This window comes from Actinomadura miaoliensis, assembly GCF_039536785.1.
GTDB classification, from domain to species: domain Bacteria; phylum Actinomycetota; class Actinomycetes; order Streptosporangiales; family Streptosporangiaceae; genus Spirillospora; species Spirillospora miaoliensis.
The window spans coordinates 307,613-365,283 of the sequence record NZ_BAAAZG010000002.1; the positions used below are offsets into that span (position 1 = coordinate 307,613).

Sequence of the window (57,671 nt, forward strand, 5' to 3'; positions counted from 1 at the left end):
GGACCCCGCTCAGGCGCCGACGTACGCCGCCAGGTGCTCGCCGGTGAGGGTGGAGCGGTCGGCGACGAGCTGTGCGGGGGTGCCCTGGAAGACGATCCGGCCGCCGTCGTGGCCGGCGCCGGGGCCGAGGTCGATGATCCAGTCGGCGTGGGCCATGACCGCCTGGTGGTGCGCGATCACGATGACCGACTTGCCCGCGTCCACCAGCCGGTCGAGCAGGCCGAGCAGTTGCTCGACGTCGGCCAGGTGCAGGCCGGTGGTCGGCTCGTCCAGCACGTAGACGCCGCCCTCGTCGCCCATGTGCATGGCGAGCTTCAGCCGCTGCCGCTCGCCGCCGGACAGCGTGGTCAGCGGCTGGCCGAGGCTGAGGTAGCCGAGGCCGACGTCCACCAGCCGGCCGAGGATGGCGTGCGCGGCCGGGATGCGCGCCTCGCCCGCGCCGAAGAACTCCTCGGCGTCGGCGACCGGCATCGCCAGCACCTCGCTGATGTCCCGGCCGCCGAGGCGGTACTCCAGCACCGACGCCTGGAACCGCCTGCCCTCGCACTCCTCGCAGGTGGTCGAGACGCCTTCCATCATGCCGAGGTCGGTGTAGATGACGCCGGCGCCGTTGCAGGCGGGGCAGGCGCCCTCGGAGTTGGCGCTGAACAGCGCCGGCTTGACGCCGTTGGCCTTCGCGAACGCCTTGCGGATCGGGTCCAGCAGCCCGGTGTAGGTGGCCGGGTTGCTCCGGCGCGAGCCGCGGATCGCCGTCTGGTCGACCGACACCACGCCCGCGCCCGCGGGGATGGAGCCGTGGACGAGCGAGCTCTTGCCGGAACCGGCGACGCCGGTGACGACGACGAGCACCCCGAGCGGGATGTCGACGTCGACGTCCTGCAGGTTGTTGACGTTCGCCCCCCGGATCTCCAGCTTCCCGGTCGGCTCGCGCACCCGGTCCTTGAGCGCGGCCCTGTCGTCCAGGTGACGGCCGGTGAGGGTGCCGCTGCCGCGCAGCCCGTCGACCGTTCCCTCGAAGCAGACGGTGCCGCCGTGGGTGCCGGCGCCGGGGCCCAGGTCCACGACGTGGTCGGCGATCGCGATCGTCTCCGGCTTGTGCTCGACCACGAGCACGGTGTTCCCCTTGTCCCGCAGTTGCAGCAGCAGGTTGTTCATGCGCTGGATGTCGTGCGGGTGCAGGCCGACGGTCGGCTCGTCGAAGACGTAGGTGACGTCGGTGAGCGAGGAGCCGAGGTGGCGGATCATCTTGACGCGCTGCGCCTCGCCGCCGGACAGCGTGCCCGACGGCCGGTCGAGCGAGAGGTAGCCCAGCCCGATCTCCACGAACTTGTCCAGGGTGTGCTGCAGCGTGGTCAGCAGCGGCCCCACCGACGGTTCGTCCAGCTCCCGCACCCACTCGGCGAGGTCGCTGATCTGCATCGCGCACAGGTCGGCGATGTTGGCGCCCTTGATCTTCGACGCCCGGGCCGGCGCGCTCAGCCGGGTGCCGTCGCACTCCGGGCAGGCGGTGAAGGTGGCCGCCCGGTCCACGAACGCCCGGATGTGCGGCTGCATCGCCTCCCGGTCCTTCGTCAGGAACGACCTCCTGACCTGGACCGCCAGACCCTCGTAGGTCATGTTGGTGCCCGAGATCTTGACCTTGGTCGGCTCCCGGTAGAGGAAGTCGTGGAGCTCCTGCTCGGTGTACTCGCGGATCGGCTTGTCCGGGTCGAGGAAGCCCGACTCGGTGTAGAAGCGCACCGACCAGCCGCCCGCCTTGAAGCCGGGCACGGTGATCGCGCCCTCGGTGAGCGACTTGTTCTCGTCGTAGAGCTGGGTGACGTCGATGTCGGAGACCGTGCCCCGCCCGTCGCAGTTCGGGCACATGCCGCCGGTCAGGGTGAAGGCCACCTTCTCGGCCTTCTTCGCGCCGCGCTCAACGGTGATCGAACCGGCCGCCCGGACCGACGGGACGTTGAAGGAGAACGACTGGGGCGAGCCGAGGTGCGGCTCCCCGAGCCGGCTGAACAGGATGCGCAGCAGCGCGTTCGCGTCGGTGACGGTGCCGACGGTGGAGCGCGGATTGGCGCCCAGCCGCTCCTGGTCGACGATGATCGCGGTGGTCAGCCCGTCGAGGACGTCGACGTCCGGCCGCGCCATCGTGGGCATGAAGCCCTGGACGAACGCGCTGTACGTCTCGTTGATCATCCGCTGCGACTCCGCGGCGATCGTCGCGAACACCAGCGAGCTCTTGCCCGAGCCGGAGACCCCGGTGAACACCGTCAGCCGGCGCTTCGGGATCTCGACGTCGACGTCCTTCAGGTTGTTCTCGCGCGCGCCCTGCACGCGGATCATGTCGTGGCTGTCGGCGACGTGCGGCGCAGGTGACTGCGTGTCCGTCCTCGTGGCCTTGGTCATCGTCTCTCCATCTGACGGGCGGGGCCGCCCTCGGTTCTCCCGTCGCGGTAGCGCCTCGGCTCGCTCCGGCCGGGTGCTCCGCCCTCCTGGCCGAAGCCCTCTGACCTGGACGGGCCACCGGGTCAGAGGGCTCGAACGTTACGCGGCGGTCACCTTCCAGAGGAAGCCGTCGAGGTCGGTGAAGTGCCCGGCGTAGCCGTCCTCGGTCTCACGGGCCGGGACGACGACCCGGCCGCCGCCAGCGTCGCATCGACCTCCTCGCGGTACTCGGCCCTGCGCTGCGGGCATCCTGCGGCGGGAAGCTCGCGTGAACGGCGATGTCCATGGCCAACACGCTAGGCAACGCCCGGGCGCGGGCGCTTCTCGAAACCTGATCAGTCCGATCGGGGACCGCGCCCGGCGACTCAGCGAGCCAGGGCGCGGCGGGCGATCGCGTCGCGTTCGGCCGCCTCCCGCGCGGCGATCTCCTTCTCGGCCGCGACGCGCCGGTCGTAGGCGTCGCGGGCCTCGGCGATCTGCCGCTGGTGCTGCTCGGTCCACGTGACCAGGGGGCGGATGGTGGCGTGCAGGGTCTGCCCCATGGGGGTGAGGGCGTAGTCGACGCGGGGCGGGACGGTGGCGTGCACCGTGCGGCTGACCAGGCCGTCGCGTTCCAGGCAGCGCAGCGTCTTGCTCAGCATGCGCTGGCTGATGCCGTCCACCTCGCGGCGCAGCTCGGTGAAGCGCATGGGGCACTGGTCGAGCAGCGCGATGACGAGCAGCGACCACTTGTCGGCGATGCGGTCGAGGATCTGGCGGACCTCACAGTCGGCGCGCGTGTACCACTGCCTGGGGTCGTGCTCGGGGTCGGTATCCCCGCAGTAACTGGGGGACCGCGAAGTTCCGTCTTCCATAGTCCGCAATGGTCTCTGATGATGCTGTCGGTTACAAGAAGGAACCGGCAGGCTTGTCAGGAACCGGCGTCTCCCGTCCGGCCACGGCGGAACCCGCCTGCCCCGTCCTAAGGGGGAACCCTCATGTCCACAGCGCAGTCGCCGCCCGGCCAGGTGGACCGCATGGACGCGCGGGCGCTCGGCCTGCTGTTCGTGCTGTGCGGCGCGATCTTCCTGGAGGGCATCGACGTCGCGATGCTGAACGTGGCGCTGCCGTCCATCCGGGCCGACCTCGGGCTGTCGACCGGCATGCTCAGCGGCGTGGTCAGCGCGTACGTGCTCGGCTACGGCGGTTTCATGCTGCTCGGCGGGCGCGCCGCCGACCTGCTGGGACGCCGCCGCATGTTCCTGTGGTGGCTTGGGGTCTTCGTCGTCTTCTCCGGCCTCGGCGGCCTGGCGACCGAGGGCTGGATGCTGCTGACGGCCCGTTTCGTCACGGGCGTGGCGGCCGGGTTCATGGCCCCCGCCGGGCTGTCGCTCATCACCACGGGCTTCGCCGAGGGGCCCGTCCGCGACCGCGCCCTGCTGGTCTACGCGGGGACGGCCGCGGGCGGGTTCTCCCTGGGGCTGGTCGTCGGCGGGCTGCTCACCGCCGTCCACTGGCGCTGGGTGTTCTTCGCGCCGGTGGCGTTGTCGCTGCTGATCCTGCTGGTCGCCGTCCCGGTGCTGCGCGCGCTGGACGACGACCGGACGGCCCGGCGCGGCCTCGGCGACTTCGACCTGGCCGGGGCCGTCACCGTGACCGGGTCGATGCTGCTGCTGGTGTACGGGGTGGTCCGGCTGGAGCACCCCGCGGACGGATGGGGCTGGACGATCGCCGTGTTCGCCGCCGGGCTGGCCCTGCTCGGCGCCTTCGTCGCGATCGAACGACGCGTCGCCGCGCCGCTGGTGCGTCTGGGCGTGCTGCGTTCGGCCCCGCTGGTGCGGGCCAACGTGGCCGCGCTGCTGCTGACCGGCGGATTCTTCGGCTTCCAGTTCCTGGTGACGCTGTACCTGCAGGAGGTGCGGGGCTGGTCGACGATCGAGACCGGGCTGGCCATGGTGGCGCTCGGGCTGGACGTGGTGCTGGCGCCCACGCTCACGCCCGTGCTGGTCCGCAGGTTCGGCAACGTCCGGGTGATCTTCGGCGGGTTCGTGCTGGCCACGCTGGCGTACGTGCCGTTCCTGCGGGTGGAGCAGGACTGGGCCTACGCCGCCATGCTCCCGTCGTTGATCCTCATCGGGGTGGCGTTCGCGCTGGCGTACGGGCCCATCACCATCGCCGCCACCGAGGGCGTCGACGAGTCCGAGCAGGGCCTGGCCGGCGGGCTGCTGTACACCGCGTTCCAGTTCGGCGCCGCGTTCGGCGTCTCCGCGGTCACCGCCGTGCACGTGGCCGCGCTCGGCGACGCGGGCGGCCCGTCCGCCGCCGGGATGGACGCCGTCCGCGTCGCACTGGTCGTGCCCGTCATCGCGGCCGTCCTGGGCACGGTCGCCGTCGCCACCGGCCTGCGCCGCCGCCGCGCCCCGATCGCCCCCGACACCCCCCTCGCCCCCGTCGAGCAGCAGCTGACAAGGAGCGCCTGATGGCCACGAAAGTCTCGTCGTTCGCCGCGATCCGCGACGTCTTCGACTCCTACATCGGTGACATCGTGTACGCGACCATGACCACGGTCGACGCGAAGGGACGGCCGCGCGCCCGGGTGCTGATCCCCGTCTGGGAGGTCGTGGACGGGCGGCCGCTCGGCTGGCTCGCCACGTACAAGACCCCGGTGAAGGCGGCGCACCTGGCGAACAACCCGCACACCACCTTCTCCTACTGGACGCCCCGGCAGAACGCCGTGTACGTCGACACGGTCGCCGAATGGGTCGACGACGCGGACGTCAAGCGGCGCGTGTGGGACCTGTACCGCAAGGGCAGCCCGCCCGGCGCGGGCTACGACTGCGGCAACTTCTGGCGTGGGCCCGCCGACCCGCAGTTCCACGTCCTGCGCCTGGAGCCGTGGCGCGTCCAGGTGGTCCGCGGCACCGACCTGCACAGCCGCATCTGGCAGCCCTGACCCCGCGAACCGGCCGGTGGACGACCCAACGCCCTCCACCGGCCGCGCCCTTGGCGCCAACCGGCGGCTTCGGATTCGCTACCCGCCCGCCCGACCACAGCGCACTCTTCCACGCGCGACAGGGGCCACGACCGGATGGCCGTGGCCCCTCGTTCCGGCGAGCTGTCAGCGTGTCGGACACCGCCTGACGCGCGTCGGCCCGGCCGGAGTTCGCGGCGGGCGCACACGGTTGCGCGGCCCGGGGTTCCGCGCCGTCACCGCGTGCGCTGACGCGGTACTACACGTAGGCGCAGATCGCGAAGACGGAGATGCCGACGTCGTTGTATCCGATCTGGCGTCCCAGGCCGATCCAGCCGTTGTTGCCGTCGGTCGGGAAGCTGCCGACCAGGATCGCTCCGTTGCCCCGCGCCTCGGCGCCGCCGCCGATGACCTGCTTGCCGCTGGGGCAGTAGGCCACACGGCGCTGGAAGTTCGGCACGTTGGCGTTGGGCAGCCGGACGACCTCGTAGCCGGGGATGGCCGCCACCTTCGACGCGGTGGCGGCCTGCTGTGCGGGCGCCGCCTGGTCGGCCTGGGCCGCGGCCGTGGTGCCCGTCACCGCGGCGACCAGAGCGCCGGCTGCGATCAAGTGCCCCTTGCGCATGGAAGCTCCTTTTCTGATGAGCCGTGTCCCGGGCGTTCTCGGCCTGCGGACCCGGTGGGATGGAACGAATGCGATAGGAGCTTTGCCAGGCCACGGGCTTAACAATCCCGCATGGCCACTCTGGGTCACCAAGAGTAAACAATCCGTCAAGACCCGGGGCTGCCTCACATTTTCCAGGGCTGTGTCGTCGGTCAGCTAACGGGCTTGCCCCGGCCCCCTCCCGGGGGACGCCGATCGCCGCCGCGGGCTGCGACGCCGGGGCGCCCACACTCGCTGCACGGAGAGCCCCATGAACCTCACACTGTGGATCGTCACCGGACTGCTGGCCGTCGCCTTCCTGGCCGGCGGCGTCATCAAGCTGATCAGGCCGAGGGAGAAGCTGGCCGCCGCCCCCGGCGGGGGCTGGGTCGAGGACTTCGGCGCCGGCGCCGTCAAGGCCATCGGAGCCGTCGAGGTGCTGGGTGCGGCGGGCCTGGTCCTGCCCGGCGTGCTCGGCATCGCGCCGGTCCTGGTGCCGCTGGCCGCCGTCGGCCTGGTGTTGCTGATGGTCGGCGCGATGATCACGCACCTGCGCCGGCACGAGGCCACGGCGATCGTGGTGAACCTGGTCTACCTCGCCCTGGCCGGCTTCGTGGCGTGGGGGCGCTTCGGTCCGGAGTCCTTCACCGGCTGACCGTGTGCGGCAGCTCACACGGCTCCGGTCCCCGTTCGATGTCACATTTCAGGCCCTTCGTTCCGTCTCGTGGTCGACGGCCCGTTCGTCACGAGGCGCCGAGGAGGTGGCATGAGCGCCGTCACGGAAGGGAACGCACGCGAACGGTTCGACCTGACGATGCTTCACGCGGCGTACTGGGCGTTCCGTCGCGACACGGAGCGCCTCGCGGCCGCGACCGGTCCTGATGGGGACCGCGCCGGCACCTGTCCGCCGCCGCATGACATCTGGGCTCTGTTCAGCCTCCACTGGCGCGTCCAGCACGCCGCTGAGCGGCGGGCGCTGTGGACGGTGATGTGCGGCAGGGTCCCGGCAGGCCGTGCACACGGCACCGTGCTGGACGAGATGGACGAGGGCGCCGTCCGGCTCGTCCCCCTGCTCGACACGGTCGACACGGCGCTGCGGCGCGGTGACCGAAGCGTCCTCGCCCGCCGCGCACCGGCGCTCCGCGACGCGGTGCACGCCCATCTCGACCACAAGGAGACCCACGTCCTGCCGCTGATCCACGAGACCCTCACGCCCTACGAGTGGGGCACGTTCGACGTCGAGTTCCGCCGCGAGGTGGGACTCAGGGGCCTCGGTGTGTTCCTGGCCTGGCTGCTGGACGGCGCGCCCGAGACCACGGCCCGAGCCGTCCTGCGCCTGATGCCGCCGCCGGTCCGGCTCCTGCACCGGACCGGCCGGCTCCCCCGCCGCCCGCGGCGCGCGCACCGCGCGGCATCGCCCTGACACGTCAGCCCCCATCTCACCCGCACGAAAGGACCTGGAGAATGGCAGGTACACGGGCACCCGGCGCGGCACAGGCGCCACCGAGGGCACTGGACACCGCGACGCGGGCCCTGGACGAGCGTTTCGGGACGACCGGCTTCGCCCGCAAGGCCCTGCGCAAGGCGTTCCCGGACCAGTGGAGCTTCCTGCTCGGCGAGATCGCGATGTACTCGTTCGTGATCCTGCTGCTGACCGGGGTGTTCCTGACGCTGTTCTTCAAGCCGAGCATGACCGAGGTCGTCTACGACGGCTCCTACGCGAAGCTGCGCGGCGTGGAGATGAGCGAGGCGTACGCGTCGTCCCTGAAGATCAGCTTCGAGGTGCGGGGCGGGCTGCTGGTGCGGCAGATCCACCACTGGGCGACGCTCATCTTCATGGCGGCGATCCTCGCCCACCTGCTGCGCAACTTCTTCAGCGGCGCGTTCCGCAAGCCGCGCGAGCTGAACTGGCTCATCGGCGTGGCCATGTTCGTGCTCGTCATGCTGAACGGCCTGTTCGGCTACTCGCTGCCGGACGACCTGCTGTCGGGCACCGGCATCCGGATCCTGGAGGGCGTCCTCGCGTCGATTCCGCTCGTCGGGACGTACCTGGTGATGTTCCTGTTCGGCGGGGAGTACCCGGGGGAGGACATCATCCCGCGGCTGTACGTCATCCACGTGCTGCTGATCCCCGGGATCCTGGCCGCGCTGATCCCGCTGCACGCCATCGTGCTGACCTGGCGGCAGACGCACACGATGTTCCCGGGACGCGGCGGATCCAACTCGACCGTCCGCGGCTACCCGTTCTTCCCGACGTTCATCGCCAAGACGACGGCGCTGTTCCTGTGGGTGCTGGGTATCACGACGCTGCTGGCCGCGTTCGTCCAGATCAATCCGATCTGGCTGTTCGGCCCGTACGATCCGGGCGCGATCAGCGCCGGCTCACAGCCGGACTGGTACATGGGCTGGCTGGAGGGCGCCCTGCGCATCATGCCGGCGTGGGAGATCAACGCGTGGGGGCACACGCTCCCGCTGAGCGTCATCATCCCCACGCTCGTCGTCCCGGGACTGCTGTTCACCGGGCTGGCCGTCTACCCGTTCGTCGAACGGTGGGTCACCGGCGACAACGCGATCCACCACCTGCTGGACCGTCCCCGTGACGTCCCCGCGCGGACCGGCGTCGGTGTCGCCGGCGTCGTCTTCTACGGTCTGCTGTGGGCGGCGGGCGGCAACGACATCCTGGCCCACAAGTTCGAGATCCCGCTGTTCTGGACGACGTGGTTCTTCCGTGGCGCGGTGATCCTCGGGCCCGTGCTCGGCTACGTCGTCGCCTACCGCGTCTGCGTCGGCCTCCAGCGGCGCGACCTCGGGCTCGTCCGGCACGGGCTGGAGACAGGGATCATCCGGCAGACGCCCGACGGGAAGTTCGAGGAGGTGCACCGGCACCTGCCCGCCGAGGAGACCGCCGCGATCACCGACCCGCGTCCCGCTCCCGCCGTTCCGCTGGACGTGCCGCCTCCGGTCGGCGACATCAGGAGCCCGCAGGCCCGCCGCCGCCTGACCCGCGTGCGCGCCTCTCTCAACCGCCGCTTCCGCGCCGACATCGCCACGGTGCCCGCTCCCCCCGCCGTGGAGCAGCCAGACGGCGACAAGTCCCTGACCGACCGAGAAAACGCCCCGTCCAGCTAGGCCCGGCGGGGTTTTCAGCTCGCATCGGACACCTCGAAGGGACGGAATCGACGCGGCATCCCCGCCGTCATCGCCCGGCGGGGATGCCGCGTCTCCACGGTCACGCCGACCGCGGCCAATACCGTGGTCACGGGATGGCGCGGGGCGATCGGCCGGTCATCCACCATTCGCCTTGCGTGCGGCCTGGGAGGTGACGCGCTCAATGGCCCGGACGGCGACATCAGGCTGGTCGACGTAGATGTAGTGCTCGCTTTTCGTGGCCGTGCTCAGCTTGCTGCGGCTGGACACCGCGAGCCATTTGCGCTGGCCCGCCGACCACGCCTGCTCCAGGCGCGGCCCGTACTGGGGGACGGCCGCGAGGTACGGCTTCCCATGCTGGATCACCTCGACCGGAATCCGTCCGGCCGAACGCACCTGCGCGTCGGCGATGACGAGCTTCTCCGGGTTCTGTCCCTGGAATACCGCGATGTTCTGCGCGCGCAACTGGGCCGCCGGGCCCGTGGCGGACTCGGGGATCACCTTCGTGACGTCGCCGACCATTGTCGGTGACGTGGCGTCCATCAGGACCAGTCCCTTGACCCTGTCCTGATGGTCGGGGGCGTACCTGGCGGCGATCAGCCCGCCCAGCGAGTGCCCCGCCAGAACGACCGGACGGTCACCGGCGACCCGGTCGAGCACCCCGGTCAGGACCTTCCCGGTGCTGGAGAAACTCTGCGGGCCGTCCGGCTGGTCGCTCGCCCCCTCGCCGAGCCGGTCGTAGGAGCAGACCCGGTTCTTCCTGCTCAGGGTGTTCTGGAGGGCGGCCATCTTGTCCAGCCCGTCCCCCAGTCCGGGCATCAGGACGATGACCGGCTTGCCTTTCGCCGCGCCGCCCGCACAGGACACGTTCACCGAACGTCCGCCGACATCGATCTTCTTGGTTCCAGAGATCGGTTCGGCCTCGGCTTTCCGCGTCTCGGAGGCGAACGGGTCCCAGTCCGCCAAGGCGCCATCGCAGCCGACGAGTCCCGCGCCGAGCACGGTGCCGCACAGTGCGACCACAACGGACGCCTTGATCTTTCCGAGCATGATTTCCTCCACTGGGAGAATCGACACCGAGATGATTCACGCGGCGGTGTTTCGGGAAAGCGCCGGAGCACCGCGGCCATGCCGAAACGCTATGGAATCGGCGCCTCGGGAATCGTCACCGCCCGGTGGACATTCGCCGGTAGCTCGCATGGGGGACAAGGACGGGCCGGCGTGGCGTCGCCGCCGCCCGCACTCCGTGGATGCCGATCGAGCCGTAATTCGGCGGGGGCTTCGCCGTGGCCGCTACCCTCTCCCAGTGATCGACCTTCGGAGGGTCCGGGAACTGTGGCTGCGGAGCGACGTCACCGTACGTGATCTTCCGCTCGCACTGCTGCTGGTCGCCACATCGCTCCTGCCGTCGTTCCGCGGCTACGAAACGCAGGTCGGCGACCTGCCGGCGCGCCCCTTCGACGCGCTGGCCCTCGTGGTGCTCGCCCTGGAGTGCTTCCCGCTCGCCGTGCGGCGGCGGTGGCCGGCCGTCTGCCTCATCCTGGTGTCGCTCGCCTTCACCGTCGCCGAGCTCCGCAGCTACCACATGGTCGCGGGCACCGCGCTGCCGATCGCGTTGCTGAGCGCGGGCGCCCATCTGGAACGTCACCGGCGGGCCATGATGGTCGGGCTGTCGGCGGCGTACGCGCTGCTGGCGGTCACGCTCGACCGGTTCGGCTCGACCGAGGGACCGGAAGGGTTCGTGACGTTCTACCTGGCGCTGGCGGGGACGTGGGGGATCGGGTCCTGGTGGCGCTCCAGCCGGGCGGCCGATGCCGAACGCCGCCGCCGCGTCGCCGAGGCCACCCGCGACGCCGAACGCGCCCGCATCGCCCGGGAACTGCACGACGTGGTGTCCCACCACGTGACGGCGATGGTCGTGCAGGCCGAGGCGGCACGGTACCTGACGGCCGCGCCCGCCCGCCTGGAGGAGACCCTCGGCGCCGTCACCGACGCCGGCAGGCGGGCCATCACCGACCTGCGGCACATGCTCGACCTGCTCAATCCCGACCACGACACCGGCCCCCACCAGGACACCGACCAGGGCACCGGCCAGGACGCCGACGCCGGCATGCCGTCCGTCGCTGATCTGCACGCGCTCGTGGAGCAGACGCGCCAGGCCGGGCAGCCGGTGGAATTCACCGAGGAGGGCAGGCCGGCGGAGACCACCGGAAGCGCCGAGCTGGTGGCCTTCCGGGTCGTGCAGGAGGCGTTGACCAACGCCCTCAAGTACGCCCACGGCAGCCGCACCGCGGTCGGCGTGCGCCATGGCGAAAAGGAGATCACCGTGGAGGTCAGCACCGACGGCACCGGCTCAAGCGCCGGCTCTCCCGGCGGAAGCGGGCGGGGCCTGGCCGGGCTCCGCGAACGAGTCGACGCCCTGGGCGGCGACTTCACCGCGGACCGGCGGCCGGACGGCGGCTTCGTCGTACGCGCCCGCATCCCCACGGAAGGCCGGCCGTGACCGCGCCGATCCGGGTCCCGCTGTGTGACGACCCCACCGGGAGCGGTGGCCGGGAGTTCTGACGGGTGACGGCGTTCTCCCGAACTCGGCCGCTGAAAATTCCCGAACTTGTCCGCTAAAAAGGTGATCTCACGTGGGTGACCGGGACGAGGGGCGGCGGCGTGGGAACTGTTGACGACGCGATGCGGCTGGTGCGGTACCTGTGTTGTGACACGAGGACCGCCAGATACGGGCCCTTCGAGGAGTTCGACGAAGAAGCCTGGGACGAGCTGCTGCGCGGCTGCCTGTTCTCGACCCAGCTGCTCACCACCGACGAGCACGACCCCAAGCTGGTCGATCTGCAGATCTATCTCGGATTGTCCGAGCTCGGTGGGCTCCTGTGGAGCCAGGAGATCCGGGCGTTGTCGAGGGTGTCGGGCCTCGGGCATCCGGCGCTTCCTCAGTTGCTGTCCGGAGGATACGAGGACGCCGACGGCATCCAGGCCACCGGCGTGGGAGTCGACGGCGTCGCGTTCGTCGCCACGGAGGGGGCCGACGACACGCTCGCCGGCAGTGGCAGGACGGAGGTCTACCGCGCCGACCGGGTGGAGGCGCTGCGGCAGTTCGCGCATCTGGCCGACGGCCTCGCCGTCCTGCACGACCTGGGCCTGTCGCATCGCAACCTCTCGCCCTGGACGATCGATGTGGTGCACGGCGGGGACGGCGACTCGCCGACGCTGCGGCTCGCCAGGTTCGAGCTCAGCTCGTTCGTCTCCAGCCTGCTCAGCGGAACCTCCGTGGATTCGGCCCTGGACCGCTCCGAACTCGCTGGGCTCGTCCTGAACCGGGGACCGGAGCCGCTCGCCTACCTCGCCCCCGAGAGGGTGCGGCATCTGCTGGCGACCGAGGGAGACGTCACGCAGGTGGAGAGCGCGAAGGCCGACGTGTACTCGCTGGCCGCGATCGTGTGGGAGTGGTTCGTCGGACCGTTCCCGGCCGAGCTGCTGCCCCGTGCCGTCCCCGAGGACGAGTCCGCGATGATGGCGACGCGAGAACTCCTGGACGAGCTGAACGATCGGCTTCGCCGGGACCTGCGGGCCGCCGACGTACCGGAGCCCCTGCGCGCGCTGCTGCACCGCATGCTCGACCCGGTTCCGGCGGGACGGCCGACCGCCGCGGAGGTCGTCAACGATCTCGGCGCCGCCCACGACGCCATCCTGAGCTGGTACGGCGACGTCAACAGCGAACGTCCCTACCTGGTGGTGCACATGCCCGCGCACAGCCAGGCCACGTTCGGCAACTGGGGGTGGCTGACCTTCGACACCGGCACCCCCGAGGGGCTCCGGGAACTGCACGACCTGATCGTCACCGACCTGCGGCGGGCCCGGATCGCGCACTCGCCGAGCGGCGCCGAACCGTTCGTCGAGGGCGGCGAGATCGAGCCCAAACGCCGGGCCACGGTGATGCTGGTCGGCGAGCGTGTGGTCTGGTTCTGCGAGCCGTACCGGGAGCCGGACCCCGCCACCGGGCAGCCCTCCGGGTCGCCGCTGGACGAGGCGCTGGTCATCAAGTACGTCGCCCGCCGGGACCTGGCCACGGTCCGCACCAAGCTGGACGACCTGCTGCCGGTGTCCCGGCCCCGGCTGATGCCGGAGTTCAAGCTGATCAAACACGGTCTGCCCCGGGCGGTGCTGCGCAAGGAACTGAAGGACAGACCGTCGTGGAAGCCGCTGCTCGACAGCGTGCGGCCGGCCGGCAGCGTGTCGCAGGCGGAGCTGGACTACCAGCGAGCCATCGACTGGCTGCTGGAGTTCCAGGGGGTGGAGCTGCAGGCGCGCTGTTACCCGTACCGGGTCGACCCCGCCCCGGGGCCCCACGGCGAGGTGTTCGTCTACTGGGACCGCGAACGCGACCGCGAACGCATCCACCGTTCCGCGTTGTTCACCAAGTACGTCCGCCAGCCCGGCCTGCGTCCGGTCTTCGGCGACTTCTTCGACAACCTGGAGAACGAGGACGGCAGTTCGGAGGTCGAGCTGTTCACCAGCGAGACCGGCCGCAAGCACGAGGGGTCCCGGGAGTCCCGCGCGACCGTCGTCCGCAGGGAGGGGCCCGACCGGCTCGTCATCCGCCGCGAACCCGGCGCGCCCCCGGTCCCGCCGCAGGGCTGGATCCGCCCGGTGGACGACATCGGCGCCGAGGCGGTCCACCGACGGCAGATCGACGCCCGCTGGGAGCTGTTCGCGCTGCGCCCGCTCACCAGCCGGTTGCGCAACCCCGAGGCGATCCGCATGCCCAACCGCTGGCCGACGGCCGGCAAGGATCTGATCGGCAGCGGACCGCGCGCGGTCCACGACATGCTCACGTTCGACCCGTTCTTCGCGCTGCAGGGACCGCCCGGCACCGGTAAGACGACCGTGACGTCCCGAGCCATCGCGGCGTACCTGGAGCAGGAGCCGACCCACCGTGTCCTGGTGTCGGCGCAGTCCAACTTCACCCTGGACAACCTCGCCGTACGGATCCTGCGCGACATCGGGGCCATGGACGACGACGGTCCCACCGACCGGGGCGAGAACGTGCCCATCGCCCTCCGGGTGGTGTCGCAGCGCGCGACCCCGGACAAGGAGGTCCAACCGTGGCTGCGCGACAACCTGGTGGTGCGGCAGACACGGCAGATCCGCACGCACGTCGAGCGGCAGCTCGCCCGCGGGGTGGACGATCGGCTGCGGCCGGTGCTGTCGGACTGGCTGGCGCTGCTGCGCGGCGACGGCGGCGAGTCGGTCAAACCGGAGCTGGCCGACCGGCTCCAGCGCGGCGCCAACATCGTCTTCGCGACCTGCGGCACCGCCACGCCCCGTGACATCGGAGTCACCGCCGGGGCGACCGCGTTCGACTGGGTGATCGTGGAGGAGGCCGCCAAGGCGTGGCCGACCGAACTGGCGATCCCGCTGGTGCGGGGCACCCGCTGGACGCTCATCGGGGACCAGTCGCAGCTGCCGGCGCACCGCCGGGACGAGGTGGTGCGCTTCCTCGACTCCTGCGTCGGCGACCCCAGCCCGGCGGTCGCGGTCCCGGCGGACAAGCGCCAGGCCTACGTCGACGCCTTCGACCTGTTCCGGCATCTGTTCGACGCGGGCAAGCGCCCGACTCTCGGGCCGCGGCCGGTGTCGCTGCTGACCACGCAGTTCCGCATGCGGCCGGCGATCGCCGAGGTGGTCAGCCGCGTCTTCTACAACGACGGCGGCGGGCCGCTGCCGGACGGGCTGCCGCGAGGGCTGCTCGAGACCGGCCGCGATCCGGGGCCGGTGCCGCTCCAGGCGCCGGGGCGGCTGCGCGGACGCTCCCTGGTCTGGATCGACACCGCCGACCTGCCGAACTGCTCCGAGCGGCCGCACTGGGTCAACGACGGCGAGGCCGAGGTCGTGAGCACGTTGTTCCGTGAACTGCGTCCCGAACCGCTGCCGAACCGCGACGGGTTCAGCGCCGAGCCGGTGGCCGTCCTCACGCCCTATCGCCAGCAGTTGCACAGGCTCAAACAGCATCGCGACCTGGAGCCGTACGCCTACACCGTGCACGCGTTCCAGGGACGGGAGGCCGACATCGTCATCGTCTCGCTCGTCCGCGACAAGATGCACGGCGACGGTACGGTCGCCGCCGCGAGCTACGGCCATCTCGCCCGGCCCGACCTGATCAACGTGATGTTCTCGCGCGCCAGGAAGCTGCTGGTGATCGTCGGCAACTTCGCCCACTACCAGCGGTACCGGGACGACGACGGCGACTTCTGGCAGCTGGTCTGCCGGGGCGTCCAGCAGTACGGGACCGTCATGAACGCGGCGCAGGTGCTGAAGCCGGTGGAGGACAGGTGAGCGAGACGCGCGTGACTGTGTACGTGCCGTGCGACGTCGTCGAGGTCAAGGTCAGGGTGGGCTACGGCGACTCGCTGTCGGCGATGGAGGAGCTGGTGCTGCGCGCCGTCCACGCGGGGCAGAGCGACGTCGCCCAGCTCTCGGCGGCGCTGGGGCTCCCCCGCCGGCTGGTCAACGACTTCATCTACGACCTGTGGCGTCATGACCATCTGGTCATCGACCCGGCGCGGCGAACGGTCGCCGTGTCGGACGAGGTCGCCCGCTGCCTGGATGCCGGCGAACCCGAGCGGCTGCGCGGCGCCGAGGCCACGCCGGAGACGCTCGAGCTGATGGTGGACAAGCTGACCGGTCTGGTCCGGGCGGCCGCCGGGCGCATGCGGCCGGGCAACGGGCGAATGACCGTCCCCGTCGAGGACAGCGACATCCGGCTGGAGGACGCGAGGGAGGCCGACGTGCTCGCCGCGCTCAACGCCGCGCAGCGCCGGCCCCGCGCCGACGGCGCGGCGGGAAGGGAACGCGCCGGCGCAGCCATCACCGGCCGGGCGCGGCGGGTCCGGTCGTTTCGGATTCCGCCGCGCGACCTCCAGCAGTCCGCGGGCCGCCGGTGGACCCCGCTCCAGGTGGTCCCGGTATGGGATGAGGAGTCCCAGCGGCTCGTCGTGACCGTCACGGACGAGGCGTACCCGGCCGAGCTGCGCGAACCGGCGTCCGAACGGCTCACCCGCCTGGCCGCCGAGTTCCCCACCAAGCCGGTCTTCGTGGAGCTGCGCAAGCGCGCCGAGGCACGGCTGGTCGAGCCGCCGTCCGCGGAGTCGGTGCTGACCCGCCTGGAGCAGCGGGTGACCGGCACCGTGGACATCCCCGCCGGTCAGCGAATGAACTGGCACGACGAGCTGACGGCCGACGCGGACCGGCTGGCCGGACTGCTGCGGGCGCGCGTCGACCGGGAGCTGCCCGCGGAGGTGGTGCCCGGCGACGCGCATCCGGAGATGGTCGTCCGCCTGATCCGCCAGGCCCGCACGCAGCTCGTGATCGCGGGCCCCTGGTTGACCTACGGCGCGGTCAGCAGGGTGCTGGACGAGCTGACCCGGGCCGCCGATCGCGGCGTCGTGATCGTCCTGCTGTGGGGCGCCGACCGGGATTCGTTGTTCGAGGACCAGGACGACAAGGTGCGCAACGCGCTGTACGACCTGAAGTCCGACAGTCCCGGCGGCCCCAGGCGGCGGGTCGTCATCCCGGAGACCTCCGTCGGCACGCACGCCAAGGTGCTGCTGGTGGACGACCGTGCGGCGCTGGTGACCAGCCGCAATCTGCTCTCGTCCAGCGGCGCCCACGCCGAGGTGGGCGTGTTGCTGCGCGCTCGCGGGCCGGGGGAATGCGCTCCGATCGAGGAGTTGCTGCGCTGGGCGCGCCGCTCGGTGCCCTCGTACGACCAGGCGCAGCTGCTGACCGTCCGGCACGCCGACTTCGTGGCCGCGGCGCGTCTGCAGGGTGAGGAGCCCGGCGCCCCCGAACCACAGGACGAGCCGCCCAGCGCCGACGTCAAACCGCCCGACGAGGACCAGACGATCGCCCCCGCGTCCGTACGGATCTGGGCGGAGGGATGGCAGGCGCACCTGCGGCAGTGCCGCGCCTTCCTTTCGTCCCGGACACTTCCGGACGTGCGTGTGGTCGCCGACGCCACCCACCGAGACCTGCTGTGGGTCGCGCTCCGCCGCGCCGCGCGCCGACTCGTGATCGCCTCCGACGGGGCGTCGGCCGAGGTGATCGACGACCGGTTCCTCAGCGCGCTGCGCGGCTGCCTGGACCGCGGCGTCGTGACCACGCTGGTGTACGGCAGCCGGAAGGCGCGTGGCCGGGACGAGGCGCTGGCCAGACTCGAAGCGCTCCGCGGCGAATACCCCGGGCTGCTGCACCTGATCGGCCCCGGGGAGACCGGGCACGGCCGCGACAACCACGCCAAGGTGCTGGTCTGGGACGACGACGCGGTCGTCGGCAGTTTCAACTACCTGTCGTTCGAGGGCCGGTACGGACGGCAGCGGCCGGCCTCCGAGCTGAGCGTCCGGTTGACCGGGCCGGAGGTCGCCGACGCCGTCGCGGCCGCGGTGGGGGCCGCCCCGGTACCGCGCCCTGCCGCCCGGCCGGCGACCGGACCGGCGGCGCCGTCGGGCACCGCCTACGCCGCCGCGCAGCGGATCATCGCGGGGTACCGGGCGGGTGCGCCGCCGCTCGCCGAGCTCGTCCGGGACGTCCTGGCGGCCACGCCCGACCCCTGGCAGGTGCTCGACGCTCTCGACGAGGACGCGCCGGCCGAGGAGCCGGCGGCCGACGACTCACTCAACGGGGACGTGCCGGACGCGGCCGCCCCGCGCGACCTGCTGCGCGTCGTCGCCGCCCGGTGCCTGGCCGACCACTCCGGCCGGGCGGCCGAGGCCGCCGCCACGCGCTGGCTCGCCTGGCTGATCCGTGACCGCTGGCAGGAGGGCGCGTTCGTCGAGGCGGCCGTGCTGCGCCGGACGCTCGCCGACCCGTCCGTCAGCCCGACGGCCGCCCTGACCCTGTTCGGCGCCGCACGCGGAACCCCGGAGTTCGCCCAGGTCCTCGAGGACTTCGTCGTCGGCGAACTCCGGCCCGCCGAGCGGATCGTGGGCGTCGCGGCGGCGGCCGCGGGAACACTGCTCGGCCCCGTCGAGGACCCGGGCATTCTGGAAGTGGTCGCCGACGACCTGGTGGCCGCCGCGTCGACCGCCTGGACCGAGGACGACGCCGCATCGTGGGCGTGTGTCTGGGCCGACTTCGCCGCGCAGGTCCACGCCTACTGGCACGGGGACGGCCAGCGCCCCGGCGCCTACCAGGCCGTCCCGCTCGACGTCATGCGCGCCGGCCTCGGCGGCGCACAGCTGGAGCGCTCCCGGGCCGAGGCGTGGCGCACTCTGGACCGGCTGCTGCAGCACGCCGCCGGCAGCACCTACAACCACACCGTCAGCAGGCGCACGCACCACAGCCTGTTCGACGACGCGACCGGCGAATTCGCCCGGCTGCGCCGGATCCTGGACGAACGCGCCGCCGCGAAGACCGCGTCGCCGCTCCCGGTCGCCCAACGGGACGCGCGCGCCGCCGAGGCGTTGCGCGAGTGGCTGGACGCCCTGCCCACCCATGACATGGCGGCCTTCGTCACCGCGGCGAGCGTCAAGGTGCTGCCCAGGCAGCACACCCCGATGCACGGAAGCCACCTGCGCAGCTATGTGCAGCGGTTGGACCCGATCGTCCGCCAGGTGCGGCACATCGTCCGGGATTACGGCGGCGCCGGCACCGTCGAAGGCGCCGCCCTGCCCGGCGGAACCACCGAACTCGCCCGTTGGCTGGCCGGGGCATGGCCGAGCCTGGAGGACTCCGCGGCCCACCTCCCGGCGACCGAGGCCCGGCTCGTGCGCGAGTTCCTGACCGACATGGAGGACCTGATGAGGTGGGGGGCCGAACATGGATGAGACGCTCGCCGGGATCATCGGCCGATGGCCCGGCCGATGGCGGCATCCGCTCCTGGTGGCGGAGCTGGCGCGCACGCCGTTGGCCGCACTCGACGACCGCCGCGTCGCCGAGTTCGTCCTCGCCGGCCTCGCCGCCCCGGTCACCGAGGCCGAAGGCGTACGCCGGCTGATCGAGGACGGCGAGTTCGCCGCCGTGGACGCGTTCTTCGCCCCCGGGGCCGGCGACGCCGGGGAACCATGGCGGAGCCTGGCGGGGGAATGGACTCGCGACATCCCCGGGCTCCTGGAGGACGCCCGCAAGACGGCCCGCGCCGTCATCGCCCGTGAAGCCGCGGTACTGCGCGAACGCGCCGAGCGCATCGGCCTCGTCCCCGCGGACCTGTCCGACCTCGAAACCGCCGCCGAGCACCGCCTCGCCGAGGCACGCCAGATCCTCGCCGCCGAGGAGCGGCGACTCCGCGACGCGGAGGACGCGCTCGCCGCCGAACTGAGGGGGCGCCTCGGCCCGCAGGATCCACGCACCGAGGCGGTCGAGGCGTGCCTGGCGGCGGGCGAGTTGCCCGCCGCGCGGTGGCTGCTGGAGAACGACCGGGACGACGCCGGGGCGGGCGGGCCCCGCACCGTCCGCCGCGCGCCCCGCTGGCCCTGGTACGGCCACACCGCCGCCGAAGCGCTGAGCTGGTACGACGACGGCGCGCAACTGCCGTTCCCGCAGCTCGCCAGGTTCGTCGGAGCCCGCCGTGACCCGGGCGCCGCCGCCGTCCTGGACCGGCTCCGGGTGCTTGCCGCGCACCCCGACGTGGCCGCCGCCGACGCGTTCGCCACCGCGCTCAGCGGATTCCTCGGCGGGAACCCGCGGTCCGCGGTCGACGAGCGGGACGGCGGGTTCGTCACCACCATCGACGGGCTGGACGACACCCGCCTGCCACGCCTGTCACTGCTGCGCGAGTCCGGCGTCCCGCTGTGGATGGCCGGTGCCGACGTGCCCCCGCCGGCCGACCTCACCCCGCCGATCATCTGGTTCGTCCCCGACAATGCCGAGGAGCTCACCGCCCCCGCCGGAACGGCTGTGCTCGACATCCCGGGGCTGCTGTGCCTGCTCGCCCCGACGGACGACGACCTGCCCACCAGCATCCCTGACCGCCGCGTCAACCTGCTGCGCGCGCTCGTCCCGCAGCTCGGCCTGGAGGCCGTGACCGACACCGCCGGCGGGCTCGAACTGAACGACGCCCGTCCCCGCGAATCGCTGGCATGGCTGCTCGACCTGCTCGGCATAGGGGCCGACGCCGTCGTGCTCGACACGCTCACCTACGAGACCGGACGGCACCCGCTCGCCGTCCCCGCCGTCCTCACCCCCCTGCTCAGGTCTCTGCGCGACCGAGGCGCCTACGAACTGGCCACCGCCGACCTGGAGGCGATCCGCACCCCCGAGGCCCGCGCCCGGCTGCGTGCCCTGCTGCTCGCCCCACTGGACGCGGCCCAACGGGCCCTGCTCGGGCTCGCCGGAGCCCTCTTCCCGTCCGACCCCTTCGACGCCGTCGAACTGGCGTCCTGCGCGCACCTCGTCGGCCTCCCCGAAGAGACCGCCCCCGAGCAGCTCCTCCAGCCGACCGCGACCGCCGACGCACTCGTGACCACGCATTTCCTGGAACACAACGGCGACCAGTACCGGATCGCCCGGTCGGGCGTCGGGGACCTGGCACGCGCCGGAGCAGGCTGGGACCCGGCCGAATTCGCAGCGGAAGCACTCGAGCGACTGCAGTACGGCCTCGGGGACGCGCACGACGTCTGAGCACGGGCGTGCCGCGGCTCGGCCGAGCCCACTGCCGGTGCGTCAGCAGGCGGGTCCCCTGCCCACCGCGGGCGGCCAGGAGGCGCCTTCGGTGGGCAGGGGGCGGGGTCAGAAGTCCTCGTCGAAGGCGACCGAGCCCTCGATTCCGACCTGGTAGGCCGAGACGCGGCGTTCGAAGAAGTTGGAGAGCTCCTGCACGTCCTGGAGTTCCATGAAGCCGAACGGGTTGGCGGTGCCGTACCGGCGGGGCATGCCGAGACGGGTCAGCCGCTGGTCGGCCACGTATTCGAGGTAGGCGCGCATGTCGGTGGCGCTCATGCCGGGCAGTCCGTCACCGCACAGGTCGTGCGCGAAGGCCAGTTCGGCCGCGACCGCCTCTTCCAGCATCTCGGTGACCTGGGCGGTGAGCTCGTCGTCGAACAGTTCCGGCTCTTCGGAGCGGACGGTGTCGACGACGGAGAACGCGAACTCCATGTGCATGGACTCGTCGCGGAACACCCAGTTGGTGCCGCTGGCCAGGCCGTTGAGCAGGCCGCGGGAGCGCAGCCAGTAGACGTAGGCGAACGCGCCGTAGAAGAAGAGCCCCTCGATGCAGGCGGCGAAGCAGATCAGGTTCAGCAGGAACGCGCGCCGGCGCCCGGCCGTGTCGAGGACGTCGAGCTGCGAGATGGAGTCGATCCACTTGAAGCAGAACTCGCCCTTCTGCCGGATGGAGGGGATGTGCTCGATGGCGGCGAACGCCTGCCTGCGCTCCTCGTCCTCCTTGAGGTAGGTGTCCAGGAGCGTCAGATAGAACTGGACGTGGACGGCCTCCTCGAACAGCTGCCGTGACAGGTAGAGCCGCGCCTCCGGCGCGTTCAGGTGCTTGTAGAGGTTGAGCACCAGGTTGTTGGCGACGATCGAGTCGCCGGTGGCGAAGAAGGCGACGAGCCGCTTGACCAGGTGCAGCTCGTCGGCGGTGAGTCTGTCCAGGTCCGGCAGGTCGGAGGCGAGGTCGACCTCCTCGACGGTCCAGGTGTTGCGGATCGCCGCCCGGTAGCGGTCGTAGAAGCCGGGGTAGCGCATGGGACGGAGGGTCAGGTCCATCCCGGGGTCGAGCAGGGTCACTGGCAGGCCTCGCAGATCTCGGGGTTCTCCAGGGAGCAGACGACCGCCTCGGTGTCAGAAGCGGTGTCAGACGCGGTGTCAGGGGTGATGGCGGTGGGAGCGGCGGCGGCGACCGTCGTCTGGGCGATGCTGGTCGCCGGACGCGAACGCAGGTAGTAGGTGGTCTTGAGGCCGGCCTTCCACGCGTAGGCGTACATCGAGGACAGCTTGCCGATGGTGGGGGTCGCCATGAACAGGTTCAGGGACTGGGACTGGTCCACGTAGGGCATGCGCGCGGCCGCCAGGTCGATCAGTGCCTTCTGGGGGAGTTCCCAGGCGGTGCGGTAGAGCCGTTTGAGCTCGTCGTCGAGGTCGGGGATGTGCTGGATCGAGCCGCCGCCGCGCTTGATGGCGTCCCGGGTCTCCTGCGTCCACCGTCCGGCGGCGCGCAGGTCGGCCACCAGGTAGCGGTTGATCTGCAGGAACTCGCCGGACAGCGTCTCGCGCTTGAACACGTTGGAGACCTGCGGCTCGATGCACTCGTAGCAGCCGGCGATGGACGCGATGGTCGCGGTCGGCGCGATCGCGACCAGCAGCGAGTTGCGCAGTCCGACCTCGGCGACGCGCCGGCGCAGCGCGTCCCATTCGGAGGTCTTGCGGGGCGCGGCCGGGAAGTGGTCGGGGTGCAGCACGCCGCGCGCCGCGCGCGTCCGGTCGAACGCCGGGTGGGCGCCCAGTTCCTCGGCCAGGTCCGCGGAGGTGTTGTAGGCGGCCAGCGCGATCTCCTCGGCGATGGCGGTGGACAGCTCCAGCGCCTCGGGCGAGTCGAACGGCAGCCGCAGCGTGAAGAACACGTCCGCCAGGCCCATCACGCCCAGCCCGACCGGACGCCACTCGGTGTTGGTCGCGGCCGCCTCCGGGGTGGGGTAGTAACCGCGGTCGATGGTCCGGTCCAGGAACCGGACGGCCACGCGCACGGTCTCGCGCAGCCGGGCGAAGTCGAAGCCGTCCGGGGTGACGTGGCGGGCCAGGTTCACCGAACCCAGGTTGCAGACGGCGGTCTCGGTGTCACTGGTCACCTGGAGGATCTCGGTGCACAGGTTCGACAGGTGCACCACGTTGCCGGGCTCGGCCGTCTGGTTGCAGGTCCGATTGGCCGGGTCCTTGAAGACCATCCAGCCGTTGCCGGTCTCGGCGAGCGTGCGCATCATGCGGCCGTACAGGCGGCGCGCCGGGACCTGCCGCACGTAACGGCCCTCGGCCTCGGCCCGGCGGTAGGCGGCGTCGAAGTCCTCGCCCCACAGGTCGGTGAGCTCGGGCACCTCCTTGGGGTCGAACAGCGACCAGTCGGCGTCGGCCTCCACCCGCCGCATGAACTCGTCGGGGATCCAGTTGGCCAGGTTCAGGTTGTGGGTGCGGCGCTGGTCCTCACCGGTGTTGTCGCGCAGCTCCAGGAACTCCTCGACGTCGGCGTGCCACGGCTCCAGGTACACGCAGGCCGCGCCCTTGCGGCGGCCGCCCTGGTTGACCGCCGCGACCGAGGCGTCCAGCGTCCGCAGCCACGGGACGATGCCGTTGGAGGTCCCATTGGTCCCGCGGATCAGCGACCCGCGGGAACGGATCCGCGACCAGGAGATCCCGATGCCGCCGGCGTACTTCGACAGCCGCGCGACCTGCCCGTACCGCTCGTAGATCGACTCCAGCTCGTCGCGGGGGGAGTCGAGCAGGAAGCACGACGACAGCTGCGGCCGGCGCGCGCCGGAGTTGAACAGCGTGGGCGAGGACGGCAGGTACTCCAGCCGCGACATCAGCCCGTACAGCCGGCCTGCCTCGGCGACGGTGTCGGCCAGCCCGCACGCCACGCGCATCAGGAAGTGCTGCGGGCGTTCGATGACCTTGCGCGTGTGCGGGTGACGCAGCAGGTAGCGGTCGTAGACCGTCCTCAGTCCGAAGTACTCGAACCGGTCGTCGGCGGTTTCGTCGACGAGCGCGTCCAGCTCGGCGGCGTGCGCGGCGACGAACGCCGCGATCGCGTCGTTGAGCAGGCCCTGCGCGTGCGCGAGACGCACCGAGGAGCTGAACGTGCCGACGCCCTCCCCGGCGGCCTCGTCCCGGATCAGCTCGGCGAGCAGCGCGGCCGCGACCCGGGACTGGCCGGGATCGGCGCCGACCCGCGCGGCGGCCTCCCGGACCGCCAGTTCGCGGTCGTCGACGGTGGCGGAAACAGTCATCTGCTCTCCCTCGGGCGACGCCCTTCGGGCACGCCGGAAGGAGGGCACGACGAACGCGCCCGCCCACCGGCGTTCCCTCGAGGCTCGTGGACCACTTACGGTCGCGGGCAGGTCTTCGGACTCGGGGGCACCCACCACGGACCTACCGGCCGTCGCTTCCCAGGCCGTGCGGCCCAGTGCTCTGTGACGGCTTTCGTTCCCCTTCACCGCTGCGGGGCAGTCCCGGATTCGCACCGGGTTCCCTCTCGCGCCACCCCGTGAGGGGCGGACCCGCAACACCTGGAACTCTACATCTAGTGGCAGGAGTGAATGCAACCTCTAGATGTTGTGGGAGTGTCGCCAGAGACGGCGCGACGGAACGTCCGCGACCCGCGACGCTGCGGCGCCGACCGCCCAGCCGCATGCTCGGGCCGGCGCGGCGGCAGCAGCCCGTGGCCGTCACCAGGTCGGGCAGGCGCGGCGCGGCCCACCGGGCGCCCGAACCGCGGCGCGTCAGCGCGCCCTGGCGACCGTCAGCAGCGCGGCGGCGTCTTCGACGGCTTCCAGGCCGTGCCGGGCGGGCGGCACGATCAGCAGGTCCCCGGTCATGCCCTCCCATGTGGTGTCACCGCTGTGCAGCCGCACCCGACCGCGCAGCACCAGCACCGTCGCCTCACCCGGGTTCTCGTGCTCGGCCAGCGAAGCGCCGGCGCGCAGTGCGATGAGGGTCTGACGCAGGGTGTGCTCGTGGCCGCCGTAGACGGTCTCGGCACTGCGGCCCGCCGGTGACGCCGCCGCGCGTTCCATGTGCTCGCGCACCCGGGCGTCAAGGGAAATCTTCTGCATGAGGTTGCCCTGCCGTTTCCGTGTCAGTAGCGGACGCCGATGCGGCGCCGACGGCGCCCGGCTCGGTGCGATGCGCTGCAACGCGGCTGCGCTAGGAGATGTAGGGCCGCCACAGATACCACAGGGAGGTCGGGGCACTCGGGCCGACGGGCCGACGACGGAGTCGTGCAGGGGGTCGTCAGGAGCCGGCCTCGTCGGTGCGGGCGCCGGCGAGGACGGCGTCCAGCAGCCCCGGATAGCGGGCGTCCAGGTCTTCCCGGCGCAGGGTCAGCAGGTTCTCCCGGCCTGAGGGCTCCTGGATGATCACGCCGCCCTCGCGGAGCACGCGCCAGTGGTGGGTCATCGTCGACTTGGCCGTGATGCCCAGCTCGGCCAGCACGCTGCCGCAGTTGTGCTCACCGCCGCCGTCCAGCACACGGACGGCGGCCAGCCGCACCGGGTGGCCCAGTGCCGACAGCACCGCGTCGATGCGGATCTGGTCGCGGTCCGGATGACGGTACCTCATTGTCCCATCGTACGTTGATAGTCGAACAATCGCCCGGATTCCCTTGCCTCACCATACGAATGTACGTAATTATTCGTACGGTCGTACTCGTCGGCGGGCTCGTCCGCCGGCCCGTTTCCCTCCAGACCCCGAAGGGTGTCCTCTGGCATGTCCGCTGTTCCGAGGCCGGCCGCAGGCCGGCGACTGGGCTGGATCCTGACCCTGCTGGCGCTCGCGCAAGTGGTCTACTCGCTGGACCTCAACATCGTGTTCGTCGCGCTCCCCGAGATCGGCGCGGAGCTGGGCTTCCCCGGCCAGACCCAGCAGTTGGTGGTCAGCGCCTACGTGGTGTTCGCCGGCGGGTTCCTCCTGTTCGGCGGCCGTGCGGCCGACCTGCTGGGCCGCCGCCGCGTCTTCGTGTTCGCCCTTGCCCTCTATGCCGTCTCGTCGCTGGCCGGCGGCCTCGCGCCGTCACCCGCCACGATCGTCGTGGCGCGGGCGGTGCAGGGGATCGGCGGCGCCCTGCTGCTGCCGTCCACCCTGTCACTGATCAACACGTTGTTCGCCGAGGGGCCGCAGCGCAACCGGGCGCTGGCGGTCTGGGGTGGCGCGGGTGCGAGCGGCCTGACCATCGGGGCGCTGCTCGGCGGTGTGCTGACCGAGCACTTCGGCTGGCCCGCCGTCTTCTACGTCAACGTGCCGCTGGCCGCTCTCGTGGCGCTGGCCGCGTTGGCGGTGATCCCGCCCGACCCGGCCGGCAGGCAGCGGCGGCGGTTCGACCTGCCCGGCTCGCTGACCGTCACCGCGGGTGCCACGCTGCTGGTGTTCGCCCTGGTCCAGGGGCCCGAGCAGGGCTGGACGAGTCCGCTGGTGATCGGCGCGTTCGTGCTGGCCGCCGGGCTGCTGGCGGCGTTCGCGGCCATCGAGGGGCGCAGCGCCGATCCGCTCATGCCGTTCCGGCTGTTCCGCAACCGCAGCCTGACCGGCGGCATGATCATCACGTTCATCTACATGGCGACATTCGGCGTGCTGCCCTACTTCCTGACCGTGCTCATGCAGAGCGTGCACGGCTACAGCGCGCTGCAGACCGGACTGGCCTTCCTGGTCCCCTCACTGGCGATCGCCACCGGCACACAACTCGGCGAGCGGCTGACCACCCGGATCGGCCTGCGCACGACACTGCTGATCGGCTTCGCGATCGGGGTCGTCGGCACGGCCGGCATGGCGATCGGCTTCGACACCGATGCCGGCTACGGACGGCTGGTGCCCGGGCTCATCGTCTCCGGCGTCGGCCAGGGCATCGTCTGGACGGCGATGTGGATCGCCGCCGCGACCGGCACCGCCGCCCACGAGCAGGGCGTCGCCAACGGCATCGCCTCCACCGCCCTCAACATCGGCAACGCCATCGGTCTGGCGGTGTTCACCGCGCTCGCCGACATCGGCACCGAGGGCAAGACCGGCGAGGCACTGCGCTCGGCCACCGCCCACGGCGAGTTCGTCGTGGTCCTGCTGACCGCGGCCGGAATGGTTCTGGGCCTGCTGGTCAGCCTCGCCCTGCCGCGCACCACCACACCGGCCCCGACCATCACCGAAACGCCCGACCCCGCACACCTCGCCGCACGCTGATCGAACCAACCCCATCCGCGATCGGCCTGGGGATCGGCGGTGCGCCACCGGCCGCACCGCACTCCTCCGCATGACCGCCGCCGGGCCGGAGATCCCGGCCGCGGGCCACAGCACCAGCGCGCCCGCCGGACGATCGTCGCCGAAGGCGGGATCGCCCGGCGGGCAGTCGGTCGTCGTGCCCGGCGCAGCCGACCGCCCGCGCCGGGCCGTCGGCCACCACACCGGCGGCCGAAACCGCCATGCCGCGTCCTGTCGGGGTCGCCGTCCCAGACTCTGGCGCATGGAAGCGCGGCCACCGTTGCCGTCGCTCGAATCCGGCCCGGTCAGCGGGTGCTCAGGCGGCCACCCCCTCGACGATGGAGCACGGTGTCGGCGTGTCGATCACGCGGGTCAGCCGCAGCCCGGCCGCGTTGAACAGAGCCTCGAAGTCCGCGCGGGTGCGCTCCCGGCCGTTGAGCACCGTCATCATCAGCATGTCCAGCGTCCGGCCGAAGTGCGGGGTGCCACCGGGCGGCAGTACCGCGTCGATCGCCAGCACCCGGCCTCCGTCGGCCATCGCCGCCCGGCAGACCTTCAGCAGTCGCACGCACTCGTCGTCGGTCCAGTCGTGCAGGATGTACTTGAGCAGGTAGACGTCGCCGCCGGGGGTCACCGTGTCGAAGAAGTCCCCGCCCTCGGTCCGCCAGCGTCCCCGCAGCTCCGCGACGTCCAGCACGTGGCCCCCGGCCAGGACCTGCTCCTGGTCGAACAGCACGCCCGTCGCGGCGGGGTTGCGGCGCAGCACCTCGGCCAGCAGGCCGCCCCGCCCGCCACCGACGTCGACGATCAGCGCCTTCTCGGGGAAGTCGTAGGCGGCGGCCACCGGCGGGTCCTGCCAGTGGGAGAACCGCGACATGCCGTCGGCGAACCGCATCCCCACCTCGGGTTCGGCATTGAGGTAGTCGAAGAACGGCGCGCCGTTGACATCGGCGAACACCGAACGGCCCAGGCGTACCGCGTCCACCAGCCGCCCGAACGCCGCCCAGAACGCCTCGTCGGTGAACGTCAGGACCGAGGCGCGCATCGAGTTGGGCACGTCGGAGCGCAGCGGCTCGCCGCGGGGGGTCAGCCGGAACCGGCCGTCGCTCTCCACGGCGAACAAGCCGAGCGAGGCCATGAAGTGCAGCACCCGCTCCAGGTACGGTGCGTCCGTGCCGGTCAGTTCCGCGAGCTCGGCGGCAGTGCGCGGCCCGCCGGCCAGATGGTCGGCGACCCGCAGCCGGGCCACCGCGTGAACCGCGACGCTGCGCAGGTACGCCAGCGCATGTCCGGCCAGCTCCAGCTCCGGCGAGCCGCCTGCCACATCGGATGCCGAGTCGTTCAGGATGGCCTCCTCGTCATATCCGTGTCGATCGCTGTCCGCGTTGGAGATCATTCTGGCGAAAAGCGGCACGGCGCGTGCTCACCGGGTAGGCGATCTGTTACCTACAACCTCAATCGCGACGGCTCCCTCAATCCACCCCAACAGCCCGGCGATCGAGGTGATGGAGCACTCGGACCGGGGCGGCATGTCCCGGCCCGCGCATGGCAGTTCCTCGTTCACCACAGCCGGTCGTCCCCCGACCCCAGCCGCAGACCCGCGCGCCGCCCAGCCCCTCCCAGACGCCGCGCGGCCGACCCGACTCTCGAACAGAAGCCCCGCCGGACGCGGTCGCGTCCAACCCCGCGTGGGCGGCGAACCTGGCCGCGACGGCCGACATCCCGGCCGCCACCGCGGACAACCTGGTCTGGGCGACGGGGTGCTGGTCGCTCCCCGACTCGCTTCGGCAACATCGCCGCCCAGCTCAAGCAGTTCCTCGACACGCTGGGACCGGCATGGCAGCAGGGCCTGCTGGCCGACAAGGTCTGCAGCGGCCTCACTCACCTCCGCCGGCACCGGCCACGGCGGGCACGAATCCACTCTGCTGCCCCTGTCTCACACCTTCCACCACTTCGGCGGCGTCCTCGTCCCGCCCGGCTACACCGCCCCGCCAAGTTCGCCGACGGCGACCCCTACGGCACCTCTCACTGCGATCAGGGCGGCACCGCCCCCGTCGACGACACCGCCCGCGCTGCCGCCCGTGTGCAGGACGAACGCATCGTCAGGTTCGCGCACGCCATCAAGAACGCGAGCCAGGCAACCCGCGGTCTCCAACTGCGTATCTGGCTCCGGGTCGGCTTCCACATGCAAAACGAGATCCCGTCCGATCGAAAGAATTGGACGGGATCTCGCACCCACCCCACCAGGGTCCCTACCCCAGGCCGCCCCGGCAGCGCGACCTGCCTTCCGCCCGCCCACGCCGCACCGACGGACTCGCCGCCCACGCCCTCGAACGCACCCTCCGACGCCTCGAACTCGCCCTTCATCCTCGGCGTCCTCTGGGCTCCGGGGCCGCCGCCGTTGGCAGGGCGCTTTCGTCGTCGGCGGCGTCCTCGGGCTGGCTGCGTTCACCAAAGACTCTTTTCAAAGGCCGGGGGCGGCCCCGGTGCATTTAAAAGAGTGGGATCGTAACTGGCTAGGGGAGAGTGCCGCCGACGTTGCGGATCATCTGCTGGAGCACCTTGAGCGCGGTGACGTAGTCGGCGTCGTCGATTCCCTGGTGAATGCGCTCGCGGATCGCCGGGGCGTGCCGCTTGAAGTCGACGCGGGCCTCCTCTCCCGACTCCGTGATCCACAGTCGTCCCTCGTCGTCGCGGGTGAGCCAGCCACGCTCCAGCAGGACCTTCGACTCGGCTTCGAGGTCGTCCTCGGGTCTGATGTAGGAGCTCATCGCCTGCCGCAGCTCGGGCACGGTCATGCCGTGACCGTCGGGGGAGATGTCGTTCTTCGACAGGTTGCGCAGCAGCCAGTATTGGGGCTGGGTGAAGCCCAACTCGGCCTGCCGGGCACGCGTGAAAGCGATGAGGGCCTCGTAGGCCACTCCGGTCCAGTACGCGGCCGGCTGTGCGGCGAGTTCGGCATCGGTCATCTGCTGAGTCGTCATAATGAGGTCCCCCCTTTAAAGGATCACCAATGCGAATACCGTAGAACCTCAAGTTAGGTTGATGTCAAAACCTCAACGGAGGATGCGGGCCGCTTCGTGGAGCGCCCTGGCCGAGGCGAGGCCGATGAGCCCAGCACGAGTTCAGGCCCGATCGTGGGTGCCCAAGCGTCGCCTCTCAGGCGAAACGACAAGGAGCAACGGCCCACGTGGGCACGCTGCTCCGACTGCCGAGCTTCCTCAGCGCAGGGTGGACTCGGTGTAGGGGGTCAGGACGACGGGGCCCAGCAGGCCGGTCCGCTGCTCCGGCAGGCGATGTGTGGCGCCCCCGGCGGCCTTGACCGCGTTGTAGAGGGTGGTCGAGACGGTCACGGTGATGGTGTTGGCGCCGGGGCGCAGCCGCCCGCCGAGGTCGATGCGGTAGATGTCGCTCTGGTGCGCAAGGCCACATCTGCGCCCAAAGCAGCGGCGCCGCCTGATCGTGCGGCTGGGCTCGACTCGCCTGCTCGCCTGGGGCGACCGCTCTGCGCCCCATGGCCGCACGGAGTGCTGCGGGACGGTCAGCGACGCAGGCGGGCGTTGAGCCGGGCGGCCTGGCGCGTCAGGTGGTCGCGCTCGGCGAGGTTGGGGGCCTTTTGCGCCGCCTCGGCGTACAGGCGTGCCGCCGTCACCAGGTCGCCGTCGCGCTCGTGGAGGTAGGCCGCCACCGCGGCGTACCGGGGCAGTGAGTCGTCCAGCGCCGCGAGCGCCGCCAGGCCGGCGCGCGGTCCGTCGGCCTCACCGACGGCCACCGCGCGGTTGAGCCGGACGACCGGGCTGTCGGTCAGGCCCGCGAGCTCGTCGTACCACTCGACGATCTGCACCCAGTCGGTCTCCTCGGCGGTGGGCGCGTCGGCATGCAGGGCCGCGATGGCGGCCTGGGCCTGGAACTCGCCCAGCCGGTCGCGGGCGAGGGCCGCCTGCAGGATTTCGACGCCCTCGGCGATCAACTGGGTGTCCCACCGGCCGCGGTCCTGCTCGGCGAGCGGCACCAGGCTGCCGTCCGGCGCGGTTCGGGCCGCCCGCCGGGCGTGGTGGAGCAGCATGAGGGCGAGCAGCCCCGCCACCTCGGGATGGTCGATCGCGGCGGCGAGCTGCCGGGTGAGCCGGATGGCCTCGGCGGCGAGGTCGACGTCGCCGGAGTAGCCCTCGTTGAAGACCAGGTAGAGGACGCGCAGCACGGTGGCGACGTCGCCGGGCTGGTCGAACCGCACACGGGAGACGGTGCGCTTGGCCCGGCTGATGCGCTGCGCCATGGTCGCCTCGGGCACCAGGTAGGCCCGGGCGATCTGGCGGGTGGTCAGCCCGCCGACGGCGCGCAGCGTGAGCGCGACCGCGGACGACGGCGTCAGCGACGGGTGGGCGCACAGGAAGTAGAGCTTGAGCGTGTCGTCCACCGCCCGCGCGGGCCCGGGTGCCGGCTCCTCGTTGACGAGATCCTCTCGCCGGCGCCGGGCGGCGTCCGCCCGGGTCGCGTCGAGGAACCGGTTCCAGGCCACGGTGACCAGCCAGCCCTTGGGGTCCCGCGGCGGGTCGGCTGGCCAGACGCGCAGCGCCTCGACCAGCGCGTCCTGCACGGCGTCCTCGGCCGCCGCGAAGTCGGCTCCGCGGCGGACGAGGACGCCGAGGACGCTCGGCGTGAGGCTCCGGAGCAGAGCCTCGTTCACCTGAGAGCTCACTCGGTGATGGTGGGCGGCGCGGTCAGGAACGGGCGCACCTCCAGCCACTCGTGGATCGGCTTGCCGCCCGCCCCCGGAGCGGCCGACAGCTCCCCGGCCAGCTCGATGGCGCGCTCGTAGCTGTCGACGTCGATCACCATCCAGCCGGCGATTAGGTCCTTGGTCTCGGCGAACGGACCGTCGGTGACCGGCGGGCGGCCCTCGCCGTCGTACCGGACGAACGTGCCCTCGGGGGCGAGCGCCTGACCGTCGACGAACTCGCCGGTCTCCTCCAGCCGGGCCGCGAAGTCGTGCATGTACTGCATGTGGGCCGAGATCTCCTCCGGCGTCCACTGGTCCATCGGCACGTCGTTCACCGGAGCCGGGGCGCCGCGGTAGTGCTTGAGCAGCAGGTACTTGGCCATCGTGGTTCTCCTCGGTGCTGGCGCAACCCATTCTGGTCGCGTTCACCCCGGGGACGGAGCCGGTCACGGGTTCTCGACATCGCCGTCCAAGTTTTTTTCGTGGACGAGCCCGCGCGAGCCGTCCCGCGCTGTCCGGGCCCACGGCATAGCCGACGCGAGGCCCCCAGGATCAGCAGCGCCCCCACCGCTGGGACAGCCCAATCGTGCGCCGCCGGGCCGCCGCCGACACCACAAGGCCCGGCGATTGGTGCACGTCCCACGAACCGATGCGGCGGATACGACCTCACCGCGTTCCCAGTTGGCCTGTCCGGCGGTGGGGCTGAGCCTCTCGCTCGTCACGGGCATACGGGCGACATCGACCGGGCCGTTGCCCGCGTTGCTCTCTCCAGCGGGCTGTCGAGATCCGGCTCTATCAGTGGCATTGCTGCTTGCCGTGGGGGTCGACGTCCCGGGAGGTTCGGCGTCTCGTTCCCGGGCGGGGCTCGGGGATCAGTCGGCGGTGCGGGCCGGGCGGGTCGTCCAGACCTGTGCCGCCAGGACGGCGCCGGCGCCGAACAGCGCCACGCCGAGGGGGACGTGGACGGCGACGTTGCCGTTGCCCCCGACCACGAACTGGATGCTGGTGAACACGAACAGCAGCGCGGTGACGGCCAGGTACCGTCCTGATCCGCGGCCGACCCGCCACACCAGGAAAGCGGCGATGGTCTGGAGGACCAGCGCGATCGTGACGACGCCGCCCGTGGCGTGGTGCAACTGGCTGCCGTCCTCGTCGGACAGGAGTAGTCCGGCGGTGATCCCCTGCGTCAGCAGCGCGGCGGCCAGGAACACCGTGGTCGCCCTCATCAGGCCGAAGAAGCGGGGAGGCAGGGCCCGCTCCGCGTGAGCCGGGGAGGCCGACCTGATCGGTGATGACATGGGATCACTCCTTGGTGGTCGTGGTGCTGGGTGGGGAAGGGCAAAAAGCCGCGGCCGCGCAGGAAACGCCCTGCTCAGTCGGCTGGCGATCCCGAGTCCGGGCTGCTCCCGTAGGACTGGGCGACGGAGTCTGCGTCGCCCGCAAAGGCGGCCTTCGTGGCCATGGATGCGCATGTGAAGCCCAAGTGCTGTCCCCGGCGCGCCGGAGATGGGCCGGGGACAGTACTTGGGCCCGACGGGGCCGGGACCTGCTGGAGGCTAGCCCGCGTGGACCGGCGCCTCGACGGTCCCGGTCTTGCGGTCAGCGCCCGCCGGGCCGGCCGTCGCCGTGCCGGCTTGCCGGCCGGGCGCCTTGGCGTTGATGAAGACGCCCGCGACCAGCGCGGCCAGCAGCAGGATCCCCGCGGAGGTCCAGGTCGCGACGGAGTAGCCGTGCACAGTCGCCTCCGCCAGTGCGGCCTTCACCTGCGACGTCTGCTGAGCGGGGTTGACTCCGTGGCCGGTCAGCCAGTCCGTGGTCGCACCGGCCGCGATCGTGTTGAGCAACGCGGTGCCGACCGACCCGCCTACCTGCTGCATGGTGTTGAGGGTCGCCGAGGCCGCCCCCTGCTCGTGCGGGGCGACGCGGCCGGTGGCCGTGGAGATGGCTGCCATGAAGGTGACGCCCATGCCGAGGCCCATCATGCAGATGCCGGGCAGGACGTGGCTGAGGTAGGTGGCGTCGACGTCCATGGAGGCCAGGAAGGCCAGGCCGCCGGCGGCCAGCGTCAGGCCGGGCATGATCAGCACGCGGGCGGGCACCCTGTGCAGCAGCCGCGCCGAGATCTGCGTGGAACCGATGATCATGCAGGCGGTCATCGGCAGGTAGGCCGCACCGGTCTTCAGCGGGGACCAGCCCTTGATGCCCTGCAGGTAGAAGGTCAGGAACAGGAAGACGCCGAACATGGCGATGGTGACCAGGGCCATCGTCAGGTAGGCGCCCGCCCGCTGGCGGTCCTTCACGATGTGCAGCGGCAGCAGCGGCGTCCGGGCGCGGGTCTGCCACAGAGAGAAGATCCCGAGGATCAGCACGCCGCCGCTGACCAGGGTCAGCACCCAAGTGTCGTCCCAGTCGCGGGACTCGGCCTCGCTGAGGCCGTAGACGATGGACAGCACGCCTGCGGTCCCCAGCACGGCGCCGAGGATGTCCAGCCGGGCGCCGGTCCTGCGGCCGGGGTCCTTGAGCATCACGATCGCGCCGATCACCGCGACGGCTGCCACCGGGGCGTTGACGTACAGGCACCAGCGCCAGTCCAGGTACTCGGTCAGCAAGCCGCCGACCAGCATGCCGATGGCGCTCCCGGCGCCGGCGATGGCGCCGAACACGCCGAACGCCTTGCCGCGTTCGCGCGGGTCGGTGAAGGTCGTGGTCAGCAGGGACAGCGCGGCGGGGGCCAGCAGCGCCGCGAAGACGCCCTGCAAGGCTCGGGCCGCGAAGAGCATGCCGGGGCCGGTGGCGGCGCCGCCGAGCGCGGACGCCACGGCGAAGCCGATCAGGCCGATGATGAAGCTGCGCTTGCGTCCGAACAGGTCGCCGAGGCGTCCGCCGAGGAGCAGCAGGCCGCCGAAGGCGAGGGTATAGGCGGTGATGGCCCACTGCCGGTTGCCGTCGGTCATGCCGAGGTCCTGCTGGGCGGACGGCAGCGCGATGTTGACGATGGTCATGTCCAGCACCACGATCAGCTGGGCGAGGGCGATGACCACCAGCCCCCACCAGCGGCGGGGGTCGGGAGGCGGCGGGGCTTCTCTCCCCTTGCCCAGGGCTGTGCCGGAGCCGACGGGGCGTGCGGGGACGTTTTCGGGCAGGGCTGTGTCAGCCATTGATCGAAACACCTTCTACGTGCTCGGGGTCGGTTCGGAGGCGACCGCAGCGGGTCGTACCGCGCCACGGCGTGTCGGCGGCGTTGCCGCCCTCAGCGCGGGTGAGAAAGGTGAGGCTGGGCCTCAAGGACCTCGTCGACCAGGCGGTCGATGTGCTCGTCCGCGCCCTCCGCACGGCACACATGTGGCGATGGACGAGGTCGGCGAGGCTCCGAGAAGACCGTGTTCTCGCAAGCCCCTGAGCTGAGAACTTCTGAACGGGGGCGTGTACCTGGTGGAGGATTTCCCTTCACGACAGGCCGTTTCGGGAGTGCTCGGTCGCGGACACCGGCCGGTGGCCGTCAATGTCGCCCATGCCGAGCCTCGGCCGGAGCGAGATCTCGGGTTGCTCGGGTGCCACACCCTGGCACTGGCGGATCGCACGCCGGCCGATGGCCGGCTCCGTCCCTGTCAGGGTTGGGCGTCGAGCCATTCCTGGAAGGTGGGGCCGGCGAGCTTGGCGTGCGGACTGGGCAGGAACCCGCCGTTGGCCGCGATCTCGGCATCGGGCAGGCCGGAGCCGTCGACGCCGACGACCTTGATTCCCCGGCGTTCGCCGAGAAGTTCGGCCGCCTCGGCCATGGTCTCCTTGCGGGGTCCGGCGATTTCGGGGATCGGTGTTCCGGGAGCCGGCTGGGCGGGCGCGTCGGCATCGGTGGCCAGGTCGACCAGTACCTCGGCCACGGTGCGGCAGGCCACGAGCTGGGTGGGCAAGGCCGGGATGTAGGCGACGTCGCCCTGCCGCCAGTCCAGGAGCTGACCGACGAATTCGTGGAACTGCGCAGCCCGCAGAATGCGAGCGGGCAGCGGGCCGGACAGATGTGCCTCCTCGTGCACCTGCTGGGCGGCGAGGAAACCGGCGGTGGCCTTGTCGGCGCCGATGATGGACACGGCGACGATCTGGCGGACTCCCGCCTTCTGGCCGGCCTCGTGCAGATTGCGGGTCGCCGTGCGGAAGAACTCCGTGGCGGCCTCCTGGTCGGATGCGTGCCACGACGCGACGTCGATGATGACGTCGACCCCGGTGAGCGCCTCGGCCAGGCCCTCACCGGTGATGAAATCCACGCCGGTGGCGCGGGACATCCGCACGACCTGGTGCCCCCGTTCAGCGAGGACGTCCACGACGTGGCGTCCCAGCCGCCCGGTTGCTCCTGCCACCGCGAACCTACTGCTGATCATGTTCCATGCCTTTCTTGGGAATCAGGGGTGTCTGAGTGGTATGGCGACGCAGTGAACTCGCAGTTCGGAGCGATGCGCCGCCGAACGGATGGGGCAGGATGCGGTCAACGGAATCGGGCGGTAGCCGCTCACTCCTCACCCTGACCCTGGTGGGCGTTAATCGCTGTAGTTCTGGCCGGGCGGCATACCGGGAATCGGCTTGGCGATGAGAGCGGCGGGGGTGAAGAAGCCGATATGGGCGATCGCCATGATGAGCGTCCAGAGCGCCTTGTCGTCGTAGTGCGCGGACGCCTTGGCATACAACTCATCGGGGACCCGCTCCCCGTACGGGTTCGGGGACAAGACGGCCTCCAGAAGCTCCAGCGCGACCCGTTCGGCGTCGGTGAAGTATGGGGCGTCCCGCCAGGTCGCCACTGCGGTGATGCGCTCCTCTGACTCCCCGGCCTTGCGGAGGTTGCCGGTCTCCCGAATGGCGAAGTAGGTGCTGCCGAGGATCTGCCCGGCGCGCAGCTGCAGCAGGCTGATGGTGGTCTGCGGAATCGCGCCGTTTTTGAGGACCTTGTGCAGGCCTTCGGCGACTCCCGCCATCTCGGGGAGGAACCGGAGAGGATTGGGCATACGCGACCGCACATCCTCCCGCCTGGTCGTCGGGTCGGTCGTGGGTGTCGACATGGCGAGGTCTTCCCTTCTCTCAACTCGTGCCGCCCCGGATCGTTCGTTCGCGCGGCGTCCTGACGAACACGAGACGCCGGCGCCCCAGCCCCTGTAACAGTCGCGGTCATGTGACATGGGCCACCGATCGTGGGTGTCACAAAACGGCGGGAACCGGTGTCCAGTGCGTGGGCCAGGGGCTGTTCACCGTCGCCTACGAGATGCCCGGTTCGGCCATCGAAGACGTCCCGCAGGAGACCTGCCTGCACTGGGTGGACGCCGATCCGGCCACCGTCCGGGAGCCCGCCAGCCCACCCGGCAACCGGGGACAGGGGGCGCCGGTGGCTGCGCTGTATCAAATACAGATGAGCCCCCACTGCCTGTTGCAGGGGGGCTCATTGCGTCCCTGTGGGGCGGTGACTTACGCCACCACCCTTGAGTGCGGAGCTGACGATCCAGCGCAGAAGACTCCCCAGCCGAGGTACTCGCGCGCGTAGCGTGCGAGCTCGGTGGTGAGTCGGCACGTACCTCGGGCGCCAGTTCATCGTCCGGGTTCTGGTCCAGCCAGCGGCGGAGGTTGAGCCACTGGGCCGCGGCCCGACAGCTGTTCACCGTGATCAAATTCGGCGCAGTTCGCATGGGCCACCTGACACGCCGACCCGGGCCCGGCGTCGCGTATGCAGTGGACGACGCCGGGCCGCTCCGGCAACGGTGTGTTCGCCCCTCAGGGGACGGGGGTGGGATCGGACTGGGTCCGTGCGGGCGGGTGCGCCGTCCGGCCGCGGGTGATGACCCATGCCAGGGCGAGTGCCAGTAGCGCGGTGCCGCCCGCCCAGCCGGGAAGTGCTCCGGCGGAGGTGCCATGGTCCAGCAGCCGGCCGCCCAGGGCGGCACCGGCGGCCGAGCCCAGGTACATGGCGGCCATCTGGAACGCGATGATGGCCATGGCCCGGCGCTGGCGCCGCTGGAGGAGCAGGTGCTGCAGGACGGGGACGCTCGTCCATCCCGCCGCTCCCCACAGGGCGACCGCGACGACCCACACGGCGGCCTGGTCCGAGAGGGACAGCGCGCCCAGCGTCAGGGCCAGGACCGCCACGACGGCCGGAAGCAGCCGCCGGGAGCCCAGGGCGTCCAGCGGCCTGCCGATCAGGGCCGCACCGGCGACCCCGCCGATGCCCCATAGCCACACCAGGGTGAACGCCCATGGGGCCAGGCCACGCTCACCGGCCATGGGGACCAGATAGGTGTACAGGCCCAGGCTCGCCACCCCGAGCAGGAAGGCCAGGACCACGCCCGCGGCGATCGCGGGAGTCCTGAGCAGGCGCAGGTTCTCACCGATCCTCGCCACCGCGATGGCGGGATAGGGGGCGCGCCGGGCGATGACCGCGGCCATGCTGATGGCCCCGATCGCCACCACCAGGCCCATGGTCCAGCGCCATCCCGCCCATCGGCCGATGAGCATGCCGACCGGGACCCCCGCCACCGTTCCCGTCGACAGTCCGAAGGTCACCAGCGCCATGGCGCGCCCGCGTTCACGGTCGGTGGCCATCGCGGCGGCCGTGGCGGTCGCCACCGCGGTCAGCACCCCGGCGCCGCTGCCGGCCACCACGCGTGCGGTCAGGAACACCGCGATGCCGGGAGCCAGCGCGGTGACCAGGTTGCCGAGGTTGAACAACGCCAGCGCCACGGCCAGGGCCCGCTTGGTGGAACCGGCCACCAGCGGCCCCGACAGCAGCGGCCCCGACAGAGCGTAGGCGCCGGTGAAGGCGGTGACACCCAGCCCGATGGCCGCCACTGACACCGTCAACGAGTCCGCGATCTGCGGCAGGACACCGGCCAGCACGTAGGCGTCGATGCCCAGCGAGGTGGTGGCGGCCACCAGCGGCCACAGCCGGCCGATCACTGGTCGGCCTCCTGCCCCCTGCCGCTCTGGGATCCCTCGTGGTGTTCATCGGCCCGCGCGGAACCGTATCCCGCCAGCACGGCGCCGACCAGGCCCGGAAACCGGGCTTCCAGGTCCGCCGCGCGCAGGCTGATCATGCACTTGCGACCCTCGGCCCGTACGAAGGCCACGCCGGACTCGCGCAGCAGGCTGGTGTGGTGGGTCAGCGTCGACCTGGGCAGGTCGGGCCCGAGTTCGATGCTGTCCACCTCGCCCTCTTCGGCGAGTCTGCGGACCATCTCCAGGCGCAGCGGCTCGCTGAGCGCGAACAGCACCCGCGGCAGCGAGATGTCCTCTGTCTCAGGATGCACGTAGGCACGTGCGGCGGCCACAGTCACCACCCACCAATCGTTCGACTATTGCCGCACGATGATAGTGCGAACATTATCGAACGATCAATCGGGAGGCGCCGCCCCTCACCCCCTCCTCCACTCACCGCCCGAGCGAGGACGCGGCCACCGCGCGGTTCCTGGAGTTCCAGGACGCCTGGGGCCACAGCACCCGCGATCGTGAAGCTGTGGTCGGACGCGGGGGCCAAGTCCGTGCCGTTCCTGACCTGGCCCCCACGGCAAGGGCCGCACACGCTGGACCATGCGCCTCACCGTTCGCCGAGTTGCGGTCCTGCCATGCCGACGGAACATCGTGTGCGGGCGGTCATCCGGTTCTCTCCGGGGCCTCGATGTCGTGAGCCGAGGAGGTGGCCGCGTCCTGGGGGACGGCATGCGGGGCCGGTTCGCCGGCGCGTCGGCCTGGGATCGCCAGGGCCGCGATGACGCCCAGCAGCGTCAGCCCCGCCGACACGGCGACGGCGGCGCGCAGGCCGTCGGCGGCGGCGATGTCCGGGGCGGCGACGCCGACGAGCACGGCCAGGCCGACGCCCACCCCGATCTGCATGGCGGTGTTGGCCATGCCGCCGGCGATGCCCTGCTCACGCGCCGCCACGCCGGTTCCGGCCGCCGCGAACTGCGTGGGATAGATCGTGCCCATGCCCATGCCGTACACGCAGATCCCGGCGAGCACGGTGAGGTACGAGCCGTCCGCCGTCATTCCGACCGCCAGCAGGGCGCTCCCGGCGGCGCCGAGGACCAGCGCGATGATCAGGGTGCTGCGGACGCCGACGCGGATCGTCAGCCGCCCGGCGACGGAGTTGCCCAGTGCGATCACCGCCGACAGGCCGAGAAAGCCCAGCCCGGCCTGCAGCGCGGAGTAGCGCAGCACGTCCTGGAAGTACAGGGTGAGGAAGTAGACGACGTTCTGCATGGTCGCCCCGAACACGAAAATGATCAGCAGGGCGGGGGCCAGATGCCGGTTGCGCAGCAGCCGCAGCGGCATCAGCGGGCTGCGGCTGCGCGCCTCGACACCGAGGAACGCGGCCAGCAGGACGACCGCGAGCACGGCCGCGACGACGAACGAGGACGACGTCCAGCCCGTCTCGGGCACCTCCGCGATCGCGTACACCAGCAGTGTGGCGCCCGCGGTGCCGGTCAGCACGCCCGGCAGGTCGTAGCCGTGGCCGCGTTCGACCGGCCCGTCCGCGGCCAGCAGACGGAACGCGGCGGGGGCCGCGGCGATCACCAGCGGCACGTTGACCAGGAACACCGCCTCCCAGCCGAACGCCTGGGTCAGCACGCCGCCCAGCAGCGCGCCGAGGCTGAGCCCGCCGGCACCGGCCATGGCCCACACCCCCAGCGCCCGGACGCGCTCGCGTCCCTCCGCGAACATGGTGTTGACCAGCGACAGCGTGGCGGGGAACACGACCGCGGCGCCCACTCCCTGGAGCGCGCGGGCTGCGATCAGCGTGGCGGGCGAGGTGGCCAGGCCGCCGAGCAGGGACGCGCCGCCGAAGACGACCATGCCCAGGACGAACATGCGGCGGCGTCCCAGCAGGTCGCCCGAGCGCCCGCCGAGAAGCAGGAAGCCGCCGAAGAAGACGGCGTAGGCGCTGATCACCCACTGGGCCGAGTGCCCGGAGAAGCCGATCTCCCGGACGATCTCGGGCAGCGCGACGTACACGATGGTGAAGTCGAGCGAGGTGATGAGGCTGGAGAACGCCAGCAGGGCCAGGCTCCACCCCGGTCTGCCCGGACTGTTGGTCGACGTCACAACAGCCTCCTCAGAGGCCGTAGGGACGTGCGGTGCGGGCGTCCCGGAGGGCATGAGCCCACCAGGCGAGCTGGTCGAGCAGGCCCTTGGCGGCCGCGTTGGCGCCCGCCGTGTCGATGGGCATGCCGTCGTCGTCCGAACCGCTCCCAGCAGATGGGGAAGCTGACGGTGTCGCGGATGGTCGTGGCGTGCAGTTCGGAGAACACCAGGCGGAGTTGCTCGACCGCGCGCAACCCGCCCGACATGCCGCCGTAGGAGACGAACCCGATGGGCTTGGCCCGCCACTCGTCCACGAACGAGTCGATGGCGGTCTTGAGCGGGGCCGGGAAACTGTGGTTGTACTCGGCGGTGACCACCACGAACGCGTCGGCGGCCGCCAGCCGGGGAGCGAGGGCGCGCACCGGCTCGGGAGCGTCTTCGCCGTCGTCGGCGAGCGTGTCGGGCAGCCGGGTGTCGCGCAGGTCGACGACGTCCAGCGTCATGTCGGCGCGCGGGGTGACCTGTTCGGCGAACCAGCCGGCGACCACGGAGCCGAACCGGCTGCGGCGGGTGCTGCCGATGATCATCGCGACGTGCAGGGGCGAGGGATTCGTCATCGTGGACCTTCCTGGGCTCGTGTCCGTGTCCCGTGTCGCCCTCGACCCTGCCGCCGCGCGCTTATCACCCGCCTTCCCTCCGCTTACCGCCCCCTCACCGGCGCGACGGCCGTCCGGTAAGTGCTGATCATCGCGTTATCGTGGCGGTATGCGCTTTGGGGTGCTGGGGCCGCTGGCGGTCTGGACGGCGGACGGCGCCCCGGTGACGATCCGCGGACGGATGGTCCGGGCGCTGCTGGCGGACCTGCTCATCGCGGACGGCCGGCCGGTGTCCGCGGACCGGTTGATCGACGATCTGTGGGCCGGCGCACCCCCCGCCGACCCCGCGGCCGCCCTCCAGGTCAAGGTGTCCCAGTTGCGCAGGGCGCTGGAGGACGCCGAGCCGGGCGGCCGGGAGCTGGTGGTCTTCCAGGCACCGGGATATCTGCTCCGCGTCGGTTCCGAGGCGGTCGACGCGGGCCGGTTCCCGGCGCTGCTGGCTCGCGCGCGCGAGACCCTCGAGCCCCGGGCGAGGGCCGCGCTGCTGACCGACGCGCTGGAGCTTTGGCGGGGCCCCGCGTACGCCGACTTCGCCGACGAGGACTTCGCACGGGCCGCGATCACCCGTCTGGAGGAGCAACGGCTGACCGCGGTGGAGGATCTCGCCGAGGCACGCCTGGTCCTCGGCGAGCACACCGCGCTGGTCGGCGAGCTGCGTGACGTGGTGGCCCGCCATCCTCTCCGGGAACGGCTGCGCGCCGCATACGTGCGCGCCCTCTACCGCGCCGGACGGCAGAGCGAGGCCCTGGACAGCCTCGCCGAGCTGCGAGACCGCCTGCGCGAGGAGCTGGGCCTGGACCCGAACCCCGAGCTGGTCGCCCTGCATCGGGCGATCCTCGCCCAAGACCCCGCCCTCACCCCCGTCCGTCCCCGTACGAACCTGCCCGCCTCGCCCACCGAGCTGATCGGCCGTACCGAGGCGGTCGCCCAGGTGCGGGCCCTGCTGGACGCCCATCGCCTCGTCACGCTCACCGGGCCGGGCGGCGTGGGCAAGACTCGGCTGGCCCTGGAGACCGCCGCCCGGCTTCTCGACGCGTTCCCGCACGGGGTGTGGCTCGTCGAACTCGGCGGGCTCGACCAGCCGGACCTGTTGGCGGACGTGGTGGCCGCCACACTCGGCGTCCGCGACGACGCCGCTCCCGGCGTCCGGACCGACGACCGGCTGGCTCGTGCGCTGCGCGACAGGCGGATGCTGCTGGTGCTCGACAACTGCGAACACCTGATCGAACCCGTCGCCGGGCTGGCGCACCGGCTGCTGGCGGCGGCGCCCGGCGTGCGGATCCTGGCGACGAGCCGCGAGACGCTCAAGGTCGGCGGGGAGGCCGTCTGGGCGGTGCCTCCGCTGGAACCCCCGTACGCGGCGACGGAGACCGGACCCGCGACCCTGCGGAGTTTCAGCGCCGTCCGGCTCTTCACGGCGCGTGCGGCCGCCGCCGCCCCGGGCTTCGCCCTCACCGCCGAGAACGCCCGCGCCGTCGCGGCGATCTGCCGTCGTCTCGACGGCATCCCGCTGGCCCTGGAACTGGCGGCCACCCGGGTCCGCGCGCTCAGCGTGCACGAACTGGCGGAACGACTGGACGACCGATTCCGGCTGCTGTCGGCCGGACGCCGGGACGTCCCGCAACGGCAGCGGACGCTACGGGCGACGATCGACTGGAGCTGGGAACTGCTCACCGGGCCCGAGCGCGCCGTCCTGCGGCGGCTGTCCACGCACGCCGACGGCTGCTCGCTGGAGGCCGCCGAGGCGGTCTGCGCCGGGGACGGGGTGCGGGCCGAGGACGTCGCGGACCTGCTGTCCCGCCTGGTCGACCGTTCGATGGTCGTGGTCACCGGCGACGCGCGCGGTTACCGGTACCGGCTCCTGGAGTCCGTCGCCGCCTACGCCGCGGAGCGCCTGCGGGAGGCGGGCGAGTCCGCGCGTGTCCGGGGACGGCATGACGACTACTACGTGGCGCTCGCCGAACGGGCAGCGGCTCACCTGCGCGGCCCCGACCAGCGGCAGTGGCTGGAACGCCTGGACGTGGACCACGTCAACCTGCGCGTCGCCGTCGAGAGCACCGTCCGGCGCGACCGGCCGGATCTGGCGCTGCGGCTGGTCGACGCGTTGGCCTGGTACTGGTTCTTGCGCGGACGGCTCGGCGAGGGCCGCCGCCTGCTGGGTCTGGCGCTCGACCACGGCGGTCCGGCGCCGGCCTCGGCACGAGCCGCGGCGGGCGCCTGGCGAACGGCCATGGACCTGCTCGGACGACACGGCATCGACCGCACGCGGCGGGTGCGCGCGGCGCTGGAACCGTACGACCGTCTCGACGACCCGGGGGGCCGCGCCCGGGCGCAGTGGCTGCTCGGCGAGATCCTGCTCGGCAGCACAGATCTGTCGACCGGTGAACGGCTGACGGAACAGGCCCTGGCCGCCTTTGAGCGGCTCGGGGACCGCTGGGGCACGGCCGCCGCGCTGACCACCCTGGCGCACCACGCCCTCGCCCGCGGCGACCTGGCCGTGTGCGTCCGCCACGCCGAACAGGGCGCGGCACTGTTCGACGAGCTCGGTGACCGCTGGGGGCGGCTGCGGGCCACCGACCTGCTCGGCAGGCTCGCCGAGATCCAGGGCGACCATCGCCGCGCCGCCGCCCTCCTCACCGAGGGCCTGCACCTTGCCGAGGAGCTGGGGATCTGGACCCAGGTCTCCTACATGCTGTCCGGGCTGGGCCGGATCGCGATGCTGACCGGCGACCTGGCCGAGGCCAGGCGGCTCCACGAGCAGGCCATGCGGCTGGCCGGCGAGCACAGCCACCGGCCCGCGGAGGTGTTCGCCGAGCTCGGCCTGGGGATGGGAGCACGGCGGGAAGGGCGGCTGGACGTCGCGGAGAAGCTGTTGCGCGACGCGCTCGACTGGCAGCGCCAGGTCGGATTCGCGCCCGGCATCGCGCTGGCCCTGTCCGAGCTCGGCTTCGTCGCCGAGCGGCGCGGGACCGCCGACATCGCGCGCGACCTGCACCTGGAGGCCCTGACCGTCGCGCACCGCACCGGCGATCCACGGGCGATGGCGCTCGCACTCGAAGGGCTGGCCGGCGTCCACACCCTGGTGGGCGAACACCGCCACGCCGCCCGGCTGCTGGGCGCGGCGGCCGCGGCCCGCGAATCGACCGGCGCTCCGCTGCCGCCCGCCGCCCGCGGCGACGTGGACCGCATCACGACCGCGGTGCGCGCCGTCCTGGACGACGAGACGCTGGCGGCCGAACTCCACCACGGCCGCACCGCCGACCCCCTCACCCTCGCCACCGCTCACAACCCCTCATCCGACCCCAACGTCTGAACATGGGAGGCCCGGTCTGCGCTGCGGGAGTGGGGCTCGCGGATCAAGCGCGGAGGGCGTCGATCAGGGCGTCGACGGCGGCGAGCGCGGCGGTGGTGTCGAGTCCGGTGCGGGAAACCAGGGAAAGGCCCTGGACGGTGAACAGCAGTAGCTGCGCCTGGGCCTCGGGGGTGGCGTCCTGGGTGACCTCGCCCTCGGCCTGGGCGCGCCGCAGGGCGTCGGCGACGATCTGGGTGAAGCGGGCGTGCGAGCGGGTCACGATCTCGCGGGCCTCGGCGTCGTGGGGCACGAGTTCGGCGGTGGTGTTGCCGATCATGCACCCTTGCGGAACGCCCACGTCGGAGGCGTACTCCTGCGCCCGGGCCGGGTTGGCGAGCACCTCGCGCAGCGCCGGCAGGACCGGCCCGGTCTCCAGTGCCGCGACCAGCTGGCGCTCGTAGGTGTCCCAGTAAAGCTGGACCGCCGCCAGGTAGAAGCTCCGCTTGTCGCCGAAGGCGCCGTACAGGCTGCCCCGCTCCAGGGCGAGCGCGTCGACGAGGTCCTGGACGGAGGTCGCGCCGTAGCCCCGGGACCAGAACAGCAGGAGCGCGCGCTCCAAGGCCTTGTCCTTGTCGAATGCGCGGGGCCGCCCTGTCCGTGCCATGTCCCCAGGCTACGACTTTTTGACCGCGTGCACAAAAGGTCGTACGGTGATGCCCGCAGGACTTCTTGAACGGCCACACATAAGTCCCTTGGCGCCCGAGCGCGCCAGGAGACGAGAGGCGGCACGACATGGACTTCACCGGCAAGACGGCGCTGATCACCGGGTCGGGCGCCATCGGCGGGCTCGGGCACGCGGCGGCGAGGATCCTCGCCGCCGGCGGGGCGAACGTGATCACCACCGGCACCGACCCGGACCGCGGCGCCCAGGTCGTGGACGACGTGCGGAGCACGGCCGGCTCCACCGGCACCATGCGCTTCGTCCCCGCCGATCTGGCCGACCCGCAGGCCGTGCAGCGGCTGGCCGAGGACGCCGGGGCGGTGGACATCCTCGTCAACAACGCGGGCGTCGTCCCGTTCAGCGCGACCGCCGATCAGGACATCGCCGACTACGACGCCGCCTTCGCGGTCAACGTGCGCGCGCCGTTCCTCCTGACCGCCCGGCTCGCGCCGAAGATGGCCGCCGCCGGAGGCGGCAGCATCGTCAACGTCAGCTCCACCGCGGCCGGCCTGGGCATGCCGCCGATGGCGGTCTACGGTGCCACCAAGGCGGCGCTGGAGTCCCTGACCCGCACCTGGGCGGCCGAGTTCGCCGCGTCGAACGTGCGCGTCAACGCCGTGTCGCCCGGCCCGATGACCACCTCCAAGGTGGTGGCGGCCATGGGACCCGACCTCGGCGGCATGGGCCTGACCACCGCGCTGAAGCGGACCGCCGACCCGGCCGAGGTCGCCCAGGTGATCGCCTTCCTCGCCAGCGACCAGGCCAGTTACGTGACCGGCGCCGTCGTGGCCGCCGACGGAGGCCGGACCGCCATCTGACCCGGGACATGCCTGCCGCCCACACGTCAAAGGCGGTGTGGCGTCCTCCGAGATGGCGGGGACGGCCCGTCATCACTGCCAGAACCACCGCTACCGGAACCACGCGCCTCGGGCGCGAGTGAGGAGAATGAGACCGATGGGTCGTCTTGAGGGAAAGCACGCCCTGATCACGGGCGGGACGGGCGGCATCGGGCTTGAGACCGCCCGCCAGTTCCTCGCCGAGGGAGCGACCGTCGCGATCACCGGCCGCTCGCAGGAACGGCTGGACGAGGCCGCCCGGCGGCTGGACGGCCCGCTGCTGCCCATCCTCAGCGACGCCGGCGACGTGCCCGGCCAGGCGGCGCTCGCGGCGCGGCTGCAGCAGGAGTGGCCGCGGCTCGACATCCTGATGAGCAACGCCGCCGACGTCACCCACCTCCCGATCGAAGAATGGACCGAAGAGGCGTTCGACAAGCTCGTCGCCACCAATCTCAAGGCACCGTTCTTCCTGATCAAGGCCCTGCTGCCGCTCTTCTCACGGCAGGCCTCGGTCATCCTCGTCGGCTCGGTCTCCGCTTTCATCGGGCACGAGAACGCGGCGGTCTACGGCGCCGCCAAGGCGGGCCTGCTCTCTTTCTCCCGCGGGCTGACCTATGAGCTGAAGGACCGGGGTATCCGGGTCAACGGACTGAGCCCGGGGCCGACCGTCACCGACACGTTCAAGCCGCTCGGCCCCGAGCGACAGGCCGCCATCTACGAAGAACTCCGGCGGACCGTGCCCCTCCATCGCCTCGGCACCGCCACCGAGCTGGCGAAGGCGGCCGTCTATCTCGCCTCGGACGAGTCCGCCTACACCGCCGGTACCGTGCTGCGCGTTGACGGCGGCATCGGGGAGCTCGCGTACTGAGCGCCCGCATCGCGAGTCGCAAGAGGCCGGCGTGTCGTGCGCACCGGTCGTCCCGACGCTGCGGCGGCCTCCCGCCTCCGCGCGGCTCACCGTGAGCGTCATTCTCCCCCCGCCCGCGCCTGGTTGACCGCGGCGACCGCGGTGCGCGCGTCCAGCAGCGAGCGGCGCCAGACCAGCACCGCGGCGTCGGCACCGACCACGCCGGTGCCGACGTGGTCGGTGCCGAGCCCGTGCCCGGGCGCCAGTTCGGCGCGGCCCCGGCGGCCCTCGCCGCCCCGGACCCGACCGCGGTCTCGGCCACCACCCCGGCACACCCAGACCGCACTGCCGGCGCCCGCCTGGGCGGCGTGCGCGTCCTCGCCCACTTCGACCGGGCCGCGGGCCAGGTCGCCGAGAGCATCGCCTTGGAGCCCGGCGGCGGCGTGGTCATCGGCATGATCCCCGCCCGCCAGGTGGTGCGGGTCGCGCGGGACGGGGCACTCCAGGTACTCGCCACCATGCCGCTACCTCAGGATGGCGGCGGCACCACCCCGGTCATCGGGACCCCCGTGGTCACCGGGGTCGCCCGGTCGGACAGCGGCGCCGTGTACTTCCTCTACTCCTCCGGGCAGGGCGGGCTGACCGGGATCTGGCAGCTCCCTCGCTCCGGCGAGCCCCGGCTCGTCGTGCCGCTGCCCGCCGACACCTTCCCGAACGCACTGGTCATCGACGGTAGGCGGCACCGCTTCCTGGTCACCGACCCGCTCACGCGCTGGAGCGTCCGCAAGCTCGCCGACTGGACTGTGAGGGAACCGGCGCGACCAGGGCGTCGACCCGGTCGCGATGGGCCAGCGCGGCGGTCACGAACGACGCGACCAGCGGCCGGCGGTCCCGCTCGTTCCAGGCGAGGACGAGGCGGCTGAGCGGTGCGTCGGTCACCGGGACGCACACCAGGCCGTCCGGGGGCGGTGAGACCAGCGAGCGGGGGAGCACTCCGATCATCCGGCCCAACGCGATCATGTGGAGCAACTGGACCACGTCGGCGACCTCGGGTCCGGTGCCGTCGCCGCCCGGCACCCCCTTCCAACGCGGGAGCGTCTCCCCCTCCAGATCGGACATTCGCACCTCAGCCCGTCCGGCCAGCCGGTGACCGGACGGGACGATGACCACGCGGTCCTCAACGATCAGCGGCTCGTGGGCGAGGCCGACGAGATCGTCGAACGGCGCGTAGAGCAGGCCGACGTCGGCCCGGCCGTCGCGCAGGAAGTCGGCGCGGTCGGCGGGCCCGCTGAACAGGATGTCCACCCTGCGAGCGTCGGGCTGGTGGGCGTACTCGCCCAGGATCCCCGACAGCAGGCCGGCATCGCCGCCGGGCTTGAGCACGAGCCGCAGGTGATCCTGGGCAACGCCGGCGCGCCGGGCGTTCCGGACGGCGGCGCTGACCGCGTTGAGCGCGTGCCGCCCGTGTTCCTGCAGCGCCGCCCCGGCCGGCGTGAGTTCGACGCGCCGGCTGGAACGCACGAACAGCGGGACGCCGAGCCGGGTCTCGATCCGCCGGATCGCCTTCGACAGTGCCGGCTGGGCGATCGAGAGCCGGTCGGCGGCCCGGCCGAAGTGCAGCTCATCGGCGACCGCGATGAAGTACTCCAGCTCGCGGGTCTCCAGTTCACTCATGCCCACAGGTTATCGCCGGTGAGCGAACCGGTCTTGGACACCCGCGGCACACACCCTCGAGAATCGGCACATGGTCACCCACACAATGATCGTTGCCTTTGATCGTCCCGTGCCCGACACCGAGCTCGATCAATATCTCTCGGACATCGAACGGGCCATGCTGGACACCGGCCTCGCGCAGTCGGTCGCGGCGCGGCGCCACATCCCCGTCCCCGGCGAGGAGGCCATTCCGGCACTGATCGCCACCGCGATCGTGCAGGTCGCCGTGGCCGACACCGACGCGCTGGCGAAAGCGTTCGCCGAGCCCGGCCTGCACGAGGTCATCGAGCACTGGCAGGCGCGGCACCCGTACAAGGTCGCCTGGGCGAACCACGAGCCGCTGGCATGAGCAACGTTTCCGGGAAGGCGGGGCGGGTCACCGGCGCCGACAGCGGTATCGGCCGCGCGACGGCGCTGGCCTCGCCCGCGGCGCAGCGGTCGCCGTGCTCGACATCGACGGCAGCGCGGCCGCCGAGACCCCCGAGATGATCAAGAAGAGTGGCGGGAAGCGCCCACGCTGATCGCCGACGAACGATGCGTGCGGGCTGCCATCGAGCACACCACCGACAGTGATGCCGCCGCGCGCTGAACCAGGCGACTGCGCCCTCACCGGCCTCAAAAGTCCCAAGGCCCACCCGGCAACCAGGGACAGGCCGCGCTGTACCGCTGAGAGATACAGATGAGCCCCCACTGCTTGTTGCAGGGGGGCTCATTGCGTCACTGTGAGGTGATGACCCGTTCACCACCAGCGTGTTTCCAGCAGGTCGCCCCCTGCAACCGACAAGGAGCAGCGGCCCACACCTGCGGCCACTCGCCCAGCCCCGAAAGGCACGCCCCCCAGGGCGGGCCCAACGGGCGTTCCAAAGGGTCGCCCCTGGGAAAACGACAAGAAGCAGCGGCCCACGCGGGCCCTCACCCCAGCCCCCAGAGGCATCCCCGCCGGGGCAGGCCCGACGGGGGTCCCACAGGCTCGCCCGGTGGGAAAACAACAAGAAGCAGCGGCCCACAGCCGCGGCCACTCGCCCAGCCCCGAAAGGCACGCCCGCCAGGGCGGGCCCGACGGAGCGCCCCATGGAAACAACGACGAGCAGCAGCCCACAGCCGCGGCCACTCGCCCCAGCCCCCAGAGGCACGCCCCCCAGGGCAGGCCCAACGGGGGTTCCACAGGGTCGCCCAGTGGGAAACGACAAGAAGCAGCGGGCCCACACCTGCGGCCACTCGCCCAGCCCCGAAAGGCACGCCCGCCAGGGCGGGCCCGACGGGGGTTCCAGGGGGTCGCCCCCTGGGAGAAACGACGAGGAGCAGCGGCCCACGCTTTCCGTGGGCACACTGCTCCCAGCTCCGAGTGGGCGAGGAGGGATTTGAACCCTCACGTCCTTGCGGACACACGGACCTGAACCGTGCGCGTCTGCCGTTCCGCCACCCGCCCGGGTGCGGCCCCCTCTCGGGGGGTGCTCGAAAAGGCTAGCACGGTCTCGGGAGTGGTTAGGTATCCAGATACTTCGAGCGAACCTTCGCACCGATACGATCGTCTACCAGTGGGGAAGGGAGGTGCCCGTGGGCGTCATTCAGCGCTTCGAGCGACGGCTGGAGGGCATGGTCGAAGGTGCCTTCGCCCGGGCCTTCAAGTCGGAGCTGCAGCCGGTCGAGGTGGCCAGCGCTGTGCAGCGCGAGATGGACGACCGCGCCGCCATCGTGGCGGCTGGACGCACCCTGGTGCCGAACGACTTCGTCGTCGAGATCTCCGAGCAGGACGGGCAGCGGCTCCAGGTGTACGCCGACAGCCTGAGCCAGGAGCTGGCGAACCTGGCCCGTGAGTACGCCAAGGAGCAGGGGTACTCCTTCGTCGGGCCGGTGCGCGTCCGGTTCGAGAACGCCGGGGACCTGGCCACGGGCATGTTCCGGATCCGGTCCGGCGTCATCCGCGGCTCCACCGTGGAGGGCGGGGAGATCCGCCGCCCGGTGAGCGACGTGCCGCAGGGGCGGGGCGGGGCGTTCGCGGGCCGGCCGCGGCTGCTGGTCACCACGGCGGTGGAGGGCGGCGACGCCACCCAGCGCACCTATGAGATCAATACGCCGGTGACCCTGCTGGGTCGCGGCACCGACTGCGATCTGCGCCTGGTCGACCCCGGCGTGTCCCGCCACCATGCCGAGATCCGCGTAGAAGGTCCCGAAGTCGTGCTGGTGGATCTAGGGTCGACGAACGGCTCCTTCGTGAACGGTCAGCCGATCCGGCGGGTCACGCTCGTCGACGGTTCGCGGGTCACGATGGGGCGGACAACCCTGGTCTTCCGCCGCGATAGGGAGTAGCCCCGACTCCGATGTCCGAATTCACCCTCACGCTGATCAAGCTGGCGTTCCTCGCGGTGCTCTGGCTGTTCGTCATCGCGGCCGTCGGCGTGATCCGGGCCGACCTGTTCGGTTCCAAGGCCGCCGCCCGCGCGGCCCAGCCGCCGCAGCGGGCCGCCCGGCAGTCCAGACCGCCGCGGGCACAGCGCAGCAACGCGCCGACCAAGCTGGTGGTCGTCCAGGGCGAGCGGGCCGGCACCGTCATCGACCTGACGGGGGTGCCGATCAGCATCGGCCGGGCGAATGACTCCACGCTCGTGGTGACCGACGACTACGCTTCGAGCCGGCATGCCCGACTTTACGCGCAGGACGGTCAGTGGATCGTGGAAGATCTCGGCTCGACCAACGGGACCTACCTCGGGCGCACGAAGGTGAGCCGGCCGATGCCGGTTCCGCCGGGCGTACCGATCCGTATCGGCAAGACGGTGATCGAGCTGCGCAAATGACTCTGGGAATTCGCTACGCCGCGCGGTCCGACGTCGGCATGCTGCGCGAGGGCAACGAGGACTCGGCGTACGCGGGCGCCCATCTGCTCGCCGTTGCCGACGGAATGGGCGGGCACGTCGGCGGCGAGATCGCCAGTGCCGCCGCCATCGCCGAGCTGCGCAAGCTCGACAAGGAGCTGCCGGCCAACGAGCTGCTGGCGGCGCTCGAGCACACGGTCAAGGCGGCCAACGAGAACCTGCACCACATCGTCGAGTCGGACCCGGCGCTGCAGGGCATGGGCACGACGCTGACGGCGATGCTGTGGGCGGGCAACCAGGTGGCGCTGGTCCACATCGGGGACTCGCGGGCGTACCTGCTGCGTGACGGGAGCCTGTTCCAGATCACCCACGACCACACGCTGGTGCAGTCGCTGGTGGACGAGGGCCGGATCAGCCCCGACGAGGCGGCCTCGCATCCGCAGCGTTCGCTGCTGCTGCGCGCGCTGGACGGCCGGGGCGAGGTCGACCCCGACCTGTCGCTGCGCGAGGCCAAGGTCGGCGACCGTTACCTGCTGTGCTCGGACGGGCTGTCCAGCGTGGTCACCGCCGAGACGATCTTCCAGGTGCTGACCGACATCGACGATCCCGAGCAGGCCGTCCGGCAGCTGATCGACCTGGCCAACCGGGGCGGCGGGCCGGACAACATCACGTGCGTGGTGGCGGACGTCGTCGACCTGGGGCAGCAGCCGCCTCCGCCCGGCCCCGGCCATGCCGTGGGCGCCGCGGCCACGGCCCGTCCGCCGGACCTGCCGGGCGGTCCCGGCACGACGCAGCCCGCTCCGCCGGCGCCCGGCCAGGGGCCCGAGGGCGGCGCCGACACTCCGGCGAGCCGGGCGGCGCAGCTGCGCGACACGATGCCGCAGCCGCCGGTGGCGGTGGACGAGATGCCGCCCCCGCAGCCCGCGCCGATGCCCATGGGGCAGCCGATGCCGGGCGGCCCGGGTGGCCCCGGCGGGCCTGGAGGCCCGGGTGCGCCGGGCGGGCCGCCGGACGTGATGGCCCCGCCGGAGGCCCCGGCCCGGGGACGCCGCCGCGGCCCGCGCCGCTGGACGTGGCTGATCGTGACCGCCGGGGTGGCCGTGGTGGGGCTGGCCGCCGTGGGGTTCGTCGGCCTGCAGTCGGTGCGCAACGGCTACTACATCGGCGAGGAGAACGGGCAGGTCGTGTTGTTCCGCGGCACCACGCAGGAGGTGCCGGGGCTGAACCTGTCGCGCAAGGCCGCCGCCAAGGAGCAGCCCAACCCGCCCATAAGGGTGGCGGACCTGCCGCAGGACAAGCAGCAGGCGGTCAAGAACACCTACAGCGTCAGCGGGCCCAAGGCCGTGCAGGACCTGCAGAACGCGGTGTGCAAGTACTCGCTGCGCGACCAGGACGGCAAGGTCGTCATCGTCCAGGGGGCGGGCCAGAAGAACTGCCGTGAGCAGACGATCGCCGACAGCGCCGTCAACCTCAGCGAACTTCCGGAGAGCGACGCGACCGGCGTCCGCCAGGGGTCCTTCGCGTTCGTGGGCCGGGCGCAGGCCGAGAAGAAGCTCGGCGATCTGGAGAGGCGCCGCGACGCCTGCCGGACCGGCAGCCCGAGGATCCAGGACTGCCCGGCCAACGGGGGTAAGTCGTAGATGAACCAGCTCGGGGAGCAGATCCGCCGCCAGCTGCCGTACCAGCGGCGCAACGCGGCGTCGCTGGCGCTGCTCATCTTCGCGATGGTGCTGACGCTGTCGGCGTTCGCGGAGGTGGGCCTGGCCCGTGACGGGCAGATCCCCGCCGGGCTGTTCGGGTACGGCGGCGGCCTGGTGGTGCTGGCGCTGGCCGCCTACTTCGTGCAGGCCAAGTTCGCGCCGTACGCCGATCCGCTGCTGCTGCCGCTGGCGGTGGCGCTGAACGGGCTCGGCCTGGCCATGATCTACCGGCTGGACCTGGACACCAGCGCCGACCGCAAGGCCGCGGCCGCCGCGGGCCGGCAGGTGCTCAAGGACGCCGCCGACGCCCCGTCCCAGCTGATGTGGACCTTCGTCGGCATCGCGCTGTTCGTCGCCGCGATACTGATCATGCGGGACACCAGCCGGACCGACGCGCCGCTGTCGTTCACTCCCAAGACCGCCCAGCGCTACACCTACCTGATCGGCCTGGGCGCGATCATCCTGCTGCTGCTGCCGATCGTGCCGGGCATCGGCGCGGAGATCAACGGCGCCCGCGTGTGGATCAACGTGGGCGGGTTCTCGGTGCAGCCGGGCGAGTTCGCCAAGCTGATGCTGGTGGTCTTCTTCGCCGGGTATCTGGTGAACAAGCGGCAGGCCATGTCGCTGATCGGCAAGAAGATCGGGCCGCTGAGCCTGCCCCGGGCCCGTGACCTGGGCCCGATCATGGTCATCTGGGTCTTCTGCCTGGGCGTGCTGTTCATGCAGAAGGACCTGGGCACCGCGCTGCTGTACTTCGGCCTGTTCGTGTCGATGCTCTACATCGCCACGCAGCGGGTGTCGTGGGTGCTGATCGGTGTCGGGCTGCTGGCGGCGGGCGTGTTCATCGCGACGCTGCTGCCGTTCATGGGCCACGTCAACCAGCGCATCGACATCTGGCAGAACCCCAAGCCGTACTTCGACGGCGGCTGCATGCTGGAGAGCGGCAAGGTCGAGCCGGTCAACCCCGAAACCGAGATCTCGAAGCAGTACGAGGCGGAGCTCGAGCGCAAGGCCGACGAGTACGAGCGGGCGGGGCAGACCGAGAAGGCCGACCAGACCCGCAACATCGCCCCCGGCTGGTACGCCTGCAGCAAGCTGGGCGGCGAGTACTCCGACAGCGCTCAGTTGATGAACGGGCTGTTCGCGCTCGGCGAGGGAGGGGTGCTGGGCGCCGGCCTGGGCCAGGGCGAGCCGTGGCGCACCCCCCTGTCGTTCAGCGACTTCATCTTCGACTCGATGGGCGAGGAGCTCGGGCTGACCGGGCTGATGGCGCTGCTGCTGATGTACGCGTTGATCGTGCAGCGCGGCATGAAGACGGCGATCGCCGCCCGCGACCCGTTCCTGAAGCTGTTCGCCGGCGGTGTGTCGTTCGTGCTGGCGCTGCAGGTGTTCGTGATCGTCGGAGGCGTCACCCGGCTGATCCCGCTGACCGGTCTGACCACGCCGTTCCTGTCGCAGGGCGGCTCGTCGCTGATGGCCAACTGGATCCTGATCGCCATCCTGGTCCGGATGAGCCACGACGCGCGCAAGCCGGCGCCGCAGGCGATCCAGGACGAGGGCATGACCCAGATCGTGAGCACGAGGTGATCCCGCACCGATGACCAGCGAAGCCGCCCCCGTCCCCGACATCGAGCGGAGCGTCGCCCGATGAACATGGACAAGCCGCTGCGCCGGGTCGCGATCTTCGGGTTGCTGCTGTTCTTCGGCCTGATGGCGCAGGTCAACTACGTGCAGGGCAGCCAGGCCGATGACCTGCGCTCCGACGAGAACAACCGCCGCAAGTTCGCCGAGGTGTTCAACTCGCCGCGCGGGCAGATCATCGCGGGCGGGCAGGTGATCGCGCAGTCCGACCCGACCGGTAAGGAGAACCCCAAGTACGGCCGCACGTACAAGAACGGCCCGGTGTACTCTCCGGTCACCGGCTACTTCAACGGCGGCGCGTCCAAGGTGGAGCTGGCCTACAACTCGCTGCTGGGCGGCACCGACAAGCGGATCACGCACCAGCGCTGGTTCGACGCGTTCATCGGCAAGAAGGCCGAGGGCGCCAACGTGGAGCTGGCGCTGAACACCGAGGCGCAGCAGGTGGCCTACCAGCGGCTGCGGGCCAGCACCAGCCGCCGGGCCGGGGCCGCGGTGATCGACATCAAGACCGGCGCGGTGCAGGTGCTGGCGTCCTACCCCTCGTACGACCCGAACGAGGTGGCGCCGCAGAAGGGCCAGAAGGGCGGCCAGCGGCTGACCGAGCTGGACAACGCCAAGGGCGTCATCAAGCCGCTGATCGACAACGCGATGAGCCAGACGTTCCCGCCCGGCTCGTCGTTCAAGACGATCACCGCGGCGATCGCCATGGAGCAGATGGGCCTCAACAGCGGGTCGGTCGTCAACACCGGCCAGCTGATCCTGCCCGAGTCGAACCGGCCGCTGCCGAACTCGCACGACACCGGCGAGTGCGCCGGACGGGCCTCGCTGCGCGGTGCGTTCGCCGAGTCCTGCAACACCACGTTCGGCGAGCTGGCGATGAAGATGGGCATCGAGAGGCTCAACCAGGGCGCCACCAAGTTCGGCTTCAACCGCAAGTTCGAGATCGAGCCGGACGTCAGCCCCGCCGAGAGTGACGTTCCGGTGTCGGTGCGGAACCTGGAGACCGGGGAGATGATCCGGACCGGCCAGGACGGCACCGCCCGCTCGGGCATCGGGCAGGAGAACGTGCGGGCCACCCCGCTGCAGATGGCGATGGTCGCCGCCGCGGTCGCCAACGACGGCAAGATCATGAAGCCGTACCTGGTGCAGACCGTGCGGGCCAAGGACCAGAGCGAGCTGTACAGCGCGCAGCCGCAGGAGTACTCGCAGGCCATCAAGTCCGACACCGCCGAGCAGCTGGCCGACATGATGCGCGCGGTGGTCACCGAGGGCACGGCCAAGAACCTGCAGGGCATGAACATCGCCGGTAAGACCGGCACCGCCGAGCAGGGCGACGGCAACCCCAACGCGCGGTGGTTCGTCGGGTTCGCCCCGATGAGCAAGCCCCGGTACGCCTTCGCGGTCGTCACCGAGGGTCCGGGCAGCGGCGGCGGCGTCGCCGGCCCGGTGGCGGGGGCGATCATGGCCCAGGTGTTGAAGAAGTGAGTCCCGATCTCGTCCTGAACGACCGGTACCGGCTGGTGCAGCCGGTCGCCACCGGGGGGATGGGCGAGGTCTGGACGGCCCGCGACGAGCGGACGGGCCGCGACGTCGCGGTGAAGCTGCTGCGCGAGGACCTGCCGGCGGACGTGGCGGCGCGCGAGCGGTTCACGGCCGAGGCCCGGTACGCGGCGGCGCTGCGGCACGAGGGCATCGCGCGGGTGTACGACCACGGCACCCACCGCGGCCGGGCGTACCTGGTGATGGAGCTGGTGCCGGGGGAGCCGCTGTCGGCGGTGCTGGCGCGGGTGGGCAGGCTCACCGCCTGGCGCACGCTCGACCTGGTGGCGCAGACCGCGCGGGCGCTGGCCGCGGCGCACCGCGCCGGGATCGTGCACCGCGACGTCAAGCCCGGCAACCTGCTGGTGACCGCGGACGGCACCGTGAAGATCACCGACTTCGGGATCGCGCGCGGCCCCGAGCCGGCCGGGGTGACGGCGGCGGGGCGGGTGATGGGCTCGGTCCGCTACCTGTCGCCCGAGCAGGCCACCGGGCAGGAGCTGACCCCGGCGGTCGACCTGTACGCGCTGGGTGTGGTGGCCTTCGAGTGCCTGGCGGGCCGGGTGCCGTTCGACGGGGACACGACGGTCGACATCGCGCTCAAGCACGTCCGGGAGGCGCCGCCGCGGCTGCCGGACGACGTTCCGGCGGACGTGCGGGCGCTGGTGTTCGCGCTGCTGGCCAAGGAACCGGCCGAGCGGTTCGGCGGTGACGCGGACCGGCTGGCCGAGCGGGCCGCCGCGCTCCGCGACGCCCTGCCGCCGCCGGCCCCGCCGGCCGCAGCGTCAGGGACCGCCCCGGAGACCCCGCCGGACATTTCAGGCAATCCGGACGATCCATCACATCTGCCGCGCGGGTCGCCAGAATTCGCCCGCGGTTCACCAAGGTTTCCCCGCGGATCGCCGGGGCGACCCGACGATCCGCAGCGGGCGCCCGGCACGCCGACCGAATCGCCGGAATTTGACGACAGCATTACGCCCGGTAACCTGCGCGTCGGGGACATGCCGGGGCAAGGACGCACGGCACCGGCGCATCGCACCCAGGCGGGCGCACCCACCCGCGAGCCAGGCC

At 71.7% G+C, this 57,671-nt stretch carries 45 protein-coding genes, 1 tRNA gene and 1 riboswitch (1 of these 47 cut by a window edge); of the genes, 20 read left to right on the forward strand and 26 right to left on the reverse strand.

The annotated features are described in order from the left end of the window. Positions 1-9: 9 nt before the first annotated feature. The 3 genes from ABD811_RS05935 to ABD811_RS05945 form a co-directional block, all read right to left on the reverse strand. Positions 10-2,397: an excinuclease ABC subunit UvrA gene (locus tag ABD811_RS05935; protein WP_344941964.1), complete on the reverse strand. Its 2,388-nt coding sequence runs from the start codon at positions 2,395-2,397 to the stop codon at positions 10-12. Between the two features lie 138 nt (positions 2,398-2,535). Further along, entirely contained in the window at positions 2,536-2,685 is a 150-nt protein-coding gene (locus tag ABD811_RS05940; RefSeq protein ID WP_344941966.1) for a hypothetical protein, read from the reverse strand. Positions 2,686-2,801: 116 nt separating this feature from the next. After that, entirely contained in the window at positions 2,802-3,290 is a 489-nt protein-coding gene (locus ABD811_RS05945) for a winged helix-turn-helix transcriptional regulator (RefSeq protein WP_344941969.1), read from the reverse strand. A gap of 123 nt (positions 3,291-3,413) precedes the next feature. Between ABD811_RS05945 and ABD811_RS05950 the strand changes: the two genes are divergently transcribed. Both ABD811_RS05950 and ABD811_RS05955 read left to right on the forward strand, forming a co-directional pair. Continuing rightward, complete coding sequence (locus ABD811_RS05950) at positions 3,414-4,895, forward strand: MFS transporter (protein WP_344941972.1); 1,482 nt, start codon at positions 3,414-3,416, stop codon at positions 4,893-4,895. Next, complete coding sequence (locus tag ABD811_RS05955; protein ID WP_344941975.1) at positions 4,895-5,368, forward strand: pyridoxamine 5'-phosphate oxidase family protein; 474 nt, start codon at positions 4,895-4,897, stop codon at positions 5,366-5,368. The genes ABD811_RS05950 and ABD811_RS05955 overlap by 1 nt, the downstream gene beginning before the upstream one ends. A gap of 277 nt (positions 5,369-5,645) precedes the next feature. Here ABD811_RS05955 and ABD811_RS05960 read toward each other — a convergent pair whose 3' ends face one another. After that, positions 5,646-6,011: a hypothetical protein gene (locus tag ABD811_RS05960; RefSeq protein ID WP_344941977.1), complete on the reverse strand. Its 366-nt coding sequence runs from the start codon at positions 6,009-6,011 to the stop codon at positions 5,646-5,648. Between the two features lie 289 nt (positions 6,012-6,300). On the opposite strand from ABD811_RS05960, the gene ABD811_RS05965 reads away from it, so the two are divergent. From ABD811_RS05965 to qcrB, 3 genes are all read left to right on the forward strand, one after another. Then, positions 6,301-6,684, forward strand: a complete 384-nt coding sequence (locus ABD811_RS05965) for a DoxX family protein (protein WP_344941980.1) — start codon at positions 6,301-6,303, stop codon at positions 6,682-6,684. A 111-nt stretch (positions 6,685-6,795) separates the two neighbouring features. Next, on the forward strand, positions 6,796-7,452 hold the full coding sequence (locus ABD811_RS05970) for a hemerythrin domain-containing protein (RefSeq protein ID WP_344941983.1): 657 nt from the start codon (positions 6,796-6,798) through the stop codon (positions 7,450-7,452). A 41-nt stretch (positions 7,453-7,493) separates the two neighbouring features. Continuing rightward, positions 7,494-9,158: a cytochrome bc1 complex cytochrome b subunit gene (gene qcrB, locus ABD811_RS05975; protein WP_344941986.1), complete on the forward strand. Its 1,665-nt coding sequence runs from the start codon at positions 7,494-7,496 to the stop codon at positions 9,156-9,158. 156 nt (positions 9,159-9,314) lie between these two features. On the opposite strand, the gene ABD811_RS05980 is transcribed toward qcrB, so the two are convergent. Then, positions 9,315-10,226 (reverse strand): alpha/beta fold hydrolase, encoded by a 912-nt coding sequence (locus tag ABD811_RS05980; protein WP_344941989.1) that lies wholly within the window; start codon positions 10,224-10,226, stop codon positions 9,315-9,317. Positions 10,227-10,482: 256 nt separating this feature from the next. On the opposite strand from ABD811_RS05980, the gene ABD811_RS05985 reads away from it, so the two are divergent. The 4 genes from ABD811_RS05985 to ABD811_RS06000 all read left to right on the forward strand — a co-directional run bounded on the left by ABD811_RS05985 (position 10,483) and on the right by ABD811_RS06000 (position 20,801). Beyond that, positions 10,483-11,679 (forward strand): sensor histidine kinase, encoded by a 1,197-nt coding sequence (locus tag ABD811_RS05985; RefSeq protein WP_344941992.1) that lies wholly within the window; start codon positions 10,483-10,485, stop codon positions 11,677-11,679. Positions 11,680-11,840: 161 nt separating this feature from the next. Further along, the gene (locus ABD811_RS05990) at positions 11,841-15,521 is read left to right on the forward strand and encodes an AAA domain-containing protein (RefSeq protein WP_344941995.1); all 3,681 of its coding nucleotides are present in this window, start codon (positions 11,841-11,843) and stop codon (positions 15,519-15,521) included. Beyond that, the gene (locus tag ABD811_RS05995; protein WP_344941998.1) at positions 15,518-19,009 is read left to right on the forward strand and encodes a phospholipase D-like domain-containing protein; all 3,492 of its coding nucleotides are present in this window, start codon (positions 15,518-15,520) and stop codon (positions 19,007-19,009) included. Before ABD811_RS05990 ends, ABD811_RS05995 begins: the two co-directional genes overlap by 4 nt. Beyond that, entirely contained in the window at positions 19,002-20,801 is a 1,800-nt protein-coding gene (locus ABD811_RS06000; RefSeq protein WP_344942002.1) for a hypothetical protein, read from the forward strand. Before ABD811_RS05995 ends, ABD811_RS06000 begins: the two co-directional genes overlap by 8 nt. Before the next feature lie 108 nt (positions 20,802-20,909). On the opposite strand, the gene ABD811_RS06005 is transcribed toward ABD811_RS06000, so the two are convergent. The 4 genes from ABD811_RS06005 to ABD811_RS06020 all read right to left on the reverse strand — a co-directional run bounded on the left by ABD811_RS06005 (position 20,910) and on the right by ABD811_RS06020 (position 25,448). Next, positions 20,910-21,908, reverse strand: coding sequence for a ribonucleotide-diphosphate reductase subunit beta (locus tag ABD811_RS06005; protein WP_344942006.1), 999 nt, complete (start codon positions 21,906-21,908; stop codon positions 20,910-20,912). Then, positions 21,905-24,118: a ribonucleoside-diphosphate reductase subunit alpha gene (locus tag ABD811_RS06010; RefSeq protein WP_344942008.1), complete on the reverse strand. Its 2,214-nt coding sequence runs from the start codon at positions 24,116-24,118 to the stop codon at positions 21,905-21,907. Before ABD811_RS06010 ends, ABD811_RS06005 begins: the two co-directional genes overlap by 4 nt. Before the next feature lie 89 nt (positions 24,119-24,207). Next, positions 24,208-24,407, reverse strand: a riboswitch (cobalamin riboswitch). A 203-nt stretch (positions 24,408-24,610) separates the two neighbouring features. Continuing rightward, entirely contained in the window at positions 24,611-24,943 is a 333-nt protein-coding gene (locus ABD811_RS06015; RefSeq protein ID WP_344942010.1) for a cupin domain-containing protein, read from the reverse strand. A 178-nt stretch (positions 24,944-25,121) separates the two neighbouring features. Then, a complete protein-coding gene (locus ABD811_RS06020; protein WP_344942012.1) occupies positions 25,122-25,448 on the reverse strand; it encodes an ArsR/SmtB family transcription factor in 327 nt (108 codons plus the stop codon). A gap of 147 nt (positions 25,449-25,595) precedes the next feature. On the opposite strand from ABD811_RS06020, the gene ABD811_RS06025 reads away from it, so the two are divergent. Beyond that, on the forward strand, positions 25,596-27,053 hold the full coding sequence (locus tag ABD811_RS06025; RefSeq protein ID WP_344942015.1) for an MFS transporter: 1,458 nt from the start codon (positions 25,596-25,598) through the stop codon (positions 27,051-27,053). A gap of 334 nt (positions 27,054-27,387) precedes the next feature. Here the strand turns inward: ABD811_RS06025 and ABD811_RS06030 are convergent, their stop codons facing one another. From ABD811_RS06030 to ABD811_RS06090, 13 genes are all read right to left on the reverse strand, one after another. Further along, positions 27,388-28,467: a methyltransferase gene (locus ABD811_RS06030; RefSeq protein WP_344942018.1), complete on the reverse strand. Its 1,080-nt coding sequence runs from the start codon at positions 28,465-28,467 to the stop codon at positions 27,388-27,390. 1,120 nt (positions 28,468-29,587) lie between these two features. After that, positions 29,588-30,055 (reverse strand): MarR family winged helix-turn-helix transcriptional regulator, encoded by a 468-nt coding sequence (locus tag ABD811_RS06035; protein ID WP_344942021.1) that lies wholly within the window; start codon positions 30,053-30,055, stop codon positions 29,588-29,590. A gap of 237 nt (positions 30,056-30,292) precedes the next feature. Continuing rightward, positions 30,293-30,424, reverse strand: coding sequence for a hypothetical protein (locus tag ABD811_RS06040; protein ID WP_344942024.1), 132 nt, complete (start codon positions 30,422-30,424; stop codon positions 30,293-30,295). A 188-nt stretch (positions 30,425-30,612) separates the two neighbouring features. After that, positions 30,613-31,758: an RNA polymerase sigma factor gene (locus tag ABD811_RS06045; protein WP_344942368.1), complete on the reverse strand. Its 1,146-nt coding sequence runs from the start codon at positions 31,756-31,758 to the stop codon at positions 30,613-30,615. An 8-nt stretch (positions 31,759-31,766) separates the two neighbouring features. After that, entirely contained in the window at positions 31,767-32,174 is a 408-nt protein-coding gene (locus tag ABD811_RS06050; protein WP_344942027.1) for a YciI family protein, read from the reverse strand. Between the two features lie 489 nt (positions 32,175-32,663). Next, positions 32,664-33,089, reverse strand: coding sequence for a hypothetical protein (locus ABD811_RS06055; protein WP_344942030.1), 426 nt, complete (start codon positions 33,087-33,089; stop codon positions 32,664-32,666). Positions 33,090-33,347: 258 nt separating this feature from the next. Continuing rightward, positions 33,348-34,949 (reverse strand): MFS transporter, encoded by a 1,602-nt coding sequence (locus ABD811_RS06060; RefSeq protein ID WP_344942033.1) that lies wholly within the window; start codon positions 34,947-34,949, stop codon positions 33,348-33,350. A gap of 450 nt (positions 34,950-35,399) precedes the next feature. Next, positions 35,400-36,167, reverse strand: a complete 768-nt coding sequence (locus tag ABD811_RS06065; RefSeq protein ID WP_344942036.1) for an SDR family oxidoreductase — start codon at positions 36,165-36,167, stop codon at positions 35,400-35,402. A 156-nt stretch (positions 36,168-36,323) separates the two neighbouring features. Next, a complete protein-coding gene (locus ABD811_RS06070; protein WP_344942038.1) occupies positions 36,324-36,785 on the reverse strand; it encodes a carboxymuconolactone decarboxylase family protein in 462 nt (153 codons plus the stop codon). 757 nt (positions 36,786-37,542) lie between these two features. Then, positions 37,543-38,721: an MFS transporter gene (locus tag ABD811_RS06075; protein ID WP_344942041.1), complete on the reverse strand. Its 1,179-nt coding sequence runs from the start codon at positions 38,719-38,721 to the stop codon at positions 37,543-37,545. After that, the gene (locus ABD811_RS06080) at positions 38,718-39,071 is read right to left on the reverse strand and encodes an ArsR/SmtB family transcription factor (RefSeq protein ID WP_344942044.1); all 354 of its coding nucleotides are present in this window, start codon (positions 39,069-39,071) and stop codon (positions 38,718-38,720) included. Before ABD811_RS06080 ends, ABD811_RS06075 begins: the two co-directional genes overlap by 4 nt. 343 nt (positions 39,072-39,414) lie before the next feature. After that, the gene (locus ABD811_RS06085; RefSeq protein WP_344942047.1) at positions 39,415-40,863 is read right to left on the reverse strand and encodes an MFS transporter; all 1,449 of its coding nucleotides are present in this window, start codon (positions 40,861-40,863) and stop codon (positions 39,415-39,417) included. Further along, positions 40,860-41,459: an NADPH-dependent FMN reductase gene (locus tag ABD811_RS06090; RefSeq protein ID WP_344942050.1), complete on the reverse strand. Its 600-nt coding sequence runs from the start codon at positions 41,457-41,459 to the stop codon at positions 40,860-40,862. Before ABD811_RS06090 ends, ABD811_RS06085 begins: the two co-directional genes overlap by 4 nt. A gap of 148 nt (positions 41,460-41,607) precedes the next feature. Here ABD811_RS06090 and ABD811_RS06095 point away from each other — a divergent pair, with 148 nt between their 5' ends. Then, the gene (locus ABD811_RS06095; protein WP_344942053.1) at positions 41,608-44,811 is read left to right on the forward strand and encodes an ATP-binding protein; all 3,204 of its coding nucleotides are present in this window, start codon (positions 41,608-41,610) and stop codon (positions 44,809-44,811) included. A gap of 43 nt (positions 44,812-44,854) precedes the next feature. Here the strand turns inward: ABD811_RS06095 and ABD811_RS06100 are convergent, their stop codons facing one another. Then, complete coding sequence (locus ABD811_RS06100) at positions 44,855-45,454, reverse strand: TetR/AcrR family transcriptional regulator (RefSeq protein WP_344942056.1); 600 nt, start codon at positions 45,452-45,454, stop codon at positions 44,855-44,857. A gap of 128 nt (positions 45,455-45,582) precedes the next feature. Here ABD811_RS06100 and ABD811_RS06105 point away from each other — a divergent pair, with 128 nt between their 5' ends. Together ABD811_RS06105 and ABD811_RS06110 are read left to right on the forward strand one after the other, a co-directional pair. Then, positions 45,583-46,329 carry an SDR family NAD(P)-dependent oxidoreductase gene (locus ABD811_RS06105; RefSeq protein ID WP_344942059.1) on the forward strand — a complete coding sequence of 249 codons (747 nt, stop codon included), beginning with the start codon at positions 45,583-45,585 and terminating at the stop codon, positions 46,327-46,329. A 136-nt stretch (positions 46,330-46,465) separates the two neighbouring features. Further along, positions 46,466-47,215, forward strand: a complete 750-nt coding sequence (locus ABD811_RS06110; RefSeq protein WP_344942062.1) for an SDR family oxidoreductase — start codon at positions 46,466-46,468, stop codon at positions 47,213-47,215. A 98-nt stretch (positions 47,216-47,313) separates the two neighbouring features. Here the strand turns inward: ABD811_RS06110 and ABD811_RS06115 are convergent, their stop codons facing one another. Both ABD811_RS06115 and ABD811_RS06120 read right to left on the reverse strand, forming a co-directional pair. Beyond that, positions 47,314-47,580: a hypothetical protein gene (locus ABD811_RS06115; protein ID WP_344942065.1), complete on the reverse strand. Its 267-nt coding sequence runs from the start codon at positions 47,578-47,580 to the stop codon at positions 47,314-47,316. A 379-nt stretch (positions 47,581-47,959) separates the two neighbouring features. Beyond that, positions 47,960-48,868, reverse strand: coding sequence for a LysR family transcriptional regulator (locus ABD811_RS06120; RefSeq protein WP_344942068.1), 909 nt, complete (start codon positions 48,866-48,868; stop codon positions 47,960-47,962). 70 nt (positions 48,869-48,938) lie between these two features. On the opposite strand from ABD811_RS06120, the gene ABD811_RS06125 reads away from it, so the two are divergent. Further along, complete coding sequence (locus ABD811_RS06125; protein ID WP_344942071.1) at positions 48,939-49,256, forward strand: hypothetical protein; 318 nt, start codon at positions 48,939-48,941, stop codon at positions 49,254-49,256. A 997-nt stretch (positions 49,257-50,253) separates the two neighbouring features. Here the strand turns inward: ABD811_RS06125 and ABD811_RS06130 are convergent. Continuing rightward, positions 50,254-50,336: transfer RNA gene (locus tag ABD811_RS06130), tRNA-Leu, on the reverse strand. A 128-nt stretch (positions 50,337-50,464) separates the two neighbouring features. Here ABD811_RS06130 and ABD811_RS06135 point away from each other — a divergent pair. The 6 genes in view from ABD811_RS06135 to ABD811_RS06160 are tightly spaced (at most 60 nt apart) and all read left to right on the forward strand, a layout consistent with a single transcriptional unit that may run on beyond the window. Then, positions 50,465-51,217: an FHA domain-containing protein gene (locus ABD811_RS06135; protein WP_344942074.1), complete on the forward strand. Its 753-nt coding sequence runs from the start codon at positions 50,465-50,467 to the stop codon at positions 51,215-51,217. An 11-nt stretch (positions 51,218-51,228) separates the two neighbouring features. Beyond that, entirely contained in the window at positions 51,229-51,702 is a 474-nt protein-coding gene (locus ABD811_RS06140) for an FHA domain-containing protein FhaB/FipA (RefSeq protein ID WP_344942077.1), read from the forward strand. After that, positions 51,699-53,360 carry a Stp1/IreP family PP2C-type Ser/Thr phosphatase gene (locus ABD811_RS06145; RefSeq protein WP_344942080.1) on the forward strand — a complete coding sequence of 554 codons (1,662 nt, stop codon included), beginning with the start codon at positions 51,699-51,701 and terminating at the stop codon, positions 53,358-53,360. Before ABD811_RS06140 ends, ABD811_RS06145 begins: the two co-directional genes overlap by 4 nt. Continuing rightward, entirely contained in the window at positions 53,361-55,007 is a 1,647-nt protein-coding gene (locus ABD811_RS06150) for an FtsW/RodA/SpoVE family cell cycle protein (protein ID WP_344942083.1), read from the forward strand. A 60-nt stretch (positions 55,008-55,067) separates the two neighbouring features. Beyond that, positions 55,068-56,546 carry a penicillin-binding transpeptidase domain-containing protein gene (locus ABD811_RS06155; protein WP_344942085.1) on the forward strand — a complete coding sequence of 493 codons (1,479 nt, stop codon included), beginning with the start codon at positions 55,068-55,070 and terminating at the stop codon, positions 56,544-56,546. After that, on the forward strand, positions 56,543-57,671 hold the 5' portion of the coding sequence (locus ABD811_RS06160) for a serine/threonine-protein kinase (protein WP_344942088.1). Its footprint extends 308 nt past the window's final position; only the first 1,129 of its 1,437 coding nucleotides appear in the window; it begins with the start codon at positions 56,543-56,545; the stop codon falls past the right edge of the window. The genes ABD811_RS06155 and ABD811_RS06160 overlap by 4 nt, the downstream gene beginning before the upstream one ends.

Bases quoted from the DNA above. Each gene is read 5' to 3' on its own strand.
- ABD811_RS05955 (WP_344941975.1), top strand. From the start codon at position 4,895: ATGGCCACGAAAGTCTCGTCGTTCGCCGCGATCCGCGACGTCTTCGAC.
- ABD811_RS06145 (WP_344942080.1), top strand. From the start codon at position 51,699: ATGACTCTGGGAATTCGCTACGCCGCGCGGTCCGACGTCGGCATGCTG.
- qcrB (WP_344941986.1), top strand. From the start codon at position 7,494: ATGGCAGGTACACGGGCACCCGGCGCGGCACAGGCGCCACCGAGGGCA.
- ABD811_RS06090 (WP_344942050.1), bottom strand. From the start codon at position 41,459: ATGACGAATCCCTCGCCCCTGCACGTCGCGATGATCATCGGCAGCACC.
- ABD811_RS06105 (WP_344942059.1), top strand. From the start codon at position 45,583: ATGGACTTCACCGGCAAGACGGCGCTGATCACCGGGTCGGGCGCCATC.
- ABD811_RS06150 (WP_344942083.1), top strand. From the start codon at position 53,361: ATGAACCAGCTCGGGGAGCAGATCCGCCGCCAGCTGCCGTACCAGCGG.
- ABD811_RS06140 (WP_344942077.1), top strand. From the start codon at position 51,229: ATGTCCGAATTCACCCTCACGCTGATCAAGCTGGCGTTCCTCGCGGTG.
- ABD811_RS05980 (WP_344941989.1), bottom strand. From the start codon at position 10,226: ATGCTCGGAAAGATCAAGGCGTCCGTTGTGGTCGCACTGTGCGGCACC.
- ABD811_RS06155 (WP_344942085.1), top strand. From the start codon at position 55,068: ATGAACATGGACAAGCCGCTGCGCCGGGTCGCGATCTTCGGGTTGCTG.
- ABD811_RS06060 (WP_344942033.1), bottom strand. From the start codon at position 34,949: ATGGCTGACACAGCCCTGCCCGAAAACGTCCCCGCACGCCCCGTCGGC.
- ABD811_RS06050 (WP_344942027.1), bottom strand. From the start codon at position 32,174: ATGGCCAAGTACCTGCTGCTCAAGCACTACCGCGGCGCCCCGGCTCCG.
- ABD811_RS06055 (WP_344942030.1), bottom strand. From the start codon at position 33,089: ATGTCATCACCGATCAGGTCGGCCTCCCCGGCTCACGCGGAGCGGGCC.
- ABD811_RS05935 (WP_344941964.1), bottom strand. From the start codon at position 2,397: ATGACCAAGGCCACGAGGACGGACACGCAGTCACCTGCGCCGCACGTC.
- ABD811_RS05945 (WP_344941969.1), bottom strand. From the start codon at position 3,290: ATGGAAGACGGAACTTCGCGGTCCCCCAGTTACTGCGGGGATACCGAC.
- ABD811_RS05970 (WP_344941983.1), top strand. From the start codon at position 6,796: ATGAGCGCCGTCACGGAAGGGAACGCACGCGAACGGTTCGACCTGACG.
- ABD811_RS06000 (WP_344942002.1), top strand. From the start codon at position 19,002: ATGGATGAGACGCTCGCCGGGATCATCGGCCGATGGCCCGGCCGATGG.
- ABD811_RS05960 (WP_344941977.1), bottom strand. From the start codon at position 6,011: ATGCGCAAGGGGCACTTGATCGCAGCCGGCGCTCTGGTCGCCGCGGTG.
- ABD811_RS06035 (WP_344942021.1), bottom strand. From the start codon at position 30,055: ATGACGACTCAGCAGATGACCGATGCCGAACTCGCCGCACAGCCGGCC.
- ABD811_RS06100 (WP_344942056.1), bottom strand. From the start codon at position 45,454: ATGGCACGGACAGGGCGGCCCCGCGCATTCGACAAGGACAAGGCCTTG.
- ABD811_RS05940 (WP_344941966.1), bottom strand. From the start codon at position 2,685: ATGCCCGCAGCGCAGGGCCGAGTACCGCGAGGAGGTCGATGCGACGCT.
- ABD811_RS06070 (WP_344942038.1), bottom strand. From the start codon at position 36,785: ATGCCCAATCCTCTCCGGTTCCTCCCCGAGATGGCGGGAGTCGCCGAA.
- ABD811_RS05965 (WP_344941980.1), top strand. From the start codon at position 6,301: ATGAACCTCACACTGTGGATCGTCACCGGACTGCTGGCCGTCGCCTTC.
- ABD811_RS06125 (WP_344942071.1), top strand. From the start codon at position 48,939: ATGGTCACCCACACAATGATCGTTGCCTTTGATCGTCCCGTGCCCGAC.
- ABD811_RS06095 (WP_344942053.1), top strand. From the start codon at position 41,608: ATGCGCTTTGGGGTGCTGGGGCCGCTGGCGGTCTGGACGGCGGACGGC.
- ABD811_RS06065 (WP_344942036.1), bottom strand. From the start codon at position 36,167: ATGATCAGCAGTAGGTTCGCGGTGGCAGGAGCAACCGGGCGGCTGGGA.
- ABD811_RS05950 (WP_344941972.1), top strand. From the start codon at position 3,414: ATGTCCACAGCGCAGTCGCCGCCCGGCCAGGTGGACCGCATGGACGCG.
- ABD811_RS06020 (WP_344942012.1), bottom strand. From the start codon at position 25,448: ATGAGGTACCGTCATCCGGACCGCGACCAGATCCGCATCGACGCGGTG.
- ABD811_RS06120 (WP_344942068.1), bottom strand. From the start codon at position 48,868: ATGAGTGAACTGGAGACCCGCGAGCTGGAGTACTTCATCGCGGTCGCC.
- ABD811_RS06015 (WP_344942010.1), bottom strand. From the start codon at position 24,943: ATGCAGAAGATTTCCCTTGACGCCCGGGTGCGCGAGCACATGGAACGC.
- ABD811_RS06110 (WP_344942062.1), top strand. From the start codon at position 46,466: ATGGGTCGTCTTGAGGGAAAGCACGCCCTGATCACGGGCGGGACGGGC.
- ABD811_RS06025 (WP_344942015.1), top strand. From the start codon at position 25,596: ATGTCCGCTGTTCCGAGGCCGGCCGCAGGCCGGCGACTGGGCTGGATC.
- ABD811_RS06030 (WP_344942018.1), bottom strand. From the start codon at position 28,467: ATGATCTCCAACGCGGACAGCGATCGACACGGATATGACGAGGAGGCC.
- ABD811_RS06010 (WP_344942008.1), bottom strand. From the start codon at position 24,118: ATGACTGTTTCCGCCACCGTCGACGACCGCGAACTGGCGGTCCGGGAG.